Here is a 57,671-nt window from a genome sequence, read left to right on the forward strand (position 1 = left end):
TTTTCATGACCACTTCTCTCGTCCAGGACGGACACGGACTGCACAATCCACGGCCTCGGCCAAGCTGAGAGACACCCGCATGGCTCACTCTGTTAGTCAAAGCGGCGATAGAGCACCATTTGTGGCATTCGCCGGCAGAACCGGCTGGATAAGTAACTGGACGTCATTGTCATCAGGGTCCAGAATAAAGCGGCAACCGCAGCAAAGAAGTCCTTCTAAACAACCTTCCCATTTCTTTGCAGGATTACAGCAGATCCCATCTCAAAGACAATCGTCCCGGTTACAATCCCAGGTTCGGAGCCATATTGCGAAAGTCAGTAAAGCTACTCCAGTCGCGTCTGTAGCGCCAGCTTTTCGCGACGGGCCGGTCGACAAAGTAACAAAAGCAACCGCCACTGGTAAAGATAAAGAGACCTCCGAGGCCGAAACATATCTTGCGGGACAAGACGGCCTGCACGTCCAACATCAATGGCAACAACGCGTCGTAGCAAGTCGATTGGGGGCCACTCTCGACAGAGATCCTAAAAATGCGACAGACTGCCAGTTGGCTACAAATCCGCAGCAACCTACGCTACATCTTGACGGGGCTGCCTTAGGAAGATGGGCTGTTCAGCATTTAGAACGTGCCTTGTCTAAGCCAATAAATGGTATTACCGGCATTGATCCGCGAGCCACAGTTCCTCGAGGTTTTGTGTCGCCATTCTAACGCATTAAAACGAATAAACCAAAATAAGCCTTTTCTCTACTTGAGTAGGAGAGTTTCTATGTCAAGTCAGTCCGTCACATTAGGACAAGTCGTTCTACAAGACTTTGAAGTCCCAAACTCTATTCAATTTGGCGGACAACAGAAGTTGGTTGTCCACCGGCTGTCCGGCGGAGCACGGGCGATCGAGTTGCTTGGGCCGGACGATAGCGAAATTCGTTTCCACGGAATATTCTCCGGTCCGAGTGCAGAGAGCCGAGCAAGATCACTTGACAGTTTAAGATTATCAGGTGCCACCGTCTCGCTAAGCTGGCAGTCGTATGAGTATCAGGTTATCGTTCGAAGCTTTTCCGCAGATTATCGAAATCGCTGGTGGATTGGTTATCAAATTGGTTGTGTGGTGGTCAATCAAGCTGGGCTCACAAGTTCCGGCACAGGTTCTCTGCAGGCGCTGATTACCGCCGATCTTTCTGTCGCGCTTAGCGCTCTTAATGACCAACCGGTCGCGCTAAGCGATCTTTCCGCGGCGGTCGGCGCTGCTGGTGCTTTAACTGTCGGAACTACGGCTAACGCCCAAGCCTACGTCACAGCAGCAAACACGTTGAATCTGATAGACAGCCAGACCACCACGCAGAGTCAGGTGCTGACTTCTCCAAATCAATCCTATACTAGCGTCGCGGACGCCACTTCGCTGTATAATGACCAAGTCGCCAACGCAGCATCATTAGCATTCTTGGCTAATGCAAGAGCTTACGTCGGACGCATATGCACTAGCCTCGGCTCACTGGCTTCATAGATGAGAGTCGTAACAGCTATATCAGGTAATCTCTTTCAACTGGCCGCCGCTGAACTAGGTGATCCAATGCAATGGATAAACCTAGCCCGCGTCAATGGACTAAGTGATCCTATGATATCTGCCCCCACCGCAATTATCATTCCGACATCATCTTCGATATTTTCAGATGGCATTGGACCCCAGTAAATGAGCCTGCAGGTCTCAATCGACGGGACAACTATTGCCGGAGTACTGCAAGCGGCTATCACCACGAACAACTATTACTCGTCGGGCTCTTTTTCATTAACCCTGGCTATCGGACCGTCCCCATTAAAAAGCACTGCCTGGTGGTCAGAACTGGGGGCCGCGTTAGTCAACATTAGCTACATCGACGAGAAGCTTGACGATTTGTCCGAAGTTATCACCGGCAGAATTGATACCGTCGTTCTAAACCCAGTTTACCGCACTGTATCTGTAGAAGGTAGAGACCTCTCAGCTGGGTTGATCGATTCCTATGTTCAGCAGGACTTTGTGAACCAAACTGCATCTGAGATTTTGTCCACCTTAGCAGGCCGTTGCGGTCTGGCGGTTGAAGTTTCTCCGACACCAGGGAACGTTGGTCGGTTCTTTGGAGATGGCTACACTAAGTTATCGCTCGGACAATTCTCGGACCTCAGGTCTAATTGGGACCTTGTAGTGCAGCTTGCACGCGCCAAGAATTACGACGTATTTGTCGAAGGAACAACGCTGAACTTTCAACCTGCAGGCGAGGCATCTTTAATGGCAATCCCCATTAGTGCCGGCGACGTGACGGCGATGCGTCTCGAGCGGAATTTAACGGTTGATTCCTCGAACCGGGTGACTGTGCAATCCTGGAACTCTCAACAGATGTCCGCCTATAACTCTGGCGGCTCTACTCCTAGCGCTGTTCTACCAGACAGTTACGGCACTTGGGGAACTGGATATCTCTTTTCGAAATCAAACCTGACGTCCTTACAGACCGACATGTATGCTAATCAGTATGCTAGTGAGGTCAGCCGACTGCAAACCGTTCTCCATATGAACATGCCTTGGAGTCTCGAGATCTCGCCCCGATCGGTTGTCCTGCTGCAAGACACTGATTCTTCGTTTGATGGACTATACCAGGTTGATTGTGTCGAACGACATTACAGCTCAAGTTCGGGATCTAGCCAGACCATACGTGCAGTATCATGGCGTTACCAGGATAATAGTTTGGCTGGCATATAAAAGGGTTGTTCCAAATGCTTGATCGATTAAATAATATTGTAAAGGCACATGCCGGAAGCCAGAGCAAATCGTCGGGGCAGGCGAAATTTGGTACAGTGACTTCCGTTAATTATGAGAGCGGAAACGCGCGAATTCTTGTCCAGCCAGAAGGCGTTCTTTCGGGATGGCTGCCAATACTATCGCAGTGGGTCGGACCAGGATGGGGTATGGTATGCCCTCCGAGTCCTGGGGATCAAGTACTATTTGTGCCTCAAGACGGCGACGTGGAACAGGGCGTCATTGTTGGAAGAACGTACTCCAGCAGCCATATGCCTCCGGTTGCTCCCGATGGCGAGTTCTGGCTCGTACACCGCAGCGGAAGCTTTCTAAAGCTCTGTAACGACGGAACCATCCAGATATCAGGTGAACTTCACGTTCAAGGTAATATTTACGATCAGCATGGTTCATTGTCTGGCCTCCGCCAGTCTTACAACAGCCATACTCACGCTGTGCCAGCAGGCGGAACAACCTCCGCTCCCACACCAACAAACTAAAACGCGATGTTCGATCTAGACCTTGAGTGGACCGGGGACCTATCTGCCGGAAGCGACGGCGATCTTGCATTAGTGAGCGCACCAAGTCTTACAAATCAGCGTGTTTTGCGGCGCCTCCTCACCAACTTGGGGGGCTACATATGGAACCTTAACTATGGCGGTGGCCTGGCGCGATTCATTGGCAGCCCGACAAGCCCGACCGAAATTGAGGCAGTAGTTAGAGCGCAATTGGCACTTGAGGCCGCGCTTCCATTGTCGCCAGCGCCAACTGTCGACATTAAATCTATGAGCAGCGGGACCGGCTATGTCGTAGCGAATATAACATATGCTGATCCTTCATCAGGCAACTTGGTCAGCTTAAACTTTCCGGTAAGCTAGGCGATATGCAACTCAATCTCAAGTCCTTTAGTCAGTTGGTAAGTGACATGGGAGCCGCTCTCCAGGGATCGGCGACCCGTCTAGTGGACGTATCTGTCGGGTCGGTGATCCGTGCAATTTTCGAGGCAAATGCTTCGGTCGTACTGTGGATGCAGTGGCTTGTCTTGCAGGTCCTCGGTATGACGAGAGCCGCGACGTCGACGGGCTCCGACCTCGACTCGTGGATGGCCGACTTTGGAGTAAAGCGGCTGAGTGCTAACCCCTCTACAGGGACACTTACGTTCTCACGGTTTGCCGCCAACCTTCCCGCACTCATACCGGTAGGTACTGTCGTCAAAACCTCTGATGGATTGCTCAGCTTTACAGTTACGGAAGACACTTCGCTCCCGAGTTGGCAGCCCAGTTCTTCGGGCTACGGAGTACCAAGTGGGATTGCCTCGGCTGATGTACCTGCGGCCTGCCTTCTATCCGGCTCGTCAGGAAACGTCCTACCTAATACTATAACGATGATCGCCTCATCGTTGCCGGGTGTGGATCAAGTCAGTAATAATACGGCATTTACTGATGGATACGATTCGGAAACGGACCAGGTTTTTCGGGCGCGTTTTCAGAATTATCTGTCAAGCTTGGCTCGAGCAACGCTGACAGCAGTCAAGGTAGCGATCGCAAATGTACGACAGGGTCTAGTATTCTCCGTGAAGGAAAATGTTAACTCTGATGGAACTGTGACAGTAGGGTCATTCCTTGTCGTTATCGACGACGGTTCCGGGTACCCGTCGTCGGACCTTCTGTCATTAATCGCTACGGCAGTAGACGCAGTCCGGCCTATCGGGACTACGTTTGTTGTCATCCCACCTTCTATATTAACCGTCAATGTATCTTTGACTGTTTATGTGCCAGCTTCGGCAGCGAGCAGTTGTAGCTCGACAGTACAGATGCAGGTTGTCGGATACCTTAATAGTCTGCCTATCGAACGTCAGGCCTCGGTGACACGCATCGCACAAAGCGCGTATGCCGCAAACCCGGCGATTTACAATGTTACGAACGTGACCCTTAACGGGCTTTCTACGGATGTGGTTCCAGCAATGAGCACAGTGGTGAAAGCCGGCCAGATAACGGTGGTTGTAAATGCGGGGTGACGTTGATGACATAAGCGGGCGTATACGAGCGGTCCTCCCCAGCGGGTGGTTTGCGGACCTCACTCCAAACCTGAATGCTGTACTCAAGTGCCTTGCCACCCCGTGGTCCTGGCTTTATTCGCTTGTTCAATATGTCATCCAGCAGACTCGGATTGCCACCGCGGACGGTGGATGGCTTGACCTCATAGCCTTCGATTTTTCCGGCGACGCTCTTCGGCGCCATGACGGCGAGGTAGATTCAGCCTATCGCGGTCGGATTAGATGGACGCTCATGCAAGGCGCCGCTACGCGCATTGCTATTGTGACCAATGTTCAGCGGCTTACTGGCTTCGTGCCAGTAGTCTTCGAGCCGGCAAATTGCGGTGACACCGGTGCGTATGGAGGCGCGGCGTCCGGGTCGTTCACGAGCTACGCGGGCCTGGCGTACGGCATGACGGGAGGGTGGGGAAATCTTGGGCTTCCGTATCAGTTCTTCATCACCGCGAAGCGTCCAGTAAATCAGGGCGTTGCGTCACTAGCGGGCTACGGAACGTCTCCCGGAGGATATGGAGTAGGTATGATCGCTTATGTGGATCTGGCGTTGCTCGTAGGCAGTGTGTCGGATAACGATATTGCTGCGTTCGTTAGTAACATTGTTCCCTTGAACACCACTGCTTGGCTTCGCCTCAATTAACGCTTAGTCCTTCAACTACAGCAGAGATATCGGCATGGATCGTAATATCGTGTACCCTGGCAGCATTCCACTCGATACGGATCTGCTAGCGCTCAATCGCAATACAATGGTCGGTCTTGGATTTCTAGCGCAGGCAGTGCTTGGCGGAGCCACCGTTGTAGATGGGCTGGCGTGTCAACCAACGACGCCGGCTTCGTTGAGCATTGTCATCGGGCCTGGTAGTATGACTCAGTTCGCAGCGATCGACCTAAGTGCTTATGGATCCCTTCCGGCGGATTCGAATGATTTCATGTTAAAGCTTGGTGTAAATATTGGATCAAGCGTGTTCAGCTTACTTGGTCCCAGCAGCGTCGGCCAGTCGATAACTTACCTTGTTGAGGCAGCGTTTCTGGAGTCGGATGTAAATCCAGTTGTTCTGCCGTACTATAATGCGAGCAATCCGGCACAAACGTTTAACGGACCTGCTAACTCGGGTACTGCGCAAAATACAATCCGCAAGCAGAGTGTACAGATTCAGGTTAAACCTGGTGCACCAGCTAACACTGGAAGTCAATTGGCACCTGCGGTGGATTCAGAATGGACCGGCTTGTATGTTGTAACAGTTGACTACGGACAGTTGGCCATAACGGCAGCGAATATCGTTGTCTTGCCCACCGCACCTTTTCTAAATTGGAAGTTACCCATGCTGCGTCCCGGGTTTGGATCCGGTGTACGGAGCTTCACCAGCAGCGGAATTTTCTTTATTCCGGCAGGTGTAGCTCAGGTGGAGGTAGAAGTGTGGGGCGGGGGCGCTGGCAGCTATGCTTCGATATCAGGCTTACCAAGTGGAGGAGGGGCCGCGGGCGGGTATGCTCGGAAGTGTATCGTCGGGCTGACGCCGGGCCAGCCTGTTGTGATTACTGTTGGTGCTGGGGGTATGGGTGGAACAACCGGCGGATCGGGAGCTGGACCCGGCGGCACCTCCAGCTTTGGATCCTTCGTAAGCGCCACAGGCGGACAGTTGAATAGCCAGGCGACATTCCTACTGCCGCAGAACGGTGGAACGCCAGCCGGTTATGGCTGGAATGGCGATGTTAACTTCTACGGTTCCGACGGCCAGGCTGGAATGGGACCTGTTTTTCAAGGAGGGATGGGTGGAGCAGCTCCCATGGGAGGAGCACGAAATAGCGGAACCTATGGCAATACTGGATATTTACCTGGCGGGGGAGCATCCGGCGCAGGTACAGGGGCCAATGGCACTACGGGTTACAATGGCGCAGCGGGAGGCGGCGGACTGGTTGTAATTCGGTGGTAGCAAATCTGCGAACCATCGACATTCGGTAAAAGCCTTGAAGGTCTATGAAACCTTTGGCTTAAGATCCTGAAGTTCACCGCCGAACACATTCTGCAAGGCATGGATTGCAGCTTACTACCTGTCAATCGCCTTTCGCAGCCCACAACTTACCTTGATGGGCATGTTACGGAATCACAATGTCAACGCTCGCCACCCATATATGGAAACCAAGCCACGCTCGCTTGGTTATTATTGACTCATTCATACCAGTTCCCCGCGGCTCTGCTGCTGTGGCTTTGCCGCCCCTGAACTGGCCCACCAAGGATCCGGGTGACGTTCTCGATTACATATTCGATATAGCGCCGGCGATTGTCGGAAACGACGGCGATGGCATTGCCACATTGGACGTCAGCCTGGCGCCTTCTGCTCCCGGAGATCTAATGCTCCAGAGTATGACTGCCGACGGCAGCCGTGTCATTATCTGGCTTTCCGAGGGACAAGCGGGTACGATCTACACGGTTACGTTCATGATTAAGACGATCAACGGCCGATCCATACAACGAAGTGTTCTTCTTCCTGTTTTGATGTTGTCCTCACCCCCAATTCCAGCCAATGCCATTCTAGCTGCATCAGGCATCGTTCTAACCGATCAGAACGGCAATCCCATCGTAGCAAACGACTAAGAGGTCGGCCTAAAGCCGGCCGTTTGCCTGCAAACGGCGAAAGTTTGGATCAAGCGCAACAGCATAATTAGGTCGCGCCGGAGAAAGATAATCCATGCCTACTATTGACGAGCTGGCCCCCGCGACATCAGCTTCAGATACAGACGAATTCATCGTCAGCCAGGCCGGTACCGCTAGGTCCATTTCCCGTTCACAGGTTTTGAACGGCGTGCAGACACAATTGGCGGTTCCGACGGGATCCTTGCTTGGTCGCATCAGTTCCGGCACTGGCTCGCCCGAAGTTATTTCTATCGGACCAAACCTTAGCTTTAATGGTAGTACGTTGTCTGCTACGGCAACACCGTTTTTAATTGATGCGCTACAGAGTGGCTTGGTCCCGGCTTCTGGCGATCTGCTGTCGATGTCGCAAGCCGGCACAAATGTAGCTGTAACCTACGGACAATTTTTGAACGGGTTTTCCGGCCTGTCTAATGTTAACATCTCACAAGCACTTGTCACGCCAACTGGCTCAATGGGTAGTCAGACACTTGCCAGCCTGACGGCGAAGATCCTGCCAACTTCCGGAGGTAGCCTCACTGGTGCGCTTTCGCTTGCTGCTAATCCGACGCTGCCGACCCAAGCTGCCAACAAAGCATACGTGGATCTGCAAAATTCAAACGTACTTTCATTAACGGGCGGCTCATTATCCGGAACCCTCTCTCTTTCCTCCACGCCGCAACAACCATTGCAAGCCGCGACGAAAGGATATGTTGACGCGGCGATTGCGATCACTCTACCCGCCACTGGAGGATCGCTGTCAGGAGCACTTCTTCTGAATGCCGATCCTGTCACTACGTTACAGGCTTCAACAAAACATTACGCCGATCTTAAGCTTTCTCGAACCGGCGATACATTGGCCGGCGTACTAACACTTGCCGCTGATCCGATGCTGGCCTTGCAGGCGGCTACGAAAAATTACGTTGATACACAATTTGCAGCAGCTTTACCGAAAGCGGGGGGCACCCTGCTGGGCAGTCTGGCGCTGGCATTCGACCCAACCCTCAATGCGCAGGCGGCGACAAAACAGTATGTCGATCAGAGACTTCTTCGGACCGGAGACACTCTTGCCGGCGCATTAGTACTCGCGTCCGATCCGGTCACAAGCAGCCAAGCGGCTACAAAAAATTACGTTGATACACAAAGTCTTGCCAGTGTATCGCGGGCTGGATCGTCAATGACAGGCTACCTACTGCTCGCCTCTGATCCCGCGCTCGCGCTTCAAGCATCGACGAAGCAATATGTCGACTTACGTGTCGCCCGCAATGGCGATACATTGACGGGAGCGCTGTATCTGGCTGCAAACCCGACTGCTCCCCTCCAAGCGGCTACAAAGCAGTACGTCGATGGACAGACGGCGAATGCCCTGACAAGTGCGGGAGGAACATTTACCGGCTCGGTCTTACTGGCAAGCGATCCGCTGACTGCGCTTCAGGCTACTACAAAACAATATACCGATGCTCGCGTTTTACGGGCCGGAGATACATTAACCGGCGCATTGGTTTTGGCGTCGGATCCCATCTCACCGGGCCAAGCGGCGACAAAGAATTATGTCGATATCCAACTGAGCAGCACGTTGCCGAGGACGGGCGGAACATTGAGCGGCAGCCTAACTCTTAATGCCGACCCCATCGCCGCCAGCCAAGCGGCAACCAAGCATTACGTCGACGCGCAGACATCAACCACATTATCCTTGCTGGGCGGGACCTTAACGGGTGCATTGTCACTGCTTACAGTTCCGACCCTTCCTACTCAGGCAGCGACCAAACAGTATGTTGATACACAAGTCGCTACCGCTTTGCCGGTTGCTGGCGGCTCGCTCAGCGGCATATTAAGCCTCGCCGGCGTGCCGACGTCACCCCTGCACGCAGCAAGTAAAGCATATGTCGATGCAAACCCTTCGTCAAATGGTGTCATTAACGTTGCGTTGGCGCCATATGGCGCCCTACTGAACGGAGTTGCGGATGATACCGCTGCCTTTAAAGCGGCGTACTTAGCAGCGCCCGCAGGATCGGCAATCTACGTTCCACATGGAACCACAGTGCTGCAGCAACCAGGCAGTTGGGGAATATCGCTGACAAAGCGGGTCAAATGGTTTGTGGACGGCACTACTCTGGCGGACGGAACACCTTTGGCATCTGCGGTCCCGTCTGGCGGTAACTTGGCCGAATTGGTCCTACCAGGTTTTGTTGTAGGCAACACGTCGACCAGCTTTTCGGTCTCGCAGGGAAGTTCCCAAGCGACTGATCTCGCTGTTCAACAGTCCGCCTATATCGTTAGCCACAATGGTGGAACAAATGGCGCGGTAGTGGCGAATGCCCGCGTCGACACCATTATCTACAATAGCCCTGCCACCTATATATGGGGCGGCATCGATCGGCTCATTTGGGCGGGCATCCAAACTCCTGTAGCCGCTACTCCAGCCCAACATGTCGGGCGCTACATTCAGACGGTTCGCCAAGTCGTGGCAAATGGCACAAACGGACTGCCGCTCCCGCAACCTCAACTTTGGGCAGCATGTCTTGAATACCGCGATGCAACCGGCCTGCCCTCGAGTTCGGCAAATGCAGCATTAACAGTAGAGATGGACTGGTTTGGAAACGGTCTGGATGATGCAAACAGCCGAGCAATACAGAGTCTGGTCATTGGTCAGAGTAACACCGCTGGTGCGCCCGTTCAGGTTTCCACCATTATTGGGGTATCGCTAAGTGCCGGATCGTCCGGAAGTGCCATAACAGTCTTCAAGGTAGACGTTCCCTTCTCGAACGCTGTTTTGGACACCACAAATGCAGCGCAAGTAGGTTCTGCACCCGTCATCAAGATGTCTGCTGGTCAAGCAATTGCGTTCGAGGGATCCAACTCCTGTAGGCTTTTTTACGACAATACGACCAACACGAATGGTTCGCTGAAATGGACTACTGGATCTACAACATGTGTCGTTGGGAAGGGAATTTCAGTTGGTTGGGAAAATGTTTTTGCCACATCAAATTCCATACCAGCTTCTATCGCAGGTAATATTCTATTTCTTGTAGGCGCAAGTGCTTACACTTTAACTTTGCCTGCGGCTTCAGCGGTAGCCGCGGGTACTGGATTTACCTTTTCTGCCCTTGGAGCTGGAGCAGTAAGTATAACACCGGCGGGCACCGACGGAATTGACTGTGGCCCAGTAGTCCTGAGAACCAACGACAGGTACCATCTTGTCTCCGATGGATCATCAAGCTGGCGTGAAGTCTTTAGGACCAATGCTGTTGGTCCGAAGTGGACCGCTCCTCCTGTTTTACCGTCATACACGGTTGCGACACTTCCGACAGGTCAAACGGCGGCGGGTCAAGCTTTTGCTACGAATGGCAGGAAGCCTACCGAAGCAGCCGGCACGGGAACTGGCGTGCAGGTATTTTTCGACGGTCAACACTGGATCTCCTGTTGTAGCGGAGCCGTGGTGGCTGCCTAGGGTTCTCCTCAAAGCCGAAAACAAGTATCAGAAAGTAGTTTGATGCCTACAATTTCGCAGCTTCCAGCCGCTGCTTCAGTTGCACCTGCGGACGAGATGCCGATAAGTCAAGGTGGCAGCCTCTGCGCCGTATCTGTTGGGGCACTGCTGGCTTCCGCGCAACCGGCAATTTCGATTCAATCATCTGCGCTACTTGGGCGAACCAGTTTGGGTTCCGGCGGACCCGAGCAGATTGATGTTGGCATTGGACTTACGTTGTCCGGGGGAACGGTCGTCGCCACTGGGGCCGATCATGCAGCTTATCCTTCGACCTCAAGTTTCGTGCTTAAATCTGATTTGGTGATATCCAGTCAGGGAAGTCAGATGCTCATGCCGACCGAGTTCCTCCGTGAGCTCTTTTCGGCGGGGCAGAATGTGACCATTGATGGTAACGGTGTAATCTCAAGCGTTACAGGCGGCGCCTCCATCTCGCCCGTTTTGCTTGGTAGCGCCATCGGTGCGCTGGAAGTTATTTCGTCCTTGGCCGTCGGTGATCTCATTCCGATAAGCCAATCCGGGGCTGATCATGCTATCAAATATGCGGACTTTTTGAACGGTCTTACTATTGATCAGGCTCCGTCGGCCCTGCCTGCGTCTAATTCGGATAGGTTGTGGGTTGCGCAAGACGCCAACACCATGGGAAGCCAGAGTTTCGGCGCCATATGGGCATGGATTTCCAGCCAAATGCCCGGCTACACGATACCTGTAGCTGAGATCACCGTAAGCGTTGGCCTGAATGCCATCGGACATAACGGGCGCATTCTGGTCTGTAGTCAGCCGGTGACACTAACGCCTCTTCCCGCACAGATGGGAGACGGATTTCAGTGTCAAGTCATTAATGTCAGCAGTGGGAACGTGACGCTTGGCTCCGGCGTTCTTACCTCGAGCGGAGGCAACATAATTGGGCCACAGCAGTCGGCCGTTGTTCAATGCTTCACGTATTCAGCGGGTACAGTTGTATATGCTTTAATGTCTCAGGCCTCTGTAGCGGTTGCCATACCGGGTCAGGTAACTGGATTGGTTGCTTCAAGCGTGTCCGCTACAGCCGTAACTTTGTCATGGCAGACGCCATTAATCGGTGGCTACCCCTCAAACTACTTGGTGTTCTACAGGCAAACTGGGTCTTCTGGCTGGATCGATAGCCCTAGTGCGATAACAGGAACGAGCTCTCAGCTAGCCAATCTTCAAGCTGGAACGAGCTACGACTTTCAGGTGCAGGCGGTCAACGGGAGCGGTACGGGAATTGCGTCGCAAAGCTTGACTGCGTCAACGACAACGGTGTCCGCATTACCGCTCCAAGTACCAGCCCAAGTTACTGGCCTTGCGGCATTGACAGCATCGAGCACAAGCGTACAGCTTTCTTGGTCTGGGCAAACAGGAAGTAATGCGGCTGCTACTTATTCTATTCAGTACAGGATTACAGGATCTACATCGTGGACGTCGTCTGTATCTGGAATTGCTGGAAGCAGCTACGGCGTTACTGGCTTACAAGCTTCTACCGGCTACGACTTTTCAATTTTTGGAGTAAATACGGGTGGGGCGGGCTTGGCCTCAGTCGTGGTATCGGTTACGACTCCGGCTGCTCAACTTTTGGTACCAGGGCAAGTGAGCAATTTTGTAGCGTCGGTCACATCTAGTATTGCCATTCTGCTTTCCTGGTCCACCCAAACTGGGCCAAATGCCTCAACAAGTTATACAGTTCAATATCGGATGACCGGATCCGCTGCCTGGACATCATCCATCGCCGGGATCGTCGCAGTCAACTACAATGTCACAGGTTTACAGCCCTCAACCAGCTATGACTTCTTGGTGTTCGGCGTTAACACGATTGGCGTGGGACCAAGTTCCTCTGTGACCTCAGCTGCCACGGAGGCAATTGGAACTCCCGTTTCATCAGTAACTTGGAATTTGGGGCCGAGCGGACCTTATACACGCGGCAATGGCACAGTTGCGCTCAATGCTTTTATCTCGCCAGCCTCTGCGCCAGTGCAATTTGGTCTGTCTACATCAACTACGATTGAGCCTACTTCCTGGACCGTTGGCCAGTCTATTAATAATACCGCCCTTTGGGGCGCCTACGTGCCAACCCCGGCTATAGCCGGACGCTGGTATGCCTGGGTAGAGGGCACTGATGGTAGTAGTCCGGCTGTATTCGCGGCGTCATTCATAGTCCAGTAGGATGAGTGGTAGCGGCTATCGATGGTTCAGCAATTTTTCGCTTGATGTCGTTTGGCGTAGTAGGACGATCGCAGGGAAAGGACTTGATGTAAGTGGCAGCGAGGCGAGTGGGGTTTGGGTACCGCAACTTTCACGCCTCAGCAAAAAGAACCTTGGTGGGAGTCGGCTGTTGGCACACGCTTAGCTTGCATTCCTCACACGAATCAAATTCATTGATGCCCTGAGTAGGCGAAGTTCTTCTGCAACAAAGCTTTACCGCTGAGCTGAGACGTTCCCGACACTAATACAATGTAATCCAAACCGCTTGGATTTATACCCGTCGGAATCTGTGTGGTTGTTGCGTCTTTTGATGGCGGGCGCATCACGACAGATGCCGGTGTGCCGCTGCTGGGCGTGGCCAATCGTGTGCTCGGCCTGACCCGCCGCTTTACCGCCTGTTTCGGACATAGCCGTGATTCTGTCTTCGTCGAGCACAGCGTGCAGACGTTGATTACACAGCGGATTATCGGCATTGCGCTCGGCTACGAGATCTCAACGATCACGACGCACGGCGCCACGATCCGGTGCTGGCGGTGCTGGCCGACAAGCTCACTGCCACGCGCAGCGATTGCGCCCCGTTGGCCGGCAAGAGCACGTTGAACCGCCTGGAATTCAGCCGCCCGGGCTGCCGGCGCCTCGGGTTGCCCAGCTTAGCACAGCGGCCGGCCACAGAAGGCTTCCAGCCAATCCGCCGCGCCAGCAAAGCGGTTCAGCAGCGCCACGTCGGAAACGTCGGCAACGCCTGGTTGCGCGGCAATGGCAGCGAAGGTGCGTAACGTTAATCCGCCGGGGCCGTATACAACTGCAATCTACGCAAATCGCTGACCGACCTGATGTCGCGCGGACGCCGGAAGCCTTGTGCTCACCGACCGAGCCGGATAACGCGGCGGCGTCGCCAAGCTTGTCAATGAGCTGCTGTAGGTCTAGCGAATCGCTCAGTTGCGTCTCCAGCCCGAGCATGAAGCACAGAACCAGGCCCAAAGGGAGCCTTTATGTTAGCGCCTATGGGCACAGGCCGGCCATCCACGCCTACGTTGAGACCGGACCTGCAGGTCATTGGCACCGAACCTGCACCCGCATGACATTGCGGCATAGCGCGAACCGGTGCAAATGCGGCGTTGATAAGCAAGCAAATCCTTGATGATCCGGGGCGGCCGCCCGATCCGCTCCGATGGCCTACAAATAACCGGCGCCCGCTTCCTCCGCGAACCGCGCGGGATCGCCTTCCCAGACGACCCGGGAATGCTCGATCACGTAGACCCGATCGGCGTGCGGCAGAGCAAAGGTCACGTTTTGCTCGCCGAGTAAAACCGTTATGTCGGTCGTCTGCCGCAGGGTTTCCATGGCCTTTGACAGTTGCTCCAGGATCACCGGCGCAAGCCCGAGTGTCGGCTCGTCCAGCACCAGCAGCTTTGGCTTCATCATCAGCGCGCGGGCGATCGCGAGCATCTGCTGCTCACCACCGGACAGGGTACGCGCGACCTGGCCTTGGCGTGCCATAAGAATGGGAAACAGGCTGAACAGCCACTCAAGCTGCGTGGCCGCTTCCTGCTTGACCAACTGCTGCCCGCCGAGGTCGAGGTTTTCGCGCACGGACATGTCGCCGAACAATTCTCGCGTTTCCGGACATTGCACGATGCCGCCGCGCGCGATGGCGCCGGCGGTCCGGCCGGCCAGCGCCTCACCCCGCCAGTTAATCATGCCGCTGTGCGGCACCAAGCCAGAGATCGCATTAAACAAGGTCGTCTTGCCGGCGCCATTCAGCCCGACCACGGAGACGAATTCGCCCTCGCCGACATGCATTGAGACGTCGTCCAGGGCGATCGCCTTACCGTACAGCACGCCAAGATTTCGCACATCCAGCAGCGGTGTGCGGTTCTTGCCTTCGCGCTCCGGCCGGGCCGCGGTTTCGATCTTGCCGCCGAGGTAGACCCTGCGCACGGTCTCGTTGCGCATTACCTCCTCCGCGGTGCCTTCGGCGACACGTTCGCCGAGGTACATCGCTAGTACGCGGTCAACCAGCGCCGCGACGCCCTTGACGTTGTGATCGACCAACAGCACCGCGTGCCCCTCGGCACGGAAGCTGTCGATCAGGGTGGAGAAATCCGCCACCTCGGCCGAGGTCAGGCCGGCGAATGGCTCATCGACCAGCACGACCTTGGGATTGCGCGCGATTGCCTTGGCCAGTTCCAGCCGTCGCAGGTCAGCGAACGGCAAAGTGCGCGGCAGCCGGTCCACGACCGGCGACAGTCCGACCCGGGCGGCGATTTCCTCCGCCCGCCGCGTCACGCCATGGTCGGTTGCCAGCATCAGCAGGTTATCGGGCAGCAGCGCGAGCTTGATGTGCTCCAGGATCGTCTGCCGGTGCAGCGGGCGGGCATGCTGAAAAACGATGCCGACGCCCTGGCGGGCGATGCGATGGGTTGGCCAGCCGGCGACGTCGAGGCCGCCAATCTTCACCGTCCCGGCGTTCGGCCGCTCGATCCCCATGATGCACTTCATTACGGTGGATTTGCCGGACCCGTTCGGTCCGATTAGGCCGAGGATTTCGCCGGCGTTGATCGACAAATCGATATCCTTCACCGCGACCAAACCGCCGAAGCGTTTGGTCAGACCGATAACTTCCAGCAGTGCTGTCACTCGCGGCCTCCCGCCTGCAGAAGTCGACCCATGAAGCCGCCGGGAAAGAACAGGATCACCACCAACGCGATGGCGGACACCACGAAGGTGGCAAGCTGGCCGAGCGGACGTAGGATCTCGCCAGCGCCGATCAGGAAGATTGAGCCCACGGCTGCGCCTACGATCGTCCGGCGCCCGCCCAACACCGCGGCGATGATCACGTTCACGCCGACGGCAATGTCGACGACGGTGCCGACGGACGCAGTGCCAAGATAGAAGATCAGCATCGCCCCCGCCAAGCCGGAGAAGAAGGCACTGATGCAGAACGCGGCCAGCTTGTGCTTGGCGACGTTGAAGCCAAGTGCCGCGGCCTCGATCGCATCCTGGCCGCTGGCCTGCAGAATGAGGCCGACTGGAGACTGGGCCAGACCATACAGGATGCCGCCGCTGACGGCCATGAAGCCCAGCGCGTAGTAGTAGTTGGTGCTGGCATCAATCGCGAGCACGTCGGGCAGGTCCAGCCCGATCTCACCTCCGGTAATGCCGGCAAACAGCACCAGCACGTTCTGCAGCAGCAGCACCGCGACCAGCGTGATCAGACCGAAATAAGGTCCGGTTAGACGTAGTGCCGGCACTGCCAGGACAGCGCCGGCGATCACCGCGGCAACAGCACCGGCCGCGAGGCAGGCGGGGATCGGCCACAGCCAGTAATGGTTGAGCAAAGCCGCGGTATAGGCGCCGACGCCGATCAGGAAGCTAGGACCAAAGTTGACTTCACCAGCAAAGCCGAACAGCAGGTCCCAGGACATCGCGAACACGGCGTAGTAATAGCCGAGCGTCAGCAGGCCGAGGATGTAGCCGTTCACCCCAAGCGGCAGCAGCGCCAACACCAGCAAAGCTGGCACCACCACCTGGAACGTGCGGGATCGCAGCATTGGTTACCTCCGCCCCAGCAGGCCCTGCGGCCGCACATAAACCACCGCAATCAGCAGGAGCAGCCCCGGCACCGTGCGAATGGACGGCGAAATCAGGTAGGCGGTCACGGTTTCCAAATAGCCGACGACATAGGCCGCCATCAATGAGCCGGAGACGCTGCCAAGGCCGCCCAGCACCACGATCGAGAAAGCGCTGGCGGTCAGCGTGCCGGCGTTGTCGGAGCTCACGCCGAGGAAGGCACCCAGCAGCACCCCGGCAATCCCGGCCAGAACGCCATAGATCGCCCAGACCAGAACATAGATGCTGGACAGCTCGACGCCCAGCAGCGTCAGGCCGCGCGGGTTCATCGAGGCGGCCAGAAGGGTTTTGCCGGTACGGGTGCGATTGACAAGAAGATACAGCAGACCGATCGCCGCCCAGGACAGCGCCGCGGTCAAGATTTCGTTCAGTGGCGTGCGCACGCCGAGGATCATGACGACGCCCTCGATCAGCGGGCGAACGGTCTTCGGGTTGTTGGTGAATTGATATGCCACTGCTTCCTGCAGCATGATGCCCCATAGCAAGGTCGCGGTCAGCACGAAGATCTCCTTTTCTTCGCGCGGGATCGACGGCGAATTCTGGATCGGCCGCACAATCACTTGGTAGGTAAAGAAGGCGCAGGCCAGGCTCGCGACCACTCCTGCCAGTGCACCTAGATACGGCCCCGTGCTGAACGTGCCGGCAACCCACCAGGCGATGACCGCGGCCACCACCATGATCGCGCCGTGTGACAGGTTCAACACGCCGGAGACGCCGAAGATCAGGGTGAAACCGATGGCGCCCAGAGCATAGAGACTGCTGATCGCGAAGCCATCAATCAATATCTGCAGAGCGAGCATGAGCCTCCGTCCGGCTCGGCCGGTTCCGACGAAACCGCAGGCTTGCACCATGATCGCTTGAGGTTACATCTTCGGCAGTGTGCGATCATGGTCTAACTCTTTGTTTGATCGTGAATCAGCTATCTGATCTTACTACTGGGCCTTGACGCTGACGCAGCGCCCTGCCTCCGCGAAGGCTCGGCCTAGCATTGCCCACCTGAACCAGCACGGTGCCGCGGCAGGTCAACCTGACCGCCTCCCGCTATGACGGGAGGCAAAGTGTCAGCACCAACAGCGGCTGCGAATAATCCGTAAAGGTTATTGCGCAAAATGGATAAAGGACGGGAAAGTCATCTTGCCAGTGGCGACATTGGCGGGCCATACGGTGACCGGGTTGCCGTTCTGCCATTGAACCATTAGTCCAGTGATGTAGCCGTCACCAATCCTCATGCCGTGAGCGAAAATGCTGGTTTTTGGCAGGAACTCGACGCGCCCGATCGTGCCGACGTAGTCGGTCTGCTCCATCGCCGTGACAATTTTATCGGGATCGGTACTGCCGGCTTTGCGGATGGCGTCCGTCCACATATAGACATCGTCATAAGAGGTGTAGGCGGCATATCCGGGCAGGTTGCCGTATTTCGCCTGGTAGTTTTTGGCGAAGGGAATCGTTTTTGGCGTCACCGCCACATCAGGTGCCGAAGCCATGTTGAAGATTACGCCGTTGGTCGCGCCATTGGTGTCTTTCCAGAAGGTGCTGTTGGTGGCCTGGCTGGAAACACCATACATTGGTATTGGCACCTGCTGCTGCTGCCACTGCACCGTCGGCTGAACGCCGACATGGCTGATGCCGGTGACGATCACGTCGGGCTTCTCACCTTCGATCTTGTTGAAGATCGGTGTGAAGTCGGTGGTGTCGGGGGACAGACGGATATGGTCCAGCACCTTCAGGCCATTGGCCGGCAGGCACTTCAGGTATTCCTCATCCAGCGGGATTGTCCAGGCGGCATCCTCGCTCATGACGACCGAGGTCTTCATATGCAGGTCGCTGACCAGCAGCGTCTTGGACGCTTCGCAAACGATGTCGGCGATCTGGGTTGAGGCGAGATAGCCGTGGAAGACGTATTTCATGTGATCGTAGTCGTCGTGCACACGCTTGGTGATGTCGTTACTTGCCGCGCCGGGCGTGATCATCGGCATGTGCAGCCGGCCAGCCCAAGGCTCTAGCGCCAGCACCACTTCGCTGATGTAACTGGCGATGACAGCGCTGACCTTGTCCTCCTGTGCGGCGCGCTGGAATGCCCGTACCGCATCGGTGGCGGAGTTATGGTCGTCGTAGGAAACGATCTCGATCATGCGGCCATTGATGCCGCCCTTGGCGTTGATCTCGTCGGCGGCCATTTTGGCGGCGTTGGGAATGCCCACGCCGCTGATCGCCGAGGTTTCGGCGATGACGCCGATCTTGATCGGATCGGCCGCCCAGGCGGCCGGGGACGCGATCGCGCAGCCAAGTAACTCGCCGAGCAAGGCGATCCTGTGTGAAATCCGCATGGTCCGCTTCCTGTCTTCATTGCCATCCATCGCCGTCTTGCCGGCGAGCAGACGCTAAATGCTGGATTGCGCTCAGAGTTGCAACAACCAATCGTGTCAAAACGACCACTACGCATTGACCTAGAATTGATCACGGAGAGACACGTCTTGTTGCGGGTACTTTCCAAACCGGCTGCGCTGAAAGCCAAACCGCCCGGCGTCAGCCGGATGACCGCGCCAGCCTTGCGGCGTCATGGCGGGATTTGCTGACCGTCCCTGATTCGCGACGGTCAGTTGCCTAGAGGGCTTGAGCATCTCCTGCCCCCCATCCAGCCTTCGGCAGAAACTGTGCGCCGGACCACGCGAAATGGTTCCACAGCGCCTGTGCCGCGGGAAGCAGGCGCCGCTCCGCGCGTCGCACGACGAACCACTGGCGGACGATCGGCAAGCCCGCCACATCCAGCACCGCCAGCCGACCGTCCGCCGCCTCCGCCGCGATCGTGTGGGCGGAGAGCAACGCCACCCCCATGCCAGCCATCACCGCCTGCTTGATCGTCTCATTGCCGCCGATTTCCATTCGCGGTCCGGCCGGCATCCCCGATGCGGCAAACAGCCCAAGCATCAGATTGCGCGTGCCGGATCCCAGTTCGCGCAGCAGGAAAAGTTCCTGCGCGACCTCCTCCAGCGGAATGTTCGCTCGCTTGGTAAGCCGGTGACCGGGGGGTGCTATGATGACATGCGGATGGTCGCCGATGATCGCCCGCTCGACCGGAAGGTGTTCCGGCGGGTAACCCATCACCGCGACATCCAAATCAAACCGCTCCAGCGCGGCGATCATCTCCGCCCGGTTGCCCACCAGCACCCGCATTTCGACATTTGGATATGTACGCTGGTATGCCGCGAGCGCGAAAGGGACAAAATATTCCGCCGTGCTGATAACCCCAACGGCGACCCGTCCCCCCTCCATGCCACGCAGCGCGTCGATCGCCGTGACACAATTCGCCAGCGCCGCTTCAATACGCTCTAGCGCGGCAAGCACCTCGCGTCCGGCTTCGGTGGGCCGAGCGCCGGTGGCAGTGCGTTCAAACAGCGGGACGCCGCCGAGCGCATCCTCCAGCAGATGGAGTTGTTGCGTCACCGCCGGCGGGGTCACGGATAACAGTTGCGCCGCGGCCGAAAGGCTTTTGGTGCTGGTCACGGCACCCAATGCGCGTAACTGGCGCAGCGACGTTCGTCGTGGAAAATTTACAAGATTTTCTTTCATTGACACCAACATAAAAATATTTTCTTTCGTTTGATAAACCCGATAGGTTTCACCTGCAAGACGAAGGCAATCGGTCGACGGATCTGCCTGGGGAGAAAGCCGGTTTGACAACGCTGCATGAGCATCTTGCTAACTGGTCTGTCGCAATGATTGACCGGCAGGCGGTGGTTCAGACGATCGCCGCGATCGCATCCGGCGCCGCCGAACTGGCGACAGTAATCGCGCGGGGACCTCTGGCGGGCGATGTCGGCCGCATCCTGGGCGCCAGCGCCGACGGCGATGGTCAGAAGGCACTCGACCTATATGCCAACGATGTGTTCACCAACCACCTACGGATTGCCGGCGTCGCCGCGGTCGCGTCGGAAGAGATGGCGGACGTCGTTGAACTAACCTCGGGCGGTCTGATCGCTGTGGCAATCGACCCGCTGGACGGCTCGAACAACGTCGACGTCAACGCCCCCATGGGTACGGTGTTCTCCCTGCTGCCGGCGACCGCCTCGGATCAGCCGGAAAACAGCTTCCTAGCGCCTGGTTTCCAACAGCTCGCCGCCGGCTTCGTTTTATACGGTCCGCACACCGCGTTGGTTTTGACGCTGGGGGATGGGGTGGACATCTTCACCCTCGATCCACGGACACGCGCATTCACCCGCACGTGCACCACGCTATGTGTTCCAGCGGGGCGACGAGAATACGCCATCAATGCCTCGAACGGCCGGCACTGGCCGCTGCCAATCCGCTGCTTTGTGGAGGAATGCGTCGCCGGCGCCGAAGGTCCACGCGGCGTCGACTACAACACCCGCTGGCTTGGCGCCGTCGTCTCCGAAGCCTATCGCATCCTGCTGCACGGCGGCATCTACCTGTATCCCGGCGATACTCGCCCTGGCTACCGTCGCGGCCGGTTGCGGCTGCTTTATGAAGCCAACCCGATCGCGCTGCTGCTGGAGCAGGCGGGCGGCGCGGCCACCGACGGCTTCGGCCGCATCCTGGATCTGGTGCCGGCTGATATCCACGAGCACGTGCCGCTGATCTTCGGTTCGCGGGACAAGGTGGAGCGGGTGATGGAACTGTATGCCGCCAGTGTCCCGCAGGCCGGGCAGCGCCCGCTGTTCGCCGTGCGCGGCCTGTTCCGGTCCTGATCGCGAACTTCGCGCCGATGTCCGTGAAGCATCCCATCATCTCCGTCACCGGCTCGTCTGGCGCCGGCACCACCACGGTAAAATCGACCTTCGAGCGGATCTTCGCGCGCGAGAAGATCCAGGCCGCCTGGATCGAGGGCGACGCGTTTCATCGCTACGACCGCATCGACATGCGTAACGCCATGGCCGAGGCCGCCGCGACCGGCAACAACCACTTCAGCCATTTCGGCCCGGCGGCGAATTTGTTGACCGACCTGGAGAAGGTATTCGCCGAGTATGGCCGTAACGGCACCGGCCAGACCCGCCACTACGTCCACGACGATGCAGAGGCACTGCGCTACAGCGCACCACCCGGCACCTTCACCGACTGGAAACCTTTTGCCTCCGGCTCAAACCTGTTGTTCTACGAAGGCCTGCATGGAGCCGTGGTGACTGAACAGGTGAACGTGGCGCGGTATGCCGACCTGAAGATTGGCGTCGTGCCGGTCATCAATCTTGAATGGATCCAGAAGATCAACCGCGACAAGGCAACCCGGGGCTACTCGACCGAGGCCGTCACCGACACGATCCTGCGGCGAATGCCGGACTACATCCAGTATATCTGTCCGCAGTTCACCGAAACCGACGTGAACTTCCAGCGCGTGCCGACAGTCGATACCTCCAACCCGTTCATCGCGCGTTGGATTCCGACCGCCGATGAATCGCTGGTGGTGATCCGCTTTCGAAGCCCGCGCGGCATCGACTTCGCCTACCTCGTGTCGATGCTGCAAGGCAGCTTCATGTCGCGGGCGAATTCCATCGTTATTCCTGGCGGAAAGCTCGATCTCGCCATGCAGCTCATTCTGACACCGATGATCCTGCAGCTTATCGAACGTGCGCGGCGGGCGAGCTGAACCGTTGCGTTGGAACACCCACGGCGATCGCGATCCGATCATCGGCAATACGAAACAGACCCGGTCAGCCTGAAGAACGGGCAGCCTGAAGACAGGTCAAGGAGATCACACCATGGATATCGTTGCTACCAGCACAGAGCGGACCGGCCGTTACCAGGCTGGCGTCATGAAGTACAAGGAAATGGGCTACTTCGACCTCGACTACGAGCCGAAGGACACCGACATCCTGGCCTGCTTCCGGATCACGCCACAGGACGGCGTCGATGCCGACGAGGCTGCGGCGGCGGTTGCCGGCGAAAGCTCCACCGCCACCTGGACCGTCGTCTGGACCGACCGGCTGACCGCCTGCGACAAGTATCGAGCGAAATGTTACCGCGTTGATCCGGTGCCTGGCGCACCTGGCCAGTATTTCGCCTTCATCGCTTACGACCTGGAACTGTTCGAGGCGAACTCGATCGTCAACCTGTCGGCGTCGATCATCGGCAACGTGTTCGGTTTCAAGCCACTGAAGGCGCTGCGGCTGGAGGACATGCGACTGCCAATCGCCTACGTGAAAACCTACGACGGTCCGGCCACCGGCATCGTGGTAGAGCGTGAACGGCTGGACAAGTTCGGCCGCCCGCTGCTGGGCGCCACGGTCAAGCCGAAGCTGGGCCTGTCGGGCCGCAACTACGGCCGTGTGGTGTATGAGGCGCTGAAAGGCGGCCTGGACTTCACCAAGGACGACGAGAACATCAACAGCCAGTCGTTCATGCACTGGCGCGACCGCTACCTGTATTGCATGGAAGCGGTGAACCGCTCCCAGGCGGCAACCGGAGAGATCAAGGGCACCTACCTGAACGTCTCCGCCGGCGACATGGAACAGATCTATGAACGGGCGGAGTTCGCCAAGTCGCTTGGGTCCAACATTATCATGATCGACCTGGTGATCGGCTACAGCGCGATCCAGTCGATCTCGAAATGGGCTCGCCGCAACGACATGATCCTGCACCTGCACCGCGCGGGGCATTCCACCTACACACGGCAGAAGACACACGGCGTCAGCTTCCGGGTGATCGCGAAATGGATGCGGCTGGCGGGCGTCGATCACATTCATGCCGGGACCGTTGTTGGTAAGCTGGAAGGCGACCCGGCGACGACGCGCGGCTACTACGACATCTGCCGCGAGCAATACAATCCGCAGGCGTTGCAGAACGGGCTGTTCTTCGACCAGGATTGGGGCGGCATGCGCAAGGTGATGCCGGTTGCCTCGGGCGGCATCCATGCCGGACAGATGCACCTGCTGCTGCACCATCTGGGTGAGGACGTCGTGCTGCAGTTCGGCGGCGGCACCATCGGCCACCCGATGGGCATCGCCGCGGGTGCGACCGCCAACCGCGTGGCGCTCGAAGCCATGATCCTGGCACGCAACGAAGGCCGCGACTACCTGAACGAGGGTCCGGACATCCTGGCCGCCGCCGCCCGAAGCTGCACGCCGCTGGCGCAGGCGCTGACGGTCTGGAAGGATGTTACCTTTGACTACGCCTCCACCGATACGCCGGACTTCGTCCCTACTCTCACCGTCGCCTAGTGTCCTGCCCCCGAAGTTCGTCATACCTCATGATGGACAGAGGGATAACCAGTCCACTGCAAACGGTCCGGCTCTTTTGTTTGACTGCATGGTTCACGCGCTCTGAACGTTCCGCTCAATGCGATCATGCTTTGGAAGGTTTTTGTCATGCGCATCACTCAAGGCACATTCAGTTTCCTGCCCGACCTGACTGACGAGCAGATCACCCGCCAGGTTGCCTACTGCCAGCGCAATGGCTGGGCGGTGAACATCGAGTTCACCGATGACCCGCATCCCCGCAACACGTACTGGGAGATGTGGGGCCAGCCGATGTTCGATCTGAAAGATCCGGCCGCGGTCATGTATGAACTCGACGCGTGTCGCAAGGTCTACAAGGGACGCGGGTATATACGGTTGTCGGCATTCGATGCGACAGCGGGATGGGAGAGTGTACGGCTGTCCTTCCTGACCGACCGGCCGGAGGAAGAACCTGGCTTCATGCTGGAAAGGCAAGAGGCGGACGGAAGGTCGGTTCGCTACACCACCCGGGCTTATGCCGCGAACAAGCCGGCGGGGGCGCGGTATTAGCCTTATAAACCAACGCATGATGCACGGTTAGCGCTTTCCCGCTTTTAACCGCCAGGACACCCACGTTATGGCCGACGCCACCGCCACGCCGGTCATCGACCTTCGCGCCAGCTTCGACGCCTCCGGTGTAGGACCAGTCCTGGAACAACTGGACCGCGAACTGGTCGGCCTGAAGCCGGTGAAACGCCGCATCCGAGAGATCGCGGCGCTGCTGCTGGTGGACAAGCTGCGGCGCGATGTCGGACTGATCGCGCAGCCGCCGACCCTGCACATGTCGTTCACCGGCAATCCCGGCACCGGCAAAACCACCGTCGCCGCGCGCATGGCCGACATCCTGCACCGGCTGGGCTATATCCGCTCCAACCACCTGGTATCAGTCACCCGCGATGACCTTGTCGGGCAATATATCGGCCATACCGCGCCCAAGACCAAGGAAATCCTGAAGAAGGCGATGGGCGGCGTGCTGTTCATCGACGAGGCCTACTATCTCTACCGGCCGGAGAACGAGCGCGACTACGGCCAGGAAGCCATTGAGATCCTGCTGCAGGTGATGGAAAGTCGGCGCGACGACCTGGTGGTGATCCTGGCGGGCTACGCCGACCGGATGGACCGCTTCTTCACCTCCAATCCTGGCTTCCGGTCACGCATCGCGCATCACGTCGATTTCCCGGACTACCACCCGACCGAGTTGATGGCGATCGCGGAGCTGATGCTGCAGGCGCAGAATTACCGCTTCAGCCCGGAGGCCCGCAAAGCCTTTACGCAATACCTGGACGCAAGGATGCAGCAACCCCACTTTTCCAATGCCCGGTCCGTCCGCAACGCTTTGGATCGTGTTCGGCTGCGCCATGCGGTGCGGCTGTTCGAGACACGCGACCACCCCTTGACCGTCGAGGACCTGATGACCTTGCGCCCGGATGAAATCCTCGCCAGCCGCGTCTTTAGCGCCGCATCGGAGCCGGTGCCAGGAGCGCCCGCAGCATGAAAACCGCGCTCATTGCTCCGTCGATCCTGTCGGCGGATTTCTCCAGGCTGGGGGATGAAGTGCGCGCCATCGACGCGGCCGGCGCCGATTGGATCCACCTGGACGTGATGGATGGGCATTACGTGCCCAACATTACCTTCGGCCCAGACATTATCCGTGCCATCCGCAAGTCGTCGGACAAGTGCTTCGACGCCCATTTGATGATCAGCCCGGTGGACGACTATCTGGAAGCCTTCGGCGCCGCCGGCGTGGACCGGATCACCGTGCACGCCGAGGCGACACGCCACCTCGACCGTACGTTGCAGGCGATTGGCGCAATGGGCAAGAAGGCCGGTGTCGCGCTGAACCCGGCAACGCCGGAAAGCGTGATTGAATACGTCCTTGATCGGCTGGACCTCGTGCTGATCATGACCGTGAACCCGGGCTTTGGCGGCCAGCGGTTCATTGAGGCTCAGGTGGACAAGATCCGCCGCGTGCGAAGGATGATCGGCGATCGACCAATCATTATTGAGGTGGATGGTGGTATCACGCCGGAAACGGCGCCTCGGGTCATCGAGGCCGGCGCATCGGCTTTGGTCGCCGGGTCGGCAATATTCGGCCGTCCGCCTTACGCCCGCGCCATCGCTGCGCTGCGGGGTGTTCCATCGACCGCGTGACCTCGGCGAAAGCGTGCAGCCATTTGCATTCCAGCACTTCCGTGATCGATAGCGTCACGCGTTTCGAGGCACCGAGTATGGCATCTTTTGACCTTACCTCCGTGACGACCCTCACCTTCGATTGCTATGGCACCCTGATCGACTGGGAAGCCGGTACGATCGAAGCGCTGCGACCCTTGCTGATCCGGCACGGGATCGTGCTTTCGGACGACGAGATCATCGCGACATGCCAAGAACTTGAAGACGAGCTGCGCGAACCGCCCTACAAGTCCTACAAGGCGGTGCTAAGTGGCGTCGTGGCGGGATTTGGGCGCCGATTCAGTTTTCCGGTCGAGCCCACGGAACAAAACCTGTTGGCTGGCTCGGTTGCGTCATGGCGACCATTTCCCGATACGGTCGAGACGTTGCGTGCGCTAAGGCGCCGCTATCGGCTGGCGATCATTTCGAACATCGACGATGACATGTTCGCAGTCTCCGTGCCCAAGCTTGGCACCTGGTTTGATCAAATCGTAACGAGCGAGCAGGCCAGATGCTACAAGCCTGATCTGCCGATTTTCGAGGAGGCTCTTCGCCGCCTCACAGCGGCACCAGCAACGGTTGCGCATGTCGCCGAGGGCGCTACGGAAGTTCAACCTGCCAGGCGGCTTGGCTGTGCCACGGTCTGGATTCGCCGCAATGGCCGCTCAGCTAAGCTGCTCACCGAAGTTCCGGACGTTCAGGTGCCTGACATGCGATCCCTGCTCACCACTCTGGGTGTCAACGGCTGAACACGGCGGTAGCCGGTGGCTGGTTCTGTCATGGCGATCACAGGCGTCATGAGGTAGTGGATTCCTGGCCTCACAAAATAGGCCGGGAAGCTCTGAACTACGCCGGCGACGTCTCTTCGATCTCGCTTCGCAACGTCCGCTCTGGCAGGCCGAGCACCAGAATGAAGGCGGCTGTCATCATGACACCACTCAGCAGGAAGCAACCCATCAGCGCCGTTCGGTAAGCCACGCTCACCGCCGCCTGCTGAACGGAGCTTAGGCGGGACAAAGCCTGCATTCCATGCGCGTTCAATGCGGCCAGGTTCAACGTCCCGTGCGCGCCTGCGGTGGCAAGGCGGGCGGACATGATCGTTCCCGACGTCGCGACGCCGAGTGCACCGCCAAGCGATCGGGCGAAGCTCATCGCGCCTGTTGCCGCGCCGAGTTCCCGATGCGCCACCGCGTTCTGCACGGCGGTCGTTAGGTTTGGCATCCCCATGCCCATGCCGAGGCCCAGCGCGCCCATCGAAACCAGGAATGCCACGGGTGAGGCGCCAATAAAAGCAAACGCAGCAAGGCTGGCCAGCGCAATCGCCTCCAATCCCAGGCCGGTCAGCAGGAAGGGCTTGTTGCGTCCAAGCCGCGTGACGATGCGGCCGCCGACGATGGAGGAAAGCAGCATGCCCGCCACCTGCGGCAGCAGCATCATTCCCGCCACCGCCGGGTCCATGCCGAGTACCAACTGGAAATAGAGCGGAAGGAAGACGGTAGACCCCAACATCGCAAAAGCCATCATTCCGCCAACCGCCACGCCGCGCGCGAAAACCGGGTTGCGGAACAGCGGCAGGCGGATCAGCGGTTCCGGCGCACGTCCCTCCTGCCAAATGAACAGGCCGAAGAGTACCGCCGTCATGATCAGAAGACCGGCGCTATCGACTGAGATCCAGCCGAACTCCGTGCCACCCCACGCCAGCAACAGCAGCAGCGCTGCCGTCGCGCCGGTCAGCAACAATGCCCCGGCGTAATCGATCGACCGCCTTTGCCCGGATGGCGGCTTGCGCAGCCCGATCGCAATCATCACCAGCGCCAGCAGACCCACAGGCAGATTGACGTAGAACACCCAGCGCCAGGACAGCGCCGAGGTGATGAAACCGCCGAGCAACGGTCCGGCGACGCTGGAAAGCGCGAAGGTGCCGGTGAACAATCCCTGATAGCGGGGCCGCTCCCGCGGCGAAACCACGTCTCCGATCGCCGCCTGTGCCAGCACTAGCAGCCCACCCGCACCCAGACCTTGCAGCGCCCGGAAGGCAATGATCTGCTCCATGGACCGCGCCGCGCCGCAAAGCAGCGAACCCACCAGGAACACCAGGATTGCGACGAAGAAGAGTGTCCGCCGGCCATAGATATCGGACAGCTTGCCATAGAGCGGCGTCGTGGTCGTCGAGGTCAGCATGAACGCCGTCACCACCCATGACAGGTGCGACATGCCGCCGAGGTCACCCGCCATCCGAGGCAAGGCGGTGTTGACGATGTTCTGGTCCAGTGCCGCGAGCACCATTGCCAGCAGCGCCCCGGCCAACACGGTTCGCAACTGGGCTGCCGGTGCCGTCGCGTTACGCGGCGCCGGAAGCGGGGACGAGGACGCGAAGGACGTTGCGACCGGAGCGCCGGCGGGGCGCGCAACGTCAGGATGGGCCGGAATGTTCACGGTCGCTCCGTTTGATCTGGACTGGGGTGCATATAGGCTTCTGCCGCATCTGGCGCGATTTTCTCGCCGTGGCGTGGCGAGGGGCGGATGCACCTTTGCGGCTCCAGGGGTTCCAAGGGCATCCGCCCTTGGCGGGGTCGAGGGGCGGAGCTCCCACCTTCGTCACGCAACTGCCATGCACTGCGGGCGTGACACGGACCGGAACGCGGGCTAACAGGTCGGCTGCCGCAATCCTCCGGACAATCTCCCTTTCGCGCCATGTCAGCCACGCTTCATCCCCCGATGGCCGCCGGAAGGCGGCTGCCAAACGTCTGGGACGCCGTCGCCATTTTGTGCGTTTTCGGCGCGCTGATCGCGGTCGGCCATGTGGCCGAGGGCACGATGGTCCCGATCAACGCGCCGGGCGCCACCGACGTCAGCCTCGATCCAGTGAACCTGCCCAACTATGCAATTCGTACCACACTGCGAATGTTCGCGGCACTTGCCGCCTCGTTACTGTTCACCTTCACCTACGGCACCGCGGCGGCGAAAAGCCGGCGCGCCGCGCTGGTGCTGGTGCCGATCCTGGACGTGCTGCAATCGGTGCCGATCCTGGGGTTCCTGACTTTCACCGTGGTCTTCTTCATGAGCTTGTTCCCCGGCCAGGTGCTGGGCCTGGAGCTGGCGGCGATCTTCGCCATCTTCACCAGCCAGGCCTGGAACATGGCGTTCAGCCTGTACCAGTCGCTGAAGACCGTGCCCGCCGATCTGACCGAGGCCTCCGACAGCTTCCACCTCACCGCCTGGCAGCGATTCTGGAAGCTGGAAGTGCCGTTCGCCGTTCCCGGCCTGGTCTGGAACACGATGGTGTCGATGTCCGGCGGCTGGTTCTTTGTCGTGGCGTCGGAGGCCGTCTCGGTCGGCGACAACAACTGGAAGCTGCCCGGCATTGGCTCCTATGTCGCGCTGGCGCTGGAGCGAAAGGATATCGCCGCCGTGCTTTGGGCGATCCTGGCAATGCTGCTGGTGATCCTGGCCTACGACCAGTTGCTGTTCCGCCCGCTGGTTGCCTGGTCGGCGAAATTTCGCTTCGAAACCACCGCCGGCGCCACCGCCTCTGATCCCTGGATGCTGCGCCTGATGCGGCGTACGCGGCTGCTCAAGATTGCCGGTGAGGCAGTCGGCGATGCCCTCGCCTTCCTGGGTGGGTTGCGCCTCTCCATTGGCACCCGCCCGCGCGACAACTTTACCCGGCCGTCACGTGCCCTGGACGCGACCTGGATTGGGATTCTGGTCATTCTGGTCGGGCTGGCGATCTGGCGCGTGGCCGTCTTCGCGTCCTCGGCCCTGACATGGCCCGATGTGGCTGAAGCGGTGGGCCTCGGGCTGATCACCCTGCTGCGCGTCGTCGTGCTGATGATCCTGGCGACGCTGCTATGGGTCCCCATCGGCGTCTGGCTGGGTCTGCGCCCGGTGTGGGCGAGGCGGGCGCAGCCGCTCGCACAGTTCCTGGCGGCGTTTCCGGCCAATCTGCTGTTTCCGCCGGTGGTGCTGTTCATCGTCCACTTCCGGTTGAGCCCGGATATATGGCTGACGCCGCTGATGATCCTCGGCACGCAGTGGTATATTCTGTTCAATGTGGTCGCCGGCGCCGCTGCGTTCCCGGGCGATTTGAAGGAGACGGCCGCCAATTTTCGTATCGGCGGCCTGCTGTGGTGGCGCAAGGTGATCGTCCCGGGGATTTTTCCCTATTATGTCACCGGGGCGATTACCGCATCGGGCGGTTGCTGGAATGCCGCGATCGTGGCCGAGGTGGCGTCCTGGGGCAATACCAGGCTGCAAGCGCATGGACTGGGCGCCTACATCGCTGATGCGACCGACAAGGGCGACATGGCTCGCGTTGTCTTAGGGGTCGTGGTGATGTCGGCCTTCGTCGTGCTGTTCAACCGTGTGCTGTGGCGGCCGTTGTATGGCTATGCGCAGCGGCGTCTCACTTTGACCTGAGGATGAAACGCCATGGACAGCACGGTCGAAGTCCGCCCCAGCCTGATCGAGGTCAAGGACTGCCGGCAGGCTTACCACAAGGACGCCAACGCCGACCTGGTGGTGCTGGACAACGTCAATCTGACCTTGCGCGAGGGCGAGATCGTCGCGCTGCTGGGCCGCTCCGGCTCCGGCAAGTCCACCCTGCTGCGCATCGTCTCGGGCCTGCTGCGGCCGACCTCCGGCACCGTGCTGTGGCGCGGCGCTCCGGTCATGGGGCCGACTGACGGCGTCGCGATGGTGTTCCAGAGCTTCGCGCTGTTTCCCTGGCTGACGGTGCAGGAAAACGTCGAGATCGGCCTGGAAGCGCGCGGCGTGCACCGGGCGGAGCGCGAAATCCGTGCCGAAGCGGCGATCGACATGATCGGCCTCGGCGGCTTCGAAAACGCCTATCCGAAGGAGCTGTCCGGCGGCATGCGCCAGCGCGTCGGCCTGGCCCGCGCCCTGGTGGTGCATCCCGATCTGTTGCTGATGGACGAGCCGTTCAGCGCACTCGACGTGCTGACGGCGGAGACGCTGCGCACCGACCTGATCGACCTCTGGATGGACGGCAAGCTGCCGGTGAAGTCGGTGCTGATGGTTACCCACAACATCGAGGAGGCAGTGCTGATGTGCGACCGCATCCTGGTCTTCTCGTCCAGTCCAGGACGGGTCGCCAGCGAGTTGAAGGTGCCGTTCCCGCATCCGCGCAATCGGCTGGATGAGGATTTCCGGCAGATGGTGGACGATATCTATGCGCTGATGACCCGGCGCGTGCCGGTAGGGCCAAAGACCGCCGCCTCCGCGCCCGTTTCGCCGTTGGCCACGCCGCTGCCGAAGGTCGGCACCAACATCATGTCCGGCCTGATGGAGACCCTGGCGACCGAGCCTTATGACGGCAGGGCCGACCTGCCGGCGCTGGCTGCGGCGTTGCAGTATGAGGTCGATGACATCCTGCCGTTGGGCGAGACCTTGCAGTTGCTGCGCTTCGCCCTATTCGAAGAAGGCGACATCACCCTGACCGCGCTCGGCCAGGCATTCGTCAATGCCGATGTGGACGAACGCAAACGTATCTTCGCCGAAACACTGCGCCAGCACGTGCCGCTGGTGAGCATGATCCGGCAGGTGCTGGACGAACGCTGGAACCACCGCGCCTCGGCGGTGCGGTTCCGCGATGAGCTGGAAGACCACATGTCGCCGGACTACGCCGAAGACACGCTGCGGACGGTGATCGCATGGGGGCGCTATGCTGAGATATTCTCGTATGATGAGGAAGCCGAGCAGTTCGGTCTGGAGGATATTGAGTAAGGGTTTGGCCTGGGGTTGGAGGTGCTAGAGATTTGCCGGTCCAGGACACGTCCGGGAGGTTCGCGGCGCTGAGTTGCTTAAGAAAGCAGCCGAAACCACCGCGGCACACGGCCGGCGTAGTCTTGCCAGGCCGCGCCGAATGATGCCGCCAAGTGCGACTCCTCCCGCTTGATGGCAAGACCCGTTACGGCCCGGGCGGCAACCGCGGCCATGCCTGCGAACCAGAGATTGTCGAACGCAAGCGCGGCGCCGGCGAGCATTAGGGTGTTGCCCAGATAGATCGGGTTTCGAGAGACTGAGAATGGACCCGAGGTCACCAGGGCGGTCGCGGCGCGATGAGGCAGTATATTTGCGTGATGCCGGCGCATCGACAGCATGGCTGATCCGTCGAACGCCAGCCCACTCAGCATGACAATGGCGCCGACAGGGCGGATACCGCCGGCAATGCAGCCGCTCAACGGTATCCGCCGATTCAGCGCGACCGCTGCCACCACCGCCGCACCATAGATCAGGGGTGGCCAAGGAACGGTGTTCGGAACAGTCTTGCGGTCCATGAGATGTCTCGGTCGGTGACGCAGGAACTGGGTGAGGGTGTGTCCCGGTTCAGCAAGTCGGAGGTGATACTGCCGGCCCTTGATGTTGGCCGACAGGGGTCAACGGCCGTCGGTATCTAATTTCCTTCGCGCGCGACCCCTCCCGCGCGTGCTTGGTCGCCCCACCAACCCCGCACGCATACCAGTCAGGCCCTTCGGGGCCTCTTGGGCCGCTGGTATAACTTGGATGTGAGAGTCCGCACGCGGCCTGATCCGGACATCGCGGCTTCTGAACAGGCTCCGGTTCACTGGATTCCCAACCTGGTTGTCCGCTCCATGCGGTTTCCATCCGCGCATCGATAGCCTAATCTTACAGTCTCTTTTATGCAGGAGGATGTCGTGGGTCTCAATCGAATCGGTGTGTATGCTGCGCTGGCGGGTCTGTTGGCGCTTCCGGCGTTGGCGCAGACCACGCAGACTTCGGTCCCAACACCGCCCGCCGCGGCCACCACGACCGCAAAGCCCGCACCAGGCGCATCGCTGGTTGATATCAACACCGCATCGGCGGATGATCTCGACACGCTGCCTGGCATTGGCAAGCCCCGTGCCAGCGCGATTATCAAGGGACGCCCATACAAGGGCAAGGATGACCTGTTGAAGCGAAAGATCCTGCCGGCGAATGTCTATAACGGCATCAAGGACAAGATTATCGCAAAGCAGGGCTGATTGCGGACTGCACAGATACGACCGCCCGCGAGATGCTACGTCTGAGGTACTGCCGATGTGCAAGGTGATCGGATCACTCTCGTTCATCTTGCAAGAACCCTCACGCTTTCCGGGCGTTTCGTCCTTCGGCTTAAGCAGGAGATAACGCTTATGACACTCAGACGCTTTGCCGTGGCCACCGCTCTGGCTATGATGCTGGCGCTCCCTGCGGCGGCGCAGACGATGCAGCTAAACCCGACAACGCCTGGTGATCCGTCGATCGGCGCGAATCCGCCCCCACCGATGTCCTCCCAGGCAAGCACGAAGGCTCGCCGGTCGAGTCCGGTGGATATCAACTCGGCATCCCCGGCAATGCTGGACGCGCTGCCAGGGATTAGTCAGGCCCGAGCCGACGCGATCGTCAAGAGTCGGCCGTTCAAGAGCAAGGACGAGCTGGTCAGCCGACATATCATCCCGCAAAACGTGTACAACAGACTTAAGGATAAAATCGTCGCGCGGCAGGGATAGCAAGGAGCGGCAGGCCAGGTTGCCGTTCTATCGCCGGAAGAGGCATCGGAGACTCGGTGTGGTTACTGTGTATCGTTCCTCCACGGCATCAGGATGACGGAGCCCTAATCACTGGCTGACGACCAAACGCTGTTGCTGAAGCGTCCGCATCCTCCGCAAGAGTCTGGGACGGCCCAACCAGTCGAGATCGGTCAGGTCCAGGTGTCCCCGGTCCACCCAACCTCGTCATACTCCGCCATGCATTGATCCACCAGCGCCTCCATTTTCGCCATATCGCCGCCCTTCTCCGCCCCGGTTAGCGTCTGCGCACGAATATCCTCCCATCCACCGGCGTAGTTGCGTTCGTACAGCTCGTGCCGGCCGCCGAATTCGGTGCCGACGCATTCCCACAGCAGTTTCATGATCTTGATGCGGTCCTGGTAGCCGATCCCGTGCGATCCCCGCACATACTGCCGAAGATACGGCTCAATCGCCGGATTGGCGAAGTCCTTGACCGAGGACGGCAGGTAGATCAGCCCGGAGGTCACCGTCCGCTGGATGATGTCCTTGATCCGCGGATAGGCATCCGGCGCGAAAACCCGATACGCCTGTCCCGCCTTCAGATCCGGCAACACCGCATCGCCGTTCCAGGGGCTGGGATTGTGCGCCATGGCGTTGGACAGTGACCAGAACAGGTTGCGCCAAGCTACCGCCTCCCCCAGCAGCACCTGGTTGCCGCGTGCCTCATCACCGCCCGTGCAACGCAACGCCTTCGCCAGCAGGCCGACGATGAAATCCAGCTTCACCGCGAACCGCGTGCAGCCCTGGAACTGGAAGCCATTGGTAAAGCCCGACCGAGGATAGAAACTGAGAACCCGCGCCGGGTCGCGATAGATAAAAATGTCCTCCCACGGAATGAACACCTTGTCCAAGACGAAGATCGCGTCGTTCTCATCGAAGCGGGACGACAGCGGATAGTCGAACGGGCTGCCGTTGCGCTGCGCCGCCTGCTCGTAGGACGTGCGGCAAAACAGCTTCAGGCCAGGCGCGTCGATCGGCACCAGGAACATCAGCGACATGTCCAGGTCCTCGGTCGCGGTCTTTGACGACTGGCCCATGAAGTTGTAGTGCGTGATGGCCGCCGAGGTGGCGACGACCTTAGCGCCGGAGACGATGATGCCGCCGTCGACCTCCTTCTGCACGCTGACGAAGACGTCCTTCGTGGCCTCGGCCGGAAGATGCCGATCGACCGGCGGGTTGACGATCGCATGGTTCATGAACGGCACGGTTTCCTGCGCACGGCGATACCAGGCGCGGGCGTTGTCGGCGAAAGGGCCATAGTATCCGGCATTGGCGCCCAGGGTGTTCGTATAGGCCGCCTTGTAGTCCGGCGTGCGACCCATCCAGCCATAGGTCAACCGCGACCATTCCGCGATCGCGCCCTGGGCTCCGACCAGATCATCCCGCGAACGCTGCACGCGGAAGTAACGATGCGTATAGCCGCCCGATCCGGTGTCGGTCGGACAGGTCAACACATCGTGGCGCTGCGGATCATGCAGCGCGTCATACAGGCGCGCGATCGAGCGGACAGCATTGCGAAATGCCGGATGCACCGTGACGTCGGCGACCCGCTCGCCATCGATATAGACCTCGCGGCCGTCCCGCAGGCTTTGGATGTATTCAGCGCCCGTATAAGGCCGGCGTCTGTCGGCGATGACGTCTTCCGGACGCATGATCGTTCTCCCTGGTTCGTCGATGCGACCATAGCCGAGGCTCTGGTCCTGGCGCCATGCCAGGTCATACCGTCCTCTATAACATGGGCGGCGGCCTGGCAGAACCGTTCGAGATCGTTACTTTCGGCGACAAGCTGCCGCTGGTCGAGGTAATCATCGCACTGAAGTCGTTGCCGGTCACACCCACCATTCCCATCGTGCTGCTGTGCGTCGGGTTGCCGTCATCTCGGCGACGATGAGTGGGATGGCGAAAAACAACCTCGGCAGTCCGGATCACCGTGTGCCCTATTTCAACTGCGCCGCGGCAGCCGAGAGGCCTTAAGCGGCGAGCCAGAGCGGCATGAATATATTGATCGCGTTCACCACGAAGTAAGATTGCCAGGAACGCGCCGATCCGGAACCCGACCGATACCGATCCCACCGGCGCGGTCTGGTCAGCCGCCTCTCTGCATGATGGCGACGTCCCGCACCTTGCGCGCCATCGCGGCAATACCGTTGCCGCGATTGGTTGACAGCGCCTCCAGCAGACCAAGTTCCTTCAGGAACACCGGGTCGGTGGCGATGATCTCCTCAGGCGAGCGGCCGGAGTAGACCCGCAGCAGCAGCGCCACCAGGCCGGACACGATGGCGGCGTCCGACAGGCCGGCGAAGTACAGTTTGCCATCGCGCGGGATGGCCTCCATCCAGACGCGACTCTGGCAGCCAGGGACGCGATGGGCGTCGTTGGCCCAGTCATCCGGGAAGGGGGGCAGCTTGTGGCCCAGGCCGATAATGAACTCGTAGCGGTCCATCCAGTCCTCGAACAGGCCAAGTTCGTCGCCGATCGCCTCGATCGCTGCGGCGGCGCTGAGTTCGGCGGGTTGGACGAAAGGGTCGGTCATACGTCGGATGTGCTGGCGGGCGATGGCCTCGTCAAGGAACTTAGCTCGTCAACGGGAATTTGGTTTGTCAGGAGATCAGGCACGCCAGATGGCAATGCCGATAATGACGAGGGGAATCAAGACCAGCCATACCGCACTGTCGACCATGATCGGACGCCGCCTTCTGCTTCGCGGAAAACCGGGCACTGCCTTCTCCGGTTGAGCATACCCGATCGTGTAGCGTCGTCAGGTGCGGCCGGCAAGAGTGTTATTCAGCCGAACTAAACCGGCGGAGCACACCGCTCTCCCGCCGGATCTCTCACCTTGGTTGCTTCGGACGTGGAATCGGACACTGCCGGAGATGGTATCCCCGGCCTCGACTGCCTCGAGGGTCGCCGTGTCCAGATCCGCCAGGAAGGTGGCATGAAAGCGGTTGACCATGTTGCTCAGTCCAACCGTCAGGCAGATGTCGATAATCTGCGGTGGCGAGAAATAGACAGATAGTTCAGCGTAAGTCGCGTCATCGATCGGCTCGAGACGTCTGTGTGTAGCGCATAACAAGATTGTTAGTGCCGCGATAAACCGTGTTAGCCAGATTGAAGAATGCTTGGCCGGCGTCCGGGCGATTCAGCCGTGGCGCGGTAGATGTTGACCAAGCGCCCGCAGGCCTGTCCCGCTGCATATAGATACGCTTTCGCGTCATCCGGTGTGGCAGGGTCGTCTTCCTGTCGGATTGGTATGAAAACGCTAGTGGCCCCTTCTGATCAGGACAATGGTCGACGAGATTGCTTTTCGCCCTGTTAACGCGCAGCCCCCTGTACATGCGCACCTAGAGCATGATCGTTTTAGGTTGACCCGTAGCCGGAGTTGACGAGGTAATTGGCGCATTCTTCGACGGTATACTCGTCGAGGAGCTTGGCGATCGCTTCGATCACTGCGTCGATGGTGCGGGCGTTGGCCTTGCGCAGCAGGGTTTTGAGTTTGGCGAACACCTGCTCGATCGGGTTGAGGTCGGGACTATAGGGTGGCAGGAAAATCAGCTTTGCACCCGCTGTCCGGATTGCCTTGCGGATGACAGGGCCCTTGTGACTGCTCAGATTATCCATGATCACAACGTCGCCCGGTCGTAACGTCGGCACCAGGAACTGCTCGACATAGGCGCGAAAACTGATCGCGTTCATCGGCTGATCGAGCAGGCATGGCGCATGAATGCCGTCGCATCGCAGGGCGGCAACGAAGGTTTGCGTCTGGCGATGACCATGCGGCACCTTGGCGAGCAGACGCTGGCCGACCGGGCACCGCCCCCGGATCGGGGTCATGTTCGTCTTCGTCCAGGTTTCGTCTACAAAAACAAGCCGTCTGGGATCAACTTTATCCTGCCGCTTTTGCCATTGCAGGCGCCGACGGGCAACATTGGGACGATCCTGCTCGCTGGCGTGCAGGCTTTTTTTTAAAGCTGAGACCAGCGCGGTCAACGATGTTCCAGACAGCAAAATAGCTCACCGTGATGCCACGGTCTTGCAACTCAGCGAGCAGTGCGCGCAACGGCAGATCCGGCTGTTGCGCAATCCGTTCGATAATCCTGTCGCGTTCGTTGGCCAGTGCGAAGGGCCGATGACCACCCAGCCCCTGCGCCGCCACGCTGCCCTTCTGTCGATCCAGCCGCGACCACCGCTGCACAGACGACTCACTGACCTGGAAGAGGGTCGCCGTCTCAAGCCGGCTCCTGCCTGAGCGGAATGCCGCGACAGCGCGTTCTCGCAAATCCAACGTGTAAGGAGCACCCATCCATGCTGGCCTCCGACCCAGCCCACAGCTTGGATCAGATTTTAGGCCGCGCCGGAACCCCTACTCACGCAGGAGTCAACTTAAAACGATCATGCTCTAGGCGATAAATTCGCCATCAGGCAGCTCTTCGGCCGCCATCGCACGTGGCGTGACACCCGCGTCGGCGTCACCGACGGTGAACCGGCAGCCGTTCAGGCGCAGGAAGAGTTCCAGCACGACGTAGCCCGTCCGTTTGTTGCCGTTGATGAAGGGATAATTGCGCATGATGGCGATGGCAAAGGCCACCGCCAGTTCGGCAACGTCCGGTTCGTCATGATAGCCCGGCTCAGCGGGCCGGACAGCGCGCTATCGAGCAGACCGGAATCACGCAGGCCCTGAGCGCCTCTGTGTTCCGTCAACTGCTCCTCGTGAACGGCAAGAATATGCTGGCGCGATAGCCAGACCGTCACTTCGCCAGTGCACGCAGCACCGCCCGCCGCTCCTTCATAACGCGGCGCGCGACCTCCATCTGTTCGGCGAAATCCAGGTTGGCGACGGTCGGGCAAAAACCGTCCGGCTGGTCCAGGGCATACGGCGTATCGCTTTTGGTCATGCCCAGGCGAACAAGCATTTCACTTAGCAGAATGACGCCATGGGATTTTCGATCTGCGAAAGCTTTAATGAACGCATGGCTCGCCCTCCTGGCTAGCTGGATTGTTACAACAAAAATGAGACAAAAAAGCTACAGGATGAACCGGCTCAGATCGCCTTTCTGCGCCAGCGGCGCCACTTTCTCATTCACATAGGCCGCGTCAACGACAACCGTCTCGCCTGATCGATCCGTGGCGGAAAAGCTGATATCCTCCAGCAGCCGTTCCAGCACCGTATGCAGCCGGCGGGCGCCGATGTTCTCCACCCGGTCGTTGATGTCGGACGCCAGTTCAGCCAGCGCATCCACCGCGCTTTCAGCGAAATCCAACGTCACCTGCTCGGTTCCCATCAGCGCCGCGTACTGCTTCAGCAGCGAGTGCTCCGGCTCGATCAGGATCCGGCGCAAATCGTCGCGGGTCAGCGGCATCAACTCCACCCGAATCGGCAGGCGGCCTTGCAGTTCCGGCAGCAGGTCCGAGGGTTTGGCCAGGGTGAAGGCGCCCGAAGCAATGAACAGGATATGGTCGGTCTTCACCAGCCCGTACTTGGTGTTGACCGTGGTGCCCTCGATCAGCGGCAGCAGGTCGCGCTGCACGCCTTCCCGGCTGACATCGCCGCCGCGGAAGCCGCCTTCCGTGGTGCGGGCACAAATCTTGTCGATCTCGTCCAGAAAGACGATGCCGTTGTTTTCCGCGTGGAACACCGCATCCTTGGTCAACTGCTCGTTGTCCAGCAGCCGATCGGCTTCCTCGGCTTCCAGCACCCGCCGCGCCGCCTCCACCGTCATGCGCCGCTTCTGCGGCGGCCGGTTGCCCATCAACCCCTTCATCATCTCGCTCAGGTTAATTACCTGGCCCGGCGGCATGCCAGGGATATCAAGCTGGTTCATTGGGCTGCTACCCACGTCCGAGACGGATACTTCAATCTCCTTCTGCTCGAACTCGCCGTTGCGCAACATGCGGCGGAACTTGGAGCGTGTGTCGGCGGCTGCCTCCTCGCCCACCAGGGCGTCGAGCAGCTTCTCTTCGGCCGCGGTTTCGGCCTTCGACTGGACCTCCTTGCGGCTGGCCTCGCGCAACATGTTCAGGCTGGCGTCCACCAGGTCGCGAACGATGCTTTCGACATCGCGGCCGACGTAGCCGACCTCGGTGAACTTGGTCGCCTCGACCTTTAGGAACGGCGCCTGCGCCAGCCTGGCGAGACGGCGGGCGATCTCGGTCTTGCCGCAGCCGGTGGGGCCGATCATCAGGATGTTCTTCGGCACCACTTCCTCCCGCATCCCCTCCGGCAGATGCTGCCGGCGCCAGCGGTTGCGCAGCGCGATCGCCACCGCGCGCTTGGCATCGTTCTGCCCGACAATGAAGCGGTCAAGTTCCGAGACGATCTCTCTCGGTGAATAGGTGGGAACTTCCATTACAGTGACTCGATGATGATATTGCCGTTGGTATAGACGCAGATGTCCGCCGCGATCTTCATCGCGCGCCGAGCGATTTCCTCGGCCGAAAGGTCGGGGACCAACATCAGCGCACGGGCGGCGGCGAGCGCGTAATTGCCACCGGAACCGATGGCGATCACCCCGTCCTCCGGTTCCAGAACGTCGCCATTGCCAGTGACGGTGAAACTGCGGTCCTTGTCGGCGACCGCCATCATCGCCTCCAGCCGGCGCAGGTAGCGGTCAGTGCGCCAGTCCTTTGCCAGTTCCACGCAGGCGCGTTCAAGCTGACTGGGATAACGCTCCAGCTTGCTTTCCAGACGCTCCAGCAAGGTGAAGGCATCCGCCGTGGCACCGGCGAAGCCGGAGACGACCGTGCCGCCGACGCCGATCCGGCGGACCTTGCGCGCGTTGCCCTTGACGATGGTCTGGCCCATGCTGACCTGGCCGTCACCTGCCATCGTCACGTGTCCATCCCGCCTTACGCACAGAATGGTGGTGCCGTGCCATCCGATTGGATCAGCCACGGCGGAAGAAAAAGTTTGCATGACATGGCCAAGTGGCGATCACGGCTCCCCTAGGCAAGAGCCGCTCGCATCATTGCGCCGTTGCCTATGTGTCAGAGGGCAAGTAAGTAAAGGCCGGGGCTCCGCCCTGCACCCGCAAAGGGACGGATGCCCCTTTGATCCCCGTCCAGGGGTTTGAGGGAGAGGGGCGACGCAGGTGTTGCAACCGGCTCGGTCGCCCCCTCTCTCCCCAATCCCTAAATGGGTTCCAAGGGCGTCAGCCTTTGGCGGGATCGAGGGGCGGAGCCCCATAAGCGCTAGGATAAGGCATTTTTAGCGTCTTTGTCTTGGCAGCGGCGCTTTCTGGGCGGCTCGGCCAGCCGCCTGCGTGCCGTTCTGCGGGTCGCCAGGCTGCGGCGTCTTCGGGGTTGTGCGAACAGAGCCACTTGCAGACGGCGGTGGTTGGATTGCCAAACCCGCCAAAGGCTGGCGTGACGGGTTGCACGGCCAGATGTTGGCTCAGGGGGGAAAGCCGAGATCCTCGCCCAGCGAAGTCTCGATCAGCACGGCGGCGATGAGATGAGCGAGCAGCCAACTGCGCGCGAGCTTGGGATCGCTTGCTTGCAACGCCGCAAAGCCGCCCAGGCTTTTCAGTCGTTTGAACGCGAGTTCCACCTGCCAGCGCATGCGGTAGAGCCGCACGACCTCCGCCGCTGTCGCCTGTTCTGGCGACAGCGAGGTCAGCAGCATCATGTATCCAGCCGCCCTCAGGGTGCGCGGATCGGTCTTGTGGCCCTTGCGACTGGCCTTGCGGTGCAGCCTCTTGTGCTGGCGCTCGGTCGCCTCGGGCGGCTTGCGCGCGATGATCAGGCGCGCGCGCACCGGGGCGCGGCCGGCGCCGATTGACACGGCGTGTTCCACCACCGACGGGCCGTTGTCGGACAGCGCCGCGACCAGATCAAAGGCCTGCCGCGACGCATCGAACACGTTCACCGAGCGCCAGCCGATCCGGGTGATGAAGTCCGCCTGGTTGGCGTGGGCATGGGCAAAGTTGCGCACCCGCGCATAGCCACGATCCTGCACCAGAACATCACCGGGCCGCACCGCCACGCAACTGAGCGCTTCGGCCGTGGCGGCCTTGGTCATCGCAAGATCGGTAAAACAGCCGCGCGCCGGTTCATAGCGCGCGTGAAGCCGCCAGTCACTGCCTTTACTGCCCGGGATCGAGACCGTGGAGCCATCCACCAGGTTGAGTTGCAGGCGCCCCTCCATTGGCGTGTCGCCGCGACGATCCGCCAGCAGCCGGTCCAGCACATCAGCCAGGAAATCACCCGAATTGCGCAATCGATCCAGCAGCGAGACGTCACAGAGATCGGCAATCCCGGCTTCGGTGGCATGGCTGGCGACCGCACGCAGCGATAGCCTGCCGGGGCCGTAGAGGAGAGCCAGATGCAGCAGGTCGGCCGCGCTGCGCACGCCACGTTTGCGCACCAGGGCTTTGTGCGTCCGGGCGCTGACCTCCAGATCAATCAGCGAAGAGACGTGGCCGACGACGCTTGGCCAATGATCCAGATGAAACAATGCGGTTTGCATCTGCCCCGGAATCACGCCAAAACGTGCCGTGTCAATCCTATCCTAGCGCTTATGGGGCGGAGCCCCCGCCTTGCTTCTTTCCTCAAACCCAAGGGAACAATGCATGGTTCGCCCGCTTAAGGTCGCGGTCCAGATGGATCCGATCGAGAGTATCGACATCAACGCGGATTCCACCTTCGCACTGATGCTGGAGGCACAGGCCCGCGGCCATACGCTGTGGCATTACGAGGTGCGGCACATGGCGCTGAAGGAAGGCGTCGCACGCCTGGACGGCGGCCGGCGGCAGGATCGGTTGTTCGCCCGTGCCCGCGGCGTAGCGGTGGAGCGCAAGCTTGGTGCCCATTACCGCTTCGGCCCGCTGGAGACGCTGGATTTAGGCGGCATGGATGTGGTGCTGATGCGGCAGGACCCCCCTTTCGACATGGCCTACATCACGGCGACCCACATGCTGGAGCATATCCAGCCTGGCACGCTGGTGGTGAATGACCCGGCGGCGGTGCGCAACGCACCGGAGAAGATCCTGGTCACGCACTTCCCCGACCTGATGCCGCCGACCCTGATCAGTTGGGACCTGGAAGCGATCCGCGCCTTCCGCTTGGAATACAAGGACATCATCGTCAAGCCGCTGTTTGGCAACGGCGGCGCCGGCGTGTTCCGCATCAAGCCGGATGACGAGAACCTCGGCGCGCTGCTGGAGATGCACTTCGCCCGATCACGCGAGCCGTTGATGTTCCAGCGCTATGAGCCGGCAGTGCGCGTTGGTGACAAGCGCATCATCCTGGTGGATGGGGAACCGATGGGCGCGGTCAACCGGGTGCCAGCGCATGGCGAGGCCCGATCCAACATGCATGTCGGCGGCCGCCCGGAGAAGTCGCCGCTGACCGCCCGCGACCGGGAGATTTGCGCCGCGATCAGTCAGACGTTACGTGATCAGGGCATGATCTTCGTCGGCATTGACGTGATCGGCGACTATCTGACCGAGATCAATGTCACCTCCCCCACCGGCCTGCAAGAGATCGCCCGGTTCGATGGCGTCCATATCGAGAAGTCGATTTGGGATCGGATCGAGGAGAAGATCGGAGCCTGAGACTCCTTACAACACGGACGCCCTCTTCTACAGCCCTAATGTCGCTGGTCGATGGCCGCGAAGGCAGCCAATGCTAGACGTTTCGATCCTATACGCTAATGTTCGACGAATTTCCCTAATATCACGGCGTAATTGTCGAGCGAAACCATTCCGCCGAACGAGCAAGACCCTGTTCCGGAGGTGTGCGGGGAAACCTCAGCAGCGCATCAGCCCTCCGGCAATCCAGGCGCATCGATTGACTCCATAACCGAAGCAGCGATGGTGTGATCGGTGCCGGCAAGATCGATCTGTGCCTGCCGATCCGCTGGTTGACGATTTTCGCGATCTGCAGCGGCGGTGCAAGAACCGCCGCCTCCAGATGCATGCGAAGGCGGGAAATCCGCCTGACCGGCGCACCGACCGCCTGGCCAAGGCCAGTGAAGTACTGGTTCCATGTTCCAACATCGCTATCCGCGAGATTGACCACCTCGCCTCTCACGCGTTCGGTCATCAGCAGCGAGACGATAACAGCGTTTGCGAGGTCATCATTGAAGGTCAGATTGCAATATCCCTCAGCCAGGTCGCCGAGATCGCCCAGGCGCCCTGCCACCAGCCAGCGTGCGATGCGTCCGACCCATTGATCGCCGCCTGGGCCATAGACGCAACCCGGCCGGATCATGATAGCGTCCCCACCCGACGCGACGAAATTGCTTACCACCGCTTCACATTCCGCCTTACCCTGACCGTAAGCGTCCACCGGATCTGGCCTCGTGTTCTCGTCCACCAATCCAGTCGCAGCGCCATAAACAGCCATGCTGCTTAAGTGCACGATTCTACGAAGGCCGGATGTGCGGGCGACATCACACAGGTTCCGTGTTGCCGCGACCATGGTTCGCGGGCGGCCTAGAACGCAGTTGACAGCATGGCTCACCCCCTCCAGCGCGCTCGCCAAGGCTTTCGGATCAGAGGCGTCGCAGATCCGTGTTTCCACGCCGGTCGCAAGCGATCCGTACCGCGGCCGCCGCATGCAGGCAATCGGGCGCATGTCATTCCGCTTGGCTAACGCCGCGACGACTGCGCTGCCGACGAATCCGCTTCCGCCGATCACCAGGACCTTGACCAGCTCTCCATCGTCACCGCGCCGAACCGATGTGGGCGCACCGCTCATCGTGGGGCCAAGCGAAGCCACAGGATATGTGAAGCGAAAGACAATCCGCCGATTAGATAGCGGCGCCAAAGGCGTCTTGGCTCCAGCAGCAGCCGGTAGACCCACTCGCAACCGGTTTGCCGCATCCAGACTGGCGCGCGTTCGAAGCGTTGGGCGAGAAAATCGGCAATTGCCCCGCCAGTCACAATCACCACTGGATTCCGCGCCGAGGCCGCTATGGCATCAGCAACGGCCTCCTGTTTCGGATTGCCCATCGCCAAGACGATCAGCTCCGGGCTGGCGCGCTTGGTCTCGGACACATACTCCGCATCCGACCGAAATCCGTCGACTGTCGAGACAACCTGGCAACCCCACTGCTCAAGGACCGCAGCCGCACGGCTGGTCCATGGTTCGGCGGTTCCATAGATTGCCGTCCGCCGCCCGGCGAAGGCGGCAGCGAGACGCGGGATAAAATCCGTTCCATTCATGTTGCGCCCAACATCCCGGCGAAGCGCCGAGAGACAGATTTCCATCCCAATGCCGTCGCGCAACAAGACGTCGCTTTGCGTCAGCCGGGAAGCAAACTCAGGCGATTTCCATGCAAGGTTCAGGACATGTTGATTAACAAACGAAACAACAATGGGTCGATCGGTATGTGTAATTCGCGCGATAAGACCGGCTTCCTGTGCCTCATTATCGATAATGTCGATCTTGTCGATGACTGCTTGCACCAGCGCAAGTCCGTGTTGGCGCACATGTAACCATCGCCTCCACATCGTGGTTTCCCTTGGTTGCAGGCTGAACAAAAATGCAATGCCGGAAAGTCGTGACACACCATTTGTGGCAGAAGGTAGATAGCTGACGACTGCTCCACGCGCTTGCGTCATATGTTCTTCCGGACCTACGGCGAAGCTGGTTAATAGCAAGGCGGTTGCACCATGATGAACTACTTTCGGACCATCCCTTGCCGGAACACAAGTAAATCGTGGTTGATCACTGTAGTCGCGACGAGCTTCGTTGGCGAGACTTCAACACCTGGAAAACAAACCCGTCAAGCGCCGCCGCTCGACGTCTCCGGGAACACATTTTTCGGTCCTCGGTCTACTCGCATGGCAGTTCGGTGCAGCGCGAGGATACGATCGGCCACCGCGCTGATGTCAAGGCTGGCGCGGAAAACCTCATTTCCAGCGGCACCAAGCCGTTCACGTTCTTCAGCGTCATCAATGAGGCGCACGATGGCTTCGGCCAAACGGCCGGACATTCCCGGAGGCACCAGTAACGCAGTCGCGCCATCCGTCAAGAATTCGGGAATGGCACCGACCGGGGTCGTAACAATTGCGACGCCATGCGCCAAGGCTTCAAGAATAGCCATCGGCATCGCTTCATGGTGCGAAGGCAACACGAAAATGTCCGCCTTGCGCAGCAGGCCGCTGGCAGTGGCACGATTGATCCAGCCGGGTAGCGTGACACGATCCTGAAGACCCGCCTTGCTGACAACTTCGCGGAAGTGCTCGACCGCTCCGTCTCCGGCAATGGTTGCTGTCCACGGTCTCGACAACAGTTCTGGCGACCGCAGAGCCTCCAGCAACTCCGGGACACCTTTCCGTTCGCCAAGCCGTCCAAGGAAAACGATCCGTACTGCCTCGCCACGCTGGCGGGTCGCAGGTTCCGTGTCTACCGGGTCCGTGTCCACCGGTCGCGGCACACCATTAAGCACGACAACAATCTTGTCCGGCGAGATTCCCATGTCGGAGACAAGTAGCTTTCGCCAGCCGCCGCCAAGCACGACAACAAACCGGGCTCGGCTCAGCGCAAACCGGATGGCTTTCCGACAAGGTCCGGGCAAGTTCTCGTAGAACTCCTGAAAGTCGGCGCCATGGAGATGCATGATGACCGGGACGCCCAGCAGATTGCCGAGTAGGCCAAAAATGCTTTTCCGCACGGCGCTGCCGCGGGTGGTCATATGCGCGTGTATGACCCCAAGCTGACCGGTGACTTTCATGTATAGCAGCAGGCCCAGCGCCTTCAGAAAGGAATAGACCATGCTGCCTATGCCGCCCTGCCCCCGCGAGTCGATGACGCGAACCCGCAGTGCATCCGGTTTTGTCGACCACTCTTCCAACAAGTAATGAATCAGGGTTCCGACTCCGCCCGACGTGTGAGCCACACCGCCGCCGGCAAACATCGCAACCATTTTGCGGTCGGCTCTCATTCGCCGTTCAAATCCTTGTTCCATTCACTTAAGGCAGGCTGATAGGAAGGTGTCGCGCGTTGATCCATAGCTTCAAGAAACGCCAACGGCGGCGCGGTTTTACGATCCTTGATCCGCCGCAGCCGTCGTGACAGCCAGTATCGTTCGCGACGTTCCGGCCTGAGCAACTCAAGAACAAGGGCCGGCTCCTCCCACGGAACGTCGTGATATGCCGTGAGAAGAAATTGGCTTTCGGGGTCGCACTTCCAAGCATCGGGAAAAAACACGATGATGTCGTTCGTCGTCACCGCAGGGCGCGCCCGTATCGCGCGACTGCTTATTTTCGCTGTCAGCGCCTCCACCAGATCACGGCCGGACCCAAGATTGATGTGACAGATTGGTGTGTTCCGCGGATTCATCTCGATCAGGTAAGCGGTTCCGGTCGCTGCATCGATCATGAAATCGAAGCCGATCAGGCCGCTCAATCCAAGGCGCCGTACCACGAGCCGGGCTGCCTCGAGCATCTCGGCGTTGTGGACCACGCGACCAGTCGTGGAAGGGCCCGTCCTGGATTCTGCAACGACAACTTCCACGCAAATGCCCGCGAGGACTTCACCCTCCCAGCAGGCAACCGAGCAGTTCGCCGGCCGGCCGTCCACGTAACTCTGAACCGAAATCGTTGGGCGAGTGCCGGCACGCCACCGATTTAACCAGAACGGCTCACGGTCTATCAGAAGCTTGTTGAGGGCCAGCCTTCCGCTGACCGGCCGATTCAGTTCCTCAAACACCGCTTCGGCCTCGTCCAGGGATGCGACGATGCGGACGCCTTGTCCAGCGCAGCTCCCGTCCGCCTTGAGCACCCAGGGAAACGGCACCGTCGCATGCCAGATGGACAAGTCCGCAACAGACGATATCAATTGTGAGGCAGGCGTATGGACGCCTTCCTCGTGGGCCATTGTCAGCAGCTTGTGACGAGCTTCCGTCACGTCGTAATGCTCGGGATCTCCTATTGATCGCTGGATAAGTGCACGTGTCCGTGGGTTCGCGGAGGTGCGGTGCAACTCGTGCAGGTGCCGCACAGCTTCCTCGTCACAGGGAATGACCAGATCGCACGATGTCTGATCAAAAGCAGCTTCCAGTGATTCAAGCGGCCGAGAAACCCGATAGGGCAGCCGCAAGGATGCGAGCTGGACAAAACGCAATGGATGACTTGGCGGTGTCATCGCGGAAACCTCACAGCCATTTTGTGCAAGCGCCATGGCCATGCGGGCTGTTGAAGGCAGGTGAAGCGTGGTCGCCAACAGAACGCGCGGCTCGGGGGTTGTCGTCCGGCTGTCGGTTACCATCTCATCGACCCTATTTGCTAGCTGAGGCGCCGAGATTATATCCAATTCATAAAATTCCTATTCAATATTGTGTGGGACATCAAGACTTAGGTGTCACCTGATCGGCGGTTGTGGACGTAGGGGATCTCATGATCGCACGCCTGCGTGACAGCGACCGCCTTCTCCGTTCAGCGTCCGCAATGCCATCTTGGTCCGCTCAGATTGCGGCAATTGTTGTCTCATGGGCCCTCGTTGAAGAGCAAAATTGCGGTAGCTCGCCTCCAGCCAAGCATGGACCGCATTTCGCTGATCCACCTGCCAGGGGGTAGCCAAACCTCTGGCATAACCAGACGCCTGCGATAACCAGACGCCTCTGGCAAACAATTGTGTCATCCTTGACAGCGAGGGCAACGGTCACACCGGATCGGCATCACGTTCGCTCGCAACCGATATGCAAAATGTAGCCAGATCATGTCATTGATGCGCCTCACAGATGAGGTCCCCGTACGTGAATGGAGACGCGCTTGTCGATCTCGCCGCTCTCACTATCATGGCCTTGCTTGAACGGCCGCTGCGCACCACAACCAGGACACGCCGATGAAGATCCTCCGATCCTCCGCCAGGAAGACTAGCCGTGCACCCGCGTCGAACTTTACCGGGGTTGTGTTTTCGGATGAGGTGGTGGTGGGAACGGCACCATCGCGCCTGCGCGGGTCGGTGGTGTCCTTCACGCCAGGGGCTCGCACTGCCTGGCACAGCCATCCGGTTGGGCAGACGCTATTCTGCCTGTCGGGCGCCGGGCGTGTGCAGCGGGAGGGAGAGCCCGTGCAGGAGATCCGTCCCGGCGACACCGTGATCATTCCGCCGGATATCCGGCACTGGCACGGTGCTGCGCCGGACAAGCTGTTTTCCCATCTCGCGATGTCGGAGCTGAACGACCAAGCCGAGGGGACGGCTTGGTTCGAGCATGTATCTGATGACGATTACACCGCGCCACCGGCGCCAGTGAACTAAGCGGACACCGCCTCGGAACCGGCTGGTTTCAGCATCGAACTCCTTGCGGCTGGGTGCCTGTCCAGCAGCTTGGCGGGACCAACCAGCGCCCGCACCAGTTCGCCGCCGCAATTTGGGCAGAAGCCAAGCAGGCGATAGTCGGCGCAAAACATGCATTCGTAGCTGCAAATGCGTGCGCTGCGACTATTTGGCGGCAGGTCGCGGTCACAGCATTCACAGTTCGGGCGCAGCTCCAGCATGACCAGCCTACTCCGCCGCCACCGCTGTCCGTGCCGACCCCGTCAGCATGAACCCCTCATACCCCTTCGCCGCCACCTCGTCGCATTTCAGCCGATACGCTCCTACGCCGCCGATATACGGCATGAATACCCGCGGCTTGCCCGGAATGTTCGCGCCCATGTACCAGGACGCCGCCGCCGGATACAGCGTCGTGTGCGCCACCTGGTTCACATGCTCCACCCAGTTATCCTCGGCGGCCAGGGTTGGTTCAATTTGATCAAGCTGCCGGCTGGTCAAGTGGCTCAGGCAGTCGCTGATCCAGTCCACGTGCTGCTCGATCGAGACCATCATGTTGCTGAGCACCGAAGGACTGCCCGGTCCGGTGATCATGAACAGGTTGGGGAACCCGGCGGTCATCAGGCCAAGGTAGGTGCGTGGTCCAGCCTCCCACTTGTCGGCCAGGGTCTGCCCGTTGCGGCCGGCGATGTTGATCCGGGTCAGCGCGCCGGTCATCGCATCAAAGCCGGTGGCGAAGACGATGGCGTCGAACGCATACGCGCGATCGCCGGCGCGCAGCCCGTCCGGCGTCAGTTCCTTGATCGGCGCGTCGCGCACATCCACCAGATCGACGTTCGGCCTGTTGTAGGTCAGGTAATAGTCGGTATCGACACAGATCCGTTTCGTCCCGATTGGATGACTGGTCGGCGCGAGCAGTTCCGCCTTAACCGGATCGGTTACCATGTCCCGGATCTTGCCGCGCACGAACTCAGCCGCCGTATCGTTGGACGCCTTGTTGACGATCAGATCGTTGAACGCGGCCATGAAGCTGGTTCCGCCGTCGGCCCAGCGCTGCTCATAGACCGCCAGTCGAGCCGCCTCCGGCGTTTCCATGGCGGCGGCATCGTTCGGGTCGGTCAGCACGCCGGTGCGCATCATCCGCGCCTCGGCCCGCTTCGCCGGGTAGGCATCCTTCCACGCCCGCTCATAGTCCTCCGTCATCGGCCGGTTACGCGACGGAATGCTGAAGTTCGGCGTGCGCTGGAACACCATGACATGCTCGGCCTGTCGCGCGATCATCGGAATCGACTGGATCGCCGAGGAGCCGGTGCCGATCACGCCAACCCGTAGACCGGTGAAGTCGACACCCTCATGCGGCCATTGGCCGGTGTGATAGGTCTTGCCCCTGAAGCTGTCCAATCCTGGAAAATCCGGCTTCCGCGCGGCCGACAGGCATCCCGTCGCCATCACGCAATATCGCGCCGACACCGCATCGCCACGGTCAGTCCGCACCGCCCAGCGATGCGCCGCCGGATCAAAGCTGGCGTCGGTCACCTTGGTCTCAAAACGGATGTCGCGCTTCAGGTCCAGCCGGTCGGCGACAAAGTTGGCATAGCGCAGGATTTCCGGCTGACCGGCAAATACCTCACTCCAGGTCCACTCCTGCTGCAGCTCATCGGAGAACGAATAGGAATACTGCATGCTTTCGACATCGCATCGCGCGCCAGGATAGCGGTTCCAGTACCAGGTGCCGCCGACGCCGGCCGCGGCCTCGAACACGATGGCCGTCAGCCCCAGGCCGCGCAGGCGGTGCAGCATGTACAAACCGCCGAACCCGGCGCCCACGATGACAACGTCCACTGTTTCGGGAACCGCCGGGCGGGCATGGATAGCCTGTGGCATGAATGCTCCTTTCAGCCTTGCTGAAGCGGCATCGGACACCACGCCGTATCGGTTTGTCAACTCATCGGTAGCTTTTCAGACTCGTTGGTCCAATCTGTGGTATCATCATACCACAGGCAAAAACCCCTTGACCAACCGGGATCAGGGCGCGATACCGGCGCCTTCTGAACCACCGGACATCGGTAAACCCCATGCTCAAGACCACTGTCTCCCTGAAGCCGTCGGAGGTGACGAAGGACTGGGTGCTGATCGACGCCGAGGACGTCGTCCTCGGTCGCCTGGCTGTCGTCATCGCCAATCGGCTGCGCGGCAAGCACAAGCCGCAGTTCACGCCGCACGTCGATTGCGGCGACAATGTGGTGGTGGTGAACGCTGCCAAGGTGCGCGTCACCGGCAACAAGGCGGAGCAGTCAATATTCTACTACCACACCGGTTATGCCGGCGGTATCAAGGGCCGTTCGATCCGGCAGCGGCTTGAGTCCAAGCATCCGGAGCGGGTGCTGGAAAAGACGGTGGAGCGGATGATCACCCGCGGCCCCCTGCAGCGCAAGCAGATGAAGCACCTGTACATCTATGGTGACGCAACGCATCCGCATGATGGCCAGCAGCCGAAGCCGCTGGACGTTGCCGCGCTCAATCCCAAGAACAAAAGGGTCTGATCCCGATGTCAGGAACCCAAACCGGCAGCCTTGCCGACCTGAAAGACGTTCTGGCCGCGCGTCAAGCCGCGGCCGAAGCGGAGGCCGCCGCGACTGGCCGGCCGATCCCCGTTGCACCGTCCGATCAGCCCAGACGCGAACCCAAGCGCGACGGGCTCGGCCGTTCCTACGCCACCGGCCGGCGCAAGGAATCCGTGGCGCGGGTGTGGATCAAGCCCGGCAAGGGCGAGATCATGGTGAACGGCAAGAAGGTGGTGCAGTATTTCGCCCGCCCCGTGCTGCGCATGCTGATCACCCAGCCGTTCCTGGTCTCGGACCGCTACAACCAGTTCGACGTGTTCTGCACGGTGAACGGCGGCGGACTGTCCGGACAGGCCGGTGCGGTGCGGCACGGCATCAGCCGGGCACTGACATACTATGAGCCTGATCTACGCGGCATCCTGAAAGTTGCCGGGTTCCTCACCCGTGACTCCCGTGCGGTGGAGCGCAAGAAGTACGGCAAGGCGAAGGCGCGGCGCAGCTTCCAGTTCAGCAAGCGCTGATGACTGGTCGCGATTGACCGGCGCTGCAAGGTTCTGGAAGCAGCTAACTGCCGCGAAAGCAATCACGGTAGCCTTGTTATGTCGGCCGCGCTGCTGCAACCGATGAACTTTAGCATTCCTGCCTGATAGATGCACCGTTTGCCGCAATTCGACACGTTCTCGACGTTCGTCACGATGCGGCACGTTTCCAAACGTCATGGCGGGCGCAGGCCCGTCATCCACGTCTTTATACGCACATGGAAAAACGCGCGGTTGCCAACTGCAGCCGACCCATGGCCCTGACCCACGAGTCGGCATGACGAAGGGGCGCGGCCGATGTGCCACTTGTTCCACCGGTTGATATTATTTTTCCACAACCTTTGTTGATCAACACGTCCTTGGTTCGGCTTTGGTCATCTAGCTAGCCTCATGTGGCCTGGCAGAACGAGTAGGTCGATACTGTGCACAGCGTCCTGGATGTTTCCGCAGCCTGGACGGTGGCGGAACATGGAAAAATTCTGGGCGCCCCAAATTCGCGACAGACGTCGGCAACGGTATCATCGGACGTGGGACGCTGGTTACACTATTACGCCGTGTGTGAGACGTTCATGCGAGTAACGCAGATCAACCACTGCTGCGTCAGAGTCGCCAACAGGTCAACGGTGGCAAAGCTGCTTTCGCCAACCAGCACGATTGTTCCCTCCGACAACCAACACCCAATCTGCAAGACCACCTGACGGACCCGGTCCGCCAGCTTCTTGTGCCGCTGCTCGCACATGCGGCAGAAGCGCGTCAAGCGCCCCGGTACGCTGAGCAACGGCAGCCGCCATATCTGCGGCGCCCACGGTGATACGTAAATGGCCAAAGTCGAGATAAGGGCATATCACTTTCGTCAAATCACGTGTGGGCAGGGAGAACCAGCATGACGTCGCCTCCCCGATCAACCTCCGTTCGCGCCATCACGCTCGACCCGCGTTCCTGGGTGGAACGGCTTTGGTCCTCGGTCGCGGACCGCGGACGCTCCTATGCCGATGTGCTTCAACCTCAGGCCCCTGACGCGCCGCTCGATCGCGCCCAGGAGCTTGCGACTGCTCTCCTCTCGGAGCATGGCGAGGCGTCGGGGGCGGCGGTGGCGCGGGCGCTGCACGCGGCCATAGGCGAATTTGAAGCCAAGGACCGGCTCGCGTTCTACCGCTTCCTCGTGGAAAATTTCCTGCCGCCCGAGGCTCAGCTCCGGGCGGCGGCGGAGGCCTATCTTGCGGAGCCGACGCCTGAGCACGCAACCCAAGTTGCCGAAGCCGCCGAACCGGCTCGGCAGGAGCTGCTGCGCCGCATGAACATGGTGCCCGGCGGTACAGCGGCGCTGGTGGCCATGCGCAGGGATCTGCTGACCAACCTAGGCAACGAGCCGAACCTGAAGCCGCTCGACGTCGACCTGCGCCATCTGCTCGCCTCGTGGTTCAACCGCGGCTTCCTGGATCTGCGGCGGATAGACTGGCAGACCCCGGCGGCCGTGCTGGAGAAGCTGATTGCTTATGAGGCGGTCCACGAGATCCAGGGCTGGGATGACCTGCGCCGGCGCCTTGCGCCCGATCGGCGCTGCTTCGCCTTCTTCCACCCGGCCCTGCCGGGCGAACCGCTGATCTTCGTGGAGGTTGCTTTGATCAGCGGCTTGGCCGCCGCCGTCCAGCCGCTCCTGGCCGCCGATGGCGATGAGCGAGCAGAGCGTGCGCGTGAGCAGGCCGCCGACACCGCAATCTTTTACTCGATCTCCAACTGCCAGGCCGGGCTGCGGGGGGTCGCCTTCGGCAACTTCCTCATCAAGCAGGTCGTGGAGGAGTTGAAAGCCGAGCTGCCACGCCTCGGACGTTTTTCGACCTTGTCGCCGGTACCGGGACTCCGCCGCTGGCTGGACAAGCGGCTTCTGGAACCGGACGCCGCCGAGGTCCTGCGGGAGGCCGAGGTGGCCGCGCTCCGCCTGACCGTCGGGGAAGCGTCGCAGCCAGGCAATCCCGTTGCCCTGCTGCATCGCCTATTGGAAATGGAGGACTGGTGGAAGGACGCGATGCTCGTGGAGGCGGCGCGCGCACCGCTCACCCGCCTCTGCACCATATATCTCACGACGCCCCAGGGCGGCCGTGGACCGGCTGATCCGGTGGCTCGCTTCCATCTTGGCAACGGCGCGCGGCTGGAGCGGGTGAACTGGCTGGGCAACGTGGCATCGCGCGGGATCAGAGAATCTTATGGGATCATGGTCAACTACCTCTACGATCCCGAACAGATCGAGGCCAACCACGAAGCCTTCGTACGCGGCGCGATCGTCTGCTCTGCCGCGGTGAATGCTCTGCTCGAGACACCGGCCCTGCCCACGGCCATGGCGCAGCCGAAGGCTGCAATACGCACGCGCCGTCCGCCCAAGGACTGATTGATGCGATCCAGCACCCGTATGGCCAGCCGGCGCGCGTAGCTTTTCGCGCGATATGGAAATACCGTCCAAGCCCATTACAAGCGAATAGGCGTCTGACAGAGTGTCAACGGTCATGAAGAATGACCCTCGGGAGGAACCAGGAATGTCCTATGGCACAGCGCGCGGCATCGCACCCTCTAAACCCCCCGCGCATGCACGAACGCCGCTGAACCGGCAGCAGATCGTCGGCTTCTGGGCCGCGTGGTTCGGGTGGACGCTGGATGGCATGGATTCCGTGATCTATGCGCTCGTACTGGGGCCGGCATTGACGGAGTTGCTGCCGCGCTCGAACATTGCCGCGACGCCCGCCAATATCGGCTACGTCGGCTCGCTCATGTTCGGCGTGTTCCTGGTGGGCTGGGGTCTGTCGTTTATCTGGGGACCGATCGCAGACCGGTTCGGCCGCACCAGATCGCTTGCCGCAACGGTGCTGGTCTATGCGGTATTCACGGGCGCCGCCGCGTTCGCCCCAAATATCTGGTTGCTCGGACTGTTCCGCTTCCTCGCGGGCATCGGCGTGGGCGGCGAGTGGGCAATGGCTGGCACTTATGTCGCCGAAGCTTGGCCAGAGGACCGGCGCAAGATGGGCGCCGGGTATCTGCAGACCGGCTATTACTTCGGCTTCTTCGTTGCAGCGGCCTTGAACTACACGGTCGGCGCATCCTTCGGCTGGCGCGCCATGTTCCTCTGTGGGCTCGTGCCTGTCGTGATCTCGATTGCGACCCTGCTCGGTGTCAAGGAACCGGAGCGCTGGGAGCAACGCCACCGGGAGGAGCAGGCGATGCCCGTGAAACGGCACAACCCGTTGGCGGTGATCTTCAACCGACAGTATATTGGACGCACCATCACCATGTCGGCGCTGCTGACCATCGCCATCGTCGGCCTCTGGGCCGGCGCCGTGTATGAGCCGACGGCAATCGTATTCCTCTCCCGCAAAGCCGGAATGGCAGCACCGGACGCAGTGAAGATGGCATCCTACGGCACCGGCCTGCTCTCAATCGGCACCATCCTGGGCTGCGTCGCCGCGCCTTGGCTCGCTGAGCGCGTCGGCCGCCGCCCGACGTTGGCCCTGTACTACTTCGGTATGATGGTCACGATCGCGCTGGCATTCGGCTGGGCGTTCTATCAGCCAACCGGTTCGGCACTGCCGGCGTTCATGGCGGTGCTGTTCTTCCTCGGCCTGTTTGGCGGCAACTTTGCGATCTTCAGCCTCTGGCTGCCGGAGTTGTTTGGCACCGAAGTCCGTGGCACCGCTTTCGCGTTCTGCACCTCGGTCGGCCGCTTCATTGGCGCCGGCGTCAACTTCGGCCTTGCTGGCGCGGTCGCTGTGATGGGAACGCTCGGGACGCCGGTCGCGCTCACCGCGGTCGCGTTCGCCATCGGGCTGCTGGTCATCCCGTTCGCACGTGAGACCAGGGGCGAAGCGTTGCCTGGATGATGGTTGAACTGGTCATTGTGACTGTTATACCAGCGGCCCGATGGGCTGCTTGGTATGCGCGCGGCTTTGGTGAGGCGCCGTGCGCGAATCAACAAGATATCAGCAGCCGTTGGCCCGGATGATCAACATTAAGGGGCGTTGGTCTTACCGACAAGTGGCGCGGTTCTGTCAGCGCCAAATGCCACCGATTACGAACGTACTTCGCTGGTTCCGGCCGCGCCGGGTCTCCGACACTTCAGGCCAGCGCAACGCCCGACATCTCGCGGCAGTAATCGAGCAAACGGTCCTGCAGCTTGAGGTCGCGCGCGGCCGGCTTCACGTCTCTGAGCTGTTGGTGGTAGAAGTAGCCGCCGGTCATCCGCGCTGCCGGGTCGTTGCTTACCGCCAGCCAAGCCTGGGTCAGGTGAGCTTGGTCGAGGTCATCCGACGCGCTCGGGCCGCCCATCCGGGTCGGCACCCACCCCGGCGTGAGCGCATTCGACAGCACATCGGGCCAGCGCCGCCCAACGCCGAAGGCGAGCAGCACGTCATGCAGCTTGGTGTCGGCATAGGCCTGGCTGCCGTTCCAACGGCGCCCGGACCATTGCGGGTCGTCCAGGTTCGGCTCGCCGCCGGTGTGCATGCCTGAACTGAGATAGACCAGCCGGTCGGGCCTGTGCATGAGCGCGGTGAGCACGTAAGGCGCGAGCACGTTGACGGCCCATAGCTGGGATAACCCATCGACCGTTTCGACGCGGCGCGACTCGCGGTAGCCGATCCCGACATTGTGGATCACCGCGTCGAAGCGTCCCCGTCTGTTCGCCTGATCCGCGACGTCGCGCATGGCCGCGAGCGTCGCAAGATCGCCAACCAGGACCGTCTCGGCTTGCGGCAGCGCGACTCGCGTATCCTCGGCCCGTGCCTCGCTCCTGGCATGCAGCACGACCTCATGTCCCTGCTCGGCCAGAAGGCGACCCGCCATCAATCCGAGCCCGTCCGACGATCCGGTGATGAAGATTTTTGCCATTTCGTCCTCTGTTGTGGGGGCTGAGGCACGAACGGACAGAAATGTCGGTAAGGACCAAGGTTAGCCCTTTGAGAAACCCAAGATTTCCGTGTTCCCGTACACGGCTTCAATACGCCACCGTTTGTCGCATGGAAAACGCCGGATTTGAAGAGCCCTATTGGGGCGTGTCATCAAATAAGGCGATTTCGGCGCGGCAGAAACTTTGCTCGATAGTGCGTCAGCCTCTCGGGAGCTGACCGATGCGACGTTATAGCCTTCGAGACGATCAGCAGGAGCGTATTCCTGACCTTCTTTCCGGCCGTTAGGGCTTGGTTGGCGTGACGGCGGCGGATAACCGGTTGTTCGTCGAGGCAGTGCTTTTCCGGTTTCGCGCTGGGGTTCCTTCGTGACCTGCCGGAGCGGTTTGGTGATGGTGTCTCGGTCCATTTGCGTTTCAGTCGCTGGGCCAAGTGGGGCATCTGGAAGGCGTTTTCCATCACTGGGCGGCCGACACACTGATCGCCGACAAGGCCTTCGATACCGATAAGTGGGTGATCGCGCCGTTGGCCGCGGCCGGCAAGACGGCCGTCATTCCGCCCGAGAGCAACCGCCATGCCGCTCGGGCTTGGGACTACGATTGCGACCTCTATAAAGCGCGCCACCTGATAGGCTCTTTCTTCGCCGAACTCAGGCAGTTCAGAGCCATAGCATCACGCTACGACAAGACCCCACGAAACTTTCTCGCAGGCAT

At 60.1% G+C, this 57,671-nt stretch carries 50 protein-coding genes and 1 pseudogene (1 of these 51 cut by a window edge); 29 read left to right on the plus strand and 22 right to left on the minus strand.

What is annotated here, in order from left to right:
- The first annotated feature begins 764 nt into the window (after positions 1-764).
- The 10 genes from ACQY4S_RS18700 to ACQY4S_RS18745 all read left to right on the plus strand — a co-directional run bounded on the left by ACQY4S_RS18700 (position 765) and on the right by ACQY4S_RS18745 (position 13,924).
- The gene (locus tag ACQY4S_RS18700; protein WP_428486732.1) at positions 765-1,499 is read left to right on the plus strand and encodes a hypothetical protein; all 735 of its coding nucleotides are present in this window, start codon (positions 765-767) and stop codon (positions 1,497-1,499) included.
- Between the two features lie 186 nt (positions 1,500-1,685).
- Positions 1,686-2,726 (plus strand): hypothetical protein, encoded by a 1,041-nt coding sequence (locus ACQY4S_RS18705; RefSeq protein WP_428486733.1) that lies wholly within the window; start codon positions 1,686-1,688, stop codon positions 2,724-2,726.
- 14 nt (positions 2,727-2,740) lie between these two features.
- Positions 2,741-3,259: a phage baseplate assembly protein V gene (locus ACQY4S_RS18710; RefSeq protein ID WP_428486734.1), complete on the plus strand. Its 519-nt coding sequence runs from the start codon at positions 2,741-2,743 to the stop codon at positions 3,257-3,259.
- Between the two features lie 557 nt (positions 3,260-3,816).
- Entirely contained in the window at positions 3,817-4,776 is a 960-nt protein-coding gene (locus ACQY4S_RS18715; RefSeq protein ID WP_428488457.1) for a baseplate J/gp47 family protein, read from the plus strand.
- 707 nt (positions 4,777-5,483) lie between these two features.
- Complete coding sequence (locus ACQY4S_RS18720; protein WP_428486735.1) at positions 5,484-6,743, plus strand: glycine-rich domain-containing protein; 1,260 nt, start codon at positions 5,484-5,486, stop codon at positions 6,741-6,743.
- Positions 6,744-6,919: 176 nt separating this feature from the next.
- Positions 6,920-7,405 (plus strand): hypothetical protein, encoded by a 486-nt coding sequence (locus tag ACQY4S_RS18725; RefSeq protein WP_428486736.1) that lies wholly within the window; start codon positions 6,920-6,922, stop codon positions 7,403-7,405.
- A 94-nt stretch (positions 7,406-7,499) separates the two neighbouring features.
- Positions 7,500-10,892: a hypothetical protein gene (locus ACQY4S_RS18730; protein ID WP_428486737.1), complete on the plus strand. Its 3,393-nt coding sequence runs from the start codon at positions 7,500-7,502 to the stop codon at positions 10,890-10,892.
- 96 nt (positions 10,893-10,988) lie between these two features.
- On the plus strand, positions 10,989-13,109 hold the full coding sequence (locus ACQY4S_RS18735) for a fibronectin type III domain-containing protein (protein ID WP_428486738.1): 2,121 nt from the start codon (positions 10,989-10,991) through the stop codon (positions 13,107-13,109).
- Positions 13,110-13,487: 378 nt separating this feature from the next.
- Positions 13,488-13,748, plus strand: coding sequence for a hypothetical protein (locus tag ACQY4S_RS18740; protein ID WP_428486739.1), 261 nt, complete (start codon positions 13,488-13,490; stop codon positions 13,746-13,748).
- On the plus strand, positions 13,673-13,924 hold the full coding sequence (locus tag ACQY4S_RS18745) for a hypothetical protein (RefSeq protein WP_428488520.1): 252 nt from the start codon (positions 13,673-13,675) through the stop codon (positions 13,922-13,924). The genes ACQY4S_RS18740 and ACQY4S_RS18745 overlap by 76 nt, the downstream gene beginning before the upstream one ends.
- A gap of 400 nt (positions 13,925-14,324) precedes the next feature.
- On the opposite strand, the gene ACQY4S_RS18750 is transcribed toward ACQY4S_RS18745, so the two are convergent.
- From ACQY4S_RS18750 to ACQY4S_RS18770, 5 genes are all read right to left on the minus strand, one after another.
- Complete coding sequence (locus ACQY4S_RS18750) at positions 14,325-15,788, minus strand: ATP-binding cassette domain-containing protein (RefSeq protein WP_428486740.1); 1,464 nt, start codon at positions 15,786-15,788, stop codon at positions 14,325-14,327.
- Entirely contained in the window at positions 15,785-16,702 is a 918-nt protein-coding gene (locus ACQY4S_RS18755) for a branched-chain amino acid ABC transporter permease (protein WP_428486741.1), read from the minus strand. Before ACQY4S_RS18755 ends, ACQY4S_RS18750 begins: the two co-directional genes overlap by 4 nt.
- Positions 16,703-16,705: 3 nt before the next feature.
- Positions 16,706-17,581 carry a branched-chain amino acid ABC transporter permease gene (locus ACQY4S_RS18760; RefSeq protein ID WP_428486742.1) on the minus strand — a complete coding sequence of 292 codons (876 nt, stop codon included), beginning with the start codon at positions 17,579-17,581 and terminating at the stop codon, positions 16,706-16,708.
- A 297-nt stretch (positions 17,582-17,878) separates the two neighbouring features.
- On the minus strand, positions 17,879-19,108 hold the full coding sequence (locus ACQY4S_RS18765) for an ABC transporter substrate-binding protein (RefSeq protein WP_428486743.1): 1,230 nt from the start codon (positions 19,106-19,108) through the stop codon (positions 17,879-17,881).
- A 277-nt stretch (positions 19,109-19,385) separates the two neighbouring features.
- Positions 19,386-20,363 carry a LysR family transcriptional regulator gene (locus tag ACQY4S_RS18770; RefSeq protein WP_428486744.1) on the minus strand — a complete coding sequence of 326 codons (978 nt, stop codon included), beginning with the start codon at positions 20,361-20,363 and terminating at the stop codon, positions 19,386-19,388.
- A gap of 134 nt (positions 20,364-20,497) precedes the next feature.
- On the opposite strand from ACQY4S_RS18770, the gene ACQY4S_RS18775 reads away from it, so the two are divergent.
- The 7 genes from ACQY4S_RS18775 (at position 20,498) to ACQY4S_RS18805 (ending at position 26,925) form a co-directional block, all read left to right on the plus strand.
- Positions 20,498-21,487 (plus strand): class 1 fructose-bisphosphatase, encoded by a 990-nt coding sequence (locus tag ACQY4S_RS18775; RefSeq protein ID WP_428486745.1) that lies wholly within the window; start codon positions 20,498-20,500, stop codon positions 21,485-21,487.
- 17 nt (positions 21,488-21,504) lie between these two features.
- Complete coding sequence (locus ACQY4S_RS18780) at positions 21,505-22,380, plus strand: phosphoribulokinase (protein WP_428486746.1); 876 nt, start codon at positions 21,505-21,507, stop codon at positions 22,378-22,380.
- A 112-nt stretch (positions 22,381-22,492) separates the two neighbouring features.
- A complete protein-coding gene (locus ACQY4S_RS18785) occupies positions 22,493-23,950 on the plus strand; it encodes a ribulose-1,5-bisphosphate carboxylase/oxygenase large subunit (protein WP_428486747.1) in 1,458 nt (485 codons plus the stop codon).
- A 147-nt stretch (positions 23,951-24,097) separates the two neighbouring features.
- Positions 24,098-24,517, plus strand: coding sequence for a ribulose bisphosphate carboxylase small subunit (locus ACQY4S_RS18790; RefSeq protein WP_428486748.1), 420 nt, complete (start codon positions 24,098-24,100; stop codon positions 24,515-24,517).
- A 67-nt stretch (positions 24,518-24,584) separates the two neighbouring features.
- Complete coding sequence (gene cbbX / locus ACQY4S_RS18795; protein ID WP_428486749.1) at positions 24,585-25,502, plus strand: CbbX protein; 918 nt, start codon at positions 24,585-24,587, stop codon at positions 25,500-25,502.
- Positions 25,499-26,158 (plus strand): ribulose-phosphate 3-epimerase, encoded by a 660-nt coding sequence (gene rpe / locus ACQY4S_RS18800; protein WP_428486750.1) that lies wholly within the window; start codon positions 25,499-25,501, stop codon positions 26,156-26,158. Before cbbX ends, rpe begins: the two co-directional genes overlap by 4 nt.
- Before the next feature lie 77 nt (positions 26,159-26,235).
- Entirely contained in the window at positions 26,236-26,925 is a 690-nt protein-coding gene (locus tag ACQY4S_RS18805) for an HAD family hydrolase (RefSeq protein ID WP_428486751.1), read from the plus strand.
- Positions 26,926-27,022: 97 nt separating this feature from the next.
- On the opposite strand, the gene ACQY4S_RS18810 is transcribed toward ACQY4S_RS18805, so the two are convergent.
- Positions 27,023-28,612, minus strand: coding sequence for a DHA2 family efflux MFS transporter permease subunit (locus ACQY4S_RS18810; protein WP_428486752.1), 1,590 nt, complete (start codon positions 28,610-28,612; stop codon positions 27,023-27,025).
- A 258-nt stretch (positions 28,613-28,870) separates the two neighbouring features.
- On the opposite strand from ACQY4S_RS18810, the gene ACQY4S_RS18815 reads away from it, so the two are divergent.
- Positions 28,871-30,595 carry an ABC transporter permease gene (locus ACQY4S_RS18815; RefSeq protein ID WP_428486753.1) on the plus strand — a complete coding sequence of 575 codons (1,725 nt, stop codon included), beginning with the start codon at positions 28,871-28,873 and terminating at the stop codon, positions 30,593-30,595.
- A gap of 12 nt (positions 30,596-30,607) precedes the next feature.
- Positions 30,608-31,921 (plus strand): AAA-associated domain-containing protein, encoded by a 1,314-nt coding sequence (locus tag ACQY4S_RS18820; RefSeq protein WP_428486754.1) that lies wholly within the window; start codon positions 30,608-30,610, stop codon positions 31,919-31,921.
- Between the two features lie 77 nt (positions 31,922-31,998).
- On the opposite strand, the gene ACQY4S_RS18825 is transcribed toward ACQY4S_RS18820, so the two are convergent.
- On the minus strand, positions 31,999-32,475 hold the full coding sequence (locus ACQY4S_RS18825; protein WP_428486755.1) for a methyltransferase family protein: 477 nt from the start codon (positions 32,473-32,475) through the stop codon (positions 31,999-32,001).
- A 378-nt stretch (positions 32,476-32,853) separates the two neighbouring features.
- Between ACQY4S_RS18825 and ACQY4S_RS18830 the strand changes: the two genes are divergently transcribed.
- On the plus strand, positions 32,854-33,180 hold the full coding sequence (locus ACQY4S_RS18830; protein WP_428486756.1) for a ComEA family DNA-binding protein: 327 nt from the start codon (positions 32,854-32,856) through the stop codon (positions 33,178-33,180).
- Between the two features lie 150 nt (positions 33,181-33,330).
- The gene (locus ACQY4S_RS18835; protein WP_428486757.1) at positions 33,331-33,687 is read left to right on the plus strand and encodes a ComEA family DNA-binding protein; all 357 of its coding nucleotides are present in this window, start codon (positions 33,331-33,333) and stop codon (positions 33,685-33,687) included.
- A gap of 191 nt (positions 33,688-33,878) precedes the next feature.
- On the opposite strand, the gene ACQY4S_RS18840 is transcribed toward ACQY4S_RS18835, so the two are convergent.
- Complete coding sequence (locus ACQY4S_RS18840; RefSeq protein WP_428486758.1) at positions 33,879-35,399, minus strand: 4-hydroxyphenylacetate 3-hydroxylase N-terminal domain-containing protein; 1,521 nt, start codon at positions 35,397-35,399, stop codon at positions 33,879-33,881.
- Between the two features lie 56 nt (positions 35,400-35,455).
- Here ACQY4S_RS18840 and ACQY4S_RS18845 point away from each other — a divergent pair, with 56 nt between their 5' ends.
- Complete coding sequence (locus ACQY4S_RS18845) at positions 35,456-35,638, plus strand: hypothetical protein (protein ID WP_428486759.1); 183 nt, start codon at positions 35,456-35,458, stop codon at positions 35,636-35,638.
- A gap of 195 nt (positions 35,639-35,833) precedes the next feature.
- On the opposite strand, the gene ACQY4S_RS18850 is transcribed toward ACQY4S_RS18845, so the two are convergent.
- The 7 genes from ACQY4S_RS18850 to ACQY4S_RS18880 all read right to left on the minus strand — a co-directional run bounded on the left by ACQY4S_RS18850 (position 35,834) and on the right by ACQY4S_RS18880 (position 42,208).
- Positions 35,834-36,280: a SufE family protein gene (locus tag ACQY4S_RS18850; RefSeq protein WP_428486760.1), complete on the minus strand. Its 447-nt coding sequence runs from the start codon at positions 36,278-36,280 to the stop codon at positions 35,834-35,836.
- 824 nt (positions 36,281-37,104) lie between these two features.
- Positions 37,105-38,047 (minus strand): IS630 family transposase gene (locus tag ACQY4S_RS18855; protein ID WP_428483280.1). Its coding sequence is split into 2 segments (ribosomal slippage): positions 37,105-37,710 and positions 37,712-38,047, totalling 942 coding nucleotides; the frame shifts between segments, so codons are not numbered across the junction.
- A 96-nt stretch (positions 38,048-38,143) separates the two neighbouring features.
- On the minus strand, positions 38,144-38,332 hold the full coding sequence (locus ACQY4S_RS18860) for a Fic family protein (RefSeq protein ID WP_428486761.1): 189 nt from the start codon (positions 38,330-38,332) through the stop codon (positions 38,144-38,146).
- Positions 38,333-38,492: 160 nt separating this feature from the next.
- Positions 38,493-38,639 (minus strand): hypothetical protein, encoded by a 147-nt coding sequence (locus tag ACQY4S_RS18865; RefSeq protein ID WP_428486762.1) that lies wholly within the window; start codon positions 38,637-38,639, stop codon positions 38,493-38,495.
- A 129-nt stretch (positions 38,640-38,768) separates the two neighbouring features.
- Entirely contained in the window at positions 38,769-40,091 is a 1,323-nt protein-coding gene (gene hslU / locus ACQY4S_RS18870) for an ATP-dependent protease ATPase subunit HslU (protein WP_428486763.1), read from the minus strand.
- Positions 40,091-40,657 carry an ATP-dependent protease subunit HslV gene (gene hslV, locus ACQY4S_RS18875; protein ID WP_428486764.1) on the minus strand — a complete coding sequence of 189 codons (567 nt, stop codon included), beginning with the start codon at positions 40,655-40,657 and terminating at the stop codon, positions 40,091-40,093. The genes hslU and hslV overlap by 1 nt, the downstream gene beginning before the upstream one ends.
- Before the next feature lie 477 nt (positions 40,658-41,134).
- Positions 41,135-42,208: an IS4 family transposase gene (locus ACQY4S_RS18880; protein ID WP_428483734.1), complete on the minus strand. Its 1,074-nt coding sequence runs from the start codon at positions 42,206-42,208 to the stop codon at positions 41,135-41,137.
- Positions 42,209-42,311: 103 nt separating this feature from the next.
- On the opposite strand from ACQY4S_RS18880, the gene gshB reads away from it, so the two are divergent.
- Positions 42,312-43,295 (plus strand): glutathione synthase, encoded by a 984-nt coding sequence (gene gshB, locus ACQY4S_RS18885; protein ID WP_428486765.1) that lies wholly within the window; start codon positions 42,312-42,314, stop codon positions 43,293-43,295.
- A 121-nt stretch (positions 43,296-43,416) separates the two neighbouring features.
- On the opposite strand, the gene ACQY4S_RS18890 is transcribed toward gshB, so the two are convergent.
- The 4 genes from ACQY4S_RS18890 to ACQY4S_RS18905 all read right to left on the minus strand — a co-directional run bounded on the left by ACQY4S_RS18890 (position 43,417) and on the right by ACQY4S_RS18905 (position 47,958).
- Entirely contained in the window at positions 43,417-44,382 is a 966-nt protein-coding gene (locus ACQY4S_RS18890) for an NAD-dependent epimerase/dehydratase family protein (RefSeq protein ID WP_428486766.1), read from the minus strand.
- A gap of 56 nt (positions 44,383-44,438) precedes the next feature.
- Complete coding sequence (locus tag ACQY4S_RS18895) at positions 44,439-45,308, minus strand: WecB/TagA/CpsF family glycosyltransferase (RefSeq protein WP_428486767.1); 870 nt, start codon at positions 45,306-45,308, stop codon at positions 44,439-44,441.
- A gap of 164 nt (positions 45,309-45,472) precedes the next feature.
- Positions 45,473-46,633 (minus strand): glycosyltransferase family 4 protein, encoded by a 1,161-nt coding sequence (locus ACQY4S_RS18900; RefSeq protein WP_428486768.1) that lies wholly within the window; start codon positions 46,631-46,633, stop codon positions 45,473-45,475.
- On the minus strand, positions 46,630-47,958 hold the full coding sequence (locus ACQY4S_RS18905) for an ATP-grasp domain-containing protein (protein WP_428486769.1): 1,329 nt from the start codon (positions 47,956-47,958) through the stop codon (positions 46,630-46,632). The genes ACQY4S_RS18900 and ACQY4S_RS18905 overlap by 4 nt, the downstream gene beginning before the upstream one ends.
- A gap of 576 nt (positions 47,959-48,534) precedes the next feature.
- Here ACQY4S_RS18905 and ACQY4S_RS18910 point away from each other — a divergent pair.
- A complete protein-coding gene (locus tag ACQY4S_RS18910) occupies positions 48,535-48,951 on the plus strand; it encodes a (R)-mandelonitrile lyase (RefSeq protein WP_428486770.1) in 417 nt (138 codons plus the stop codon).
- Here the strand turns inward: ACQY4S_RS18910 and ACQY4S_RS18915 are convergent.
- Entirely contained in the window at positions 48,948-49,190 is a 243-nt protein-coding gene (locus tag ACQY4S_RS18915) for a DUF1272 domain-containing protein (protein WP_428486771.1), read from the minus strand. The two genes, ACQY4S_RS18910 and ACQY4S_RS18915, sit on opposite strands and share 4 nt — an antisense overlap.
- 7 nt (positions 49,191-49,197) lie before the next feature.
- Positions 49,198-50,850 (minus strand): flavin-containing monooxygenase, encoded by a 1,653-nt coding sequence (locus ACQY4S_RS18920; RefSeq protein WP_428486772.1) that lies wholly within the window; start codon positions 50,848-50,850, stop codon positions 49,198-49,200.
- A 191-nt stretch (positions 50,851-51,041) separates the two neighbouring features.
- Between ACQY4S_RS18920 and rplM the strand changes: the two genes are divergently transcribed.
- The 4 genes from rplM to ACQY4S_RS18940 all read left to right on the plus strand — a co-directional run bounded on the left by rplM (position 51,042) and on the right by ACQY4S_RS18940 (position 55,935).
- Positions 51,042-51,509, plus strand: a complete 468-nt coding sequence (gene rplM, locus ACQY4S_RS18925) for a 50S ribosomal protein L13 (protein ID WP_428486773.1) — start codon at positions 51,042-51,044, stop codon at positions 51,507-51,509.
- Between the two features lie 5 nt (positions 51,510-51,514).
- Positions 51,515-52,051 (plus strand): 30S ribosomal protein S9, encoded by a 537-nt coding sequence (gene rpsI, locus ACQY4S_RS18930; protein WP_428486774.1) that lies wholly within the window; start codon positions 51,515-51,517, stop codon positions 52,049-52,051.
- Positions 52,052-53,159: 1,108 nt separating this feature from the next.
- A complete protein-coding gene (locus tag ACQY4S_RS18935) occupies positions 53,160-54,455 on the plus strand; it encodes a malonyl-CoA decarboxylase (RefSeq protein ID WP_428486775.1) in 1,296 nt (431 codons plus the stop codon).
- Between the two features lie 145 nt (positions 54,456-54,600).
- Positions 54,601-55,935, plus strand: coding sequence for an MFS transporter (locus tag ACQY4S_RS18940; protein WP_428486776.1), 1,335 nt, complete (start codon positions 54,601-54,603; stop codon positions 55,933-55,935).
- Positions 55,936-56,170: 235 nt separating this feature from the next.
- Here ACQY4S_RS18940 and ACQY4S_RS18945 read toward each other — a convergent pair whose 3' ends face one another.
- Positions 56,171-56,941, minus strand: a complete 771-nt coding sequence (locus tag ACQY4S_RS18945) for an SDR family NAD(P)-dependent oxidoreductase (RefSeq protein WP_428486777.1) — start codon at positions 56,939-56,941, stop codon at positions 56,171-56,173.
- Positions 56,942-57,180: 239 nt separating this feature from the next.
- On the opposite strand from ACQY4S_RS18945, the pseudogene ACQY4S_RS18950 reads away from it, so the two are divergent.
- Positions 57,181-57,671: pseudogene (locus tag ACQY4S_RS18950) on the plus strand (transposase) (it continues 76 nt past the right edge of the window).

This window comes from Rhodopila sp., from assembly GCF_965276935.1.
GTDB lineage: Bacteria > Pseudomonadota > Alphaproteobacteria > Acetobacterales > Acetobacteraceae > Rhodopila.

Excerpts from the sequence above, each read along its gene's own strand:
- ACQY4S_RS18820 (WP_428486754.1), top strand. The coding sequence starts at position 30,608 with ATGGACAGCACGGTCGAAGTCCGCCCCAGCCTGATCGAGGTCAAGGAC.
- ACQY4S_RS18765 (WP_428486743.1), bottom strand. The coding sequence starts at position 19,108 with ATGCGGATTTCACACAGGATCGCCTTGCTCGGCGAGTTACTTGGCTGC.
- ACQY4S_RS18760 (WP_428486742.1), bottom strand. The coding sequence starts at position 17,581 with ATGCTCGCTCTGCAGATATTGATTGATGGCTTCGCGATCAGCAGTCTC.
- ACQY4S_RS18825 (WP_428486755.1), bottom strand. The coding sequence starts at position 32,475 with ATGGACCGCAAGACTGTTCCGAACACCGTTCCTTGGCCACCCCTGATC.
- ACQY4S_RS18700 (WP_428486732.1), top strand. The coding sequence starts at position 765 with ATGTCAAGTCAGTCCGTCACATTAGGACAAGTCGTTCTACAAGACTTT.
- ACQY4S_RS18775 (WP_428486745.1), top strand. The coding sequence starts at position 20,498 with ATGATTGACCGGCAGGCGGTGGTTCAGACGATCGCCGCGATCGCATCC.
- ACQY4S_RS18730 (WP_428486737.1), top strand. The coding sequence starts at position 7,500 with ATGCCTACTATTGACGAGCTGGCCCCCGCGACATCAGCTTCAGATACA.
- ACQY4S_RS18735 (WP_428486738.1), top strand. The coding sequence starts at position 10,989 with ATGCCGATAAGTCAAGGTGGCAGCCTCTGCGCCGTATCTGTTGGGGCA.
- ACQY4S_RS18915 (WP_428486771.1), bottom strand. The coding sequence starts at position 49,190 with ATGCTGGAGCTGCGCCCGAACTGTGAATGCTGTGACCGCGACCTGCCG.
- ACQY4S_RS18715 (WP_428488457.1), top strand. The coding sequence starts at position 3,817 with ATGACGAGAGCCGCGACGTCGACGGGCTCCGACCTCGACTCGTGGATG.
- ACQY4S_RS18705 (WP_428486733.1), top strand. The coding sequence starts at position 1,686 with ATGAGCCTGCAGGTCTCAATCGACGGGACAACTATTGCCGGAGTACTG.
- hslV (WP_428486764.1), bottom strand. The coding sequence starts at position 40,657 with ATGCAAACTTTTTCTTCCGCCGTGGCTGATCCAATCGGATGGCACGGC.
- ACQY4S_RS18900 (WP_428486768.1), bottom strand. The coding sequence starts at position 46,633 with ATGAGAGCCGACCGCAAAATGGTTGCGATGTTTGCCGGCGGCGGTGTG.
- ACQY4S_RS18880 (WP_428483734.1), bottom strand. The coding sequence starts at position 42,208 with ATGCAAACCGCATTGTTTCATCTGGATCATTGGCCAAGCGTCGTCGGC.
- ACQY4S_RS18835 (WP_428486757.1), top strand. The coding sequence starts at position 33,331 with ATGACACTCAGACGCTTTGCCGTGGCCACCGCTCTGGCTATGATGCTG.
- ACQY4S_RS18790 (WP_428486748.1), top strand. The coding sequence starts at position 24,098 with ATGCGCATCACTCAAGGCACATTCAGTTTCCTGCCCGACCTGACTGAC.
- ACQY4S_RS18940 (WP_428486776.1), top strand. The coding sequence starts at position 54,601 with ATGTCCTATGGCACAGCGCGCGGCATCGCACCCTCTAAACCCCCCGCG.
- ACQY4S_RS18805 (WP_428486751.1), top strand. The coding sequence starts at position 26,236 with ATGGCATCTTTTGACCTTACCTCCGTGACGACCCTCACCTTCGATTGC.
- ACQY4S_RS18840 (WP_428486758.1), bottom strand. The coding sequence starts at position 35,399 with ATGCGTCCGGAAGACGTCATCGCCGACAGACGCCGGCCTTATACGGGC.
- ACQY4S_RS18920 (WP_428486772.1), bottom strand. The coding sequence starts at position 50,850 with ATGCCACAGGCTATCCATGCCCGCCCGGCGGTTCCCGAAACAGTGGAC.
- ACQY4S_RS18910 (WP_428486770.1), top strand. The coding sequence starts at position 48,535 with ATGAAGATCCTCCGATCCTCCGCCAGGAAGACTAGCCGTGCACCCGCG.
- ACQY4S_RS18850 (WP_428486760.1), bottom strand. The coding sequence starts at position 36,280 with ATGACCGACCCTTTCGTCCAACCCGCCGAACTCAGCGCCGCCGCAGCG.
- hslU (WP_428486763.1), bottom strand. The coding sequence starts at position 40,091 with ATGGAAGTTCCCACCTATTCACCGAGAGAGATCGTCTCGGAACTTGAC.
- ACQY4S_RS18780 (WP_428486746.1), top strand. The coding sequence starts at position 21,505 with ATGTCCGTGAAGCATCCCATCATCTCCGTCACCGGCTCGTCTGGCGCC.
- ACQY4S_RS18770 (WP_428486744.1), bottom strand. The coding sequence starts at position 20,363 with ATGTTGGTGTCAATGAAAGAAAATCTTGTAAATTTTCCACGACGAACG.
- rpsI (WP_428486774.1), top strand. The coding sequence starts at position 51,515 with ATGTCAGGAACCCAAACCGGCAGCCTTGCCGACCTGAAAGACGTTCTG.
- gshB (WP_428486765.1), top strand. The coding sequence starts at position 42,312 with ATGGTTCGCCCGCTTAAGGTCGCGGTCCAGATGGATCCGATCGAGAGT.
- ACQY4S_RS18755 (WP_428486741.1), bottom strand. The coding sequence starts at position 16,702 with ATGCTGCGATCCCGCACGTTCCAGGTGGTGGTGCCAGCTTTGCTGGTG.
- ACQY4S_RS18905 (WP_428486769.1), bottom strand. The coding sequence starts at position 47,958 with ATGGTAACCGACAGCCGGACGACAACCCCCGAGCCGCGCGTTCTGTTG.
- rplM (WP_428486773.1), top strand. The coding sequence starts at position 51,042 with ATGCTCAAGACCACTGTCTCCCTGAAGCCGTCGGAGGTGACGAAGGAC.
- rpe (WP_428486750.1), top strand. The coding sequence starts at position 25,499 with ATGAAAACCGCGCTCATTGCTCCGTCGATCCTGTCGGCGGATTTCTCC.
- ACQY4S_RS18815 (WP_428486753.1), top strand. The coding sequence starts at position 28,871 with ATGTCAGCCACGCTTCATCCCCCGATGGCCGCCGGAAGGCGGCTGCCA.
- ACQY4S_RS18725 (WP_428486736.1), top strand. The coding sequence starts at position 6,920 with ATGTCAACGCTCGCCACCCATATATGGAAACCAAGCCACGCTCGCTTG.
- ACQY4S_RS18945 (WP_428486777.1), bottom strand. The coding sequence starts at position 56,941 with ATGGCAAAAATCTTCATCACCGGATCGTCGGACGGGCTCGGATTGATG.
- cbbX (WP_428486749.1), top strand. The coding sequence starts at position 24,585 with ATGGCCGACGCCACCGCCACGCCGGTCATCGACCTTCGCGCCAGCTTC.
- ACQY4S_RS18785 (WP_428486747.1), top strand. The coding sequence starts at position 22,493 with ATGGATATCGTTGCTACCAGCACAGAGCGGACCGGCCGTTACCAGGCT.
- ACQY4S_RS18895 (WP_428486767.1), bottom strand. The coding sequence starts at position 45,308 with ATGACGCAAGCGCGTGGAGCAGTCGTCAGCTATCTACCTTCTGCCACA.
- ACQY4S_RS18845 (WP_428486759.1), top strand. The coding sequence starts at position 35,456 with ATGCCAGGTCATACCGTCCTCTATAACATGGGCGGCGGCCTGGCAGAA.
- ACQY4S_RS18720 (WP_428486735.1), top strand. The coding sequence starts at position 5,484 with ATGGATCGTAATATCGTGTACCCTGGCAGCATTCCACTCGATACGGAT.
- ACQY4S_RS18710 (WP_428486734.1), top strand. The coding sequence starts at position 2,741 with ATGCTTGATCGATTAAATAATATTGTAAAGGCACATGCCGGAAGCCAG.
- ACQY4S_RS18865 (WP_428486762.1), bottom strand. The coding sequence starts at position 38,639 with ATGACCAAAAGCGATACGCCGTATGCCCTGGACCAGCCGGACGGTTTT.